This window comes from Prevotella micans F0438 (assembly GCF_000243035.1).
GTDB classification, from domain to species: Bacteria; Bacteroidota; Bacteroidia; order Bacteroidales; family Bacteroidaceae; genus Prevotella; species Prevotella micans.
Map to the genome: position 1 here is coordinate 187,006 of NZ_JH594522.1, position 55,746 is coordinate 242,751.

Consider the following 55,746-nt stretch of genomic DNA (forward strand, 5'->3'; position numbering starts at 1 on the left):
TGTGTGTGTGTGTGTGTGTGTGTGTGTGTGTGTGTGTGTGTGTGTGTGTTAGCAAATTATTTGGAACTACCAAATAATCGGGCACAAAAATAACAGAAAAGTTCTCGCCTTTCTGCCTCGGCATTGCGCCTCGTCTATTGTTCATTGTGCCTTGTATCATCTTGCTATTTATAACACCCTTATGTTTCACAGCAGCAAAGATATAACAGAGTATTGAAACTGCCAAATATTGTGAATAGGAATATTAAGAAAATGAATGAAAATGTATCTATAAATTAATGACTTTTGGGCTATGTGAGAAAGTGGAATATTATTAAGGTTGATGCCCGCACCGGCACGGATACTAATACGGGGTTGGTTGAGGTGTCGGCACTTCTTCCTTGTCATGTTTGCAAAGCCGTATTATCCAAAAAAATATTTCGTAAAGTAGGACTACTTCACATTTATACCTTATTCTAAGGCAAAAAGCGGGAGAATATGACTTCTCACTGCTTCATTATGCCATCTATTTATACCTTATTGTATTGCCAAATGCAGGAATGTGTTATGCCCGATAAAGAGACTCACGAAGAGAGAGCATAACTTGTTTATGACGAATATGGGGAGGATTTCAGCAAAATAATTAAACTACTGATGCAACATCTAAAAAACATCTCTACCGATAAAAAACAAGTATTTTCTTTAGCTGAACGGCACATTTTTTATCTTTGCATTGACAACAATTCTTGTTTAAAAGGACAGCAGATCAAGGAAGTTCAGGGAATTTGAGTAGTAACAAAATCGTAACCCTTTTCCTTTCTTCAATTTTATAAGTGTCTATAATAAAAAGTCACAAAGAACCGACTCTTTTGAGTTGCTAAAATGTAGAAGACAATAACTGATATATAAAATGTATAAGGTTGATATAACCTTGAAGACTTTTCATTTCAAACGACCGGCAATAACGTCGCGCGGCGTATATAAAACTAGGCAGAGCTTTTTTGTGACTCTACGAGATACTGATAACCCACTCGTTGTGGGGATGGGCGAATGTGCGACATTGCCTGATTTATCATGCGATGCTATGCCGGCGGCCGATTATGAGCGTAAGTTGCACGAGTTCTGTAACCGACTGGAAGAGACTGGGCAAATCGATAGAGATTCGATGAGAGATTTTCCTTCTATGCTATTCGGATTAGAGTCGGCCATGGCTCAACTGAAGGCGGGAGGAAATATAGACTTCTTCAACACTCCATTTGGAAAAGGACAGGTGGGAATCCCAATTAACGGACTTGTATGGATGGGGACATTCGACGAAATGTTGCAGCGGTTAGACGAGAAAATCAAACAAGGCTTCAAGTGCATAAAATTGAAAATTGGAGCTATTGATTTCGAGCGTGAGTTAGAGCTAATTCATTGTGTTCGCAGTTCGTTCTCGAAGGATAAAATAGAACTAAGAGTAGATGCTAACGGAGCATTTACCCCTAAAGAAGCCATGGCACGACTGGAATACTTGGCAATGCAGAATGTTCATTCCATAGAACAACCAATAGCAAAAGGACAATGGAAAGAGTTATCCGAATTATGCACCAAATCACCCGTGCCTATTGCTCTCGACGAGGAATTAATCGGATTGAATCATAGCGACGAAAAAAAAAGACTGCTTGATACTGTGAGACCACGGTTCGTTGTTTTGAAACCTAGTTTGCACGGAGGAATGAGTGGCACAACAGAATGGGTACAACTAGCTGAGGAGCGCGGAATCCGGTCGTGGATAACTTCGGCCCTTGAGAGCAATATAGGACTCAATGCTGTATCTCAACTGGCGGCTCGGTTATATCCCAATACCTCGATGGCGCAAGGATTAGGAACAGGTCAACTATTCGAGGATAATATTTCCTTTCCAATCGAAATACGAGAAGAAAAACTTTGGGTCAAACTATGAATCTTGAAGAATTTTTTGAAGAATGGTACAGCGAGGATGCAGAACTGTTGGTTCGGACAAGTGGTTCAACTGGGAAACCACGCCCAATATGGATTGAGAAAAAACGTATGCTATCATCGGCGCGAACAACGTGCAACTTCCTGGGGTTACATCCTGGTAACACGGCTTTATTGTGTATGCCTCTTGACTATATAGCAGGCAAAATGATGGTTGTTCGAAGCATTGAACGTGGATTGAAGCTAATTGATGTTCGGCCTTCGGGACATCCACTAGCCGATGACTCCCTACCTCGCGAAATTGACTTTGCGGCTATGGTTCCGATACAGGTTCTAAATTCGCTAGAGAACCGAGAAGAACGCAATAGACTACGAAATATTCGACACTTAATCATAGGTGGTGGTGTGATAGACAATCAATTGGCCGAGGACTTAAAAGATTTTCCGAACGCCATCTGGAGTACGTATGGAATGACTGAAACATTGTCACACATAGCCTTTCAAAGATTGAACGGCCCGCAAGCAAGTCAGTGGTATGAACCTTTAGACGGAGTCGATATTTCGTTCGCCAGAGACGGATGTCTAACCATCTATGCTCCAGAAGTAAATCCAAATATCTTGAAAACAAATGACCTAGTCGAGATTAAAATCAATCCATCCGGCAAAACTCTCTTCAAAATAAAAGGTCGTAAAGACAACGTCATCAATTCTGGTGGTCTTAAAATCCAGATTGAAGAAATAGAGTGTCTTCTACGTCCCTACATCTCGCTTCCATTCATGATAACCAAATGTTACGACCAGAAGCTCGGCGAAGCTGTGGTTTTACTAACCGAACACGACAAACCAGAAGAACTTGCAGAAACAGCTCACTATATTCTACCGAAATATCAATGCCCACGCCACTATCTCCACATAGACCATCTTCCCACAACAGTCACTGGCAAGCCGGCCCGTCACCAAGCTGAAGAAATTGCCTCACGGTTGAAAAAATAGCTCTTTCCAAATCCATTTTTATCTCTTGGATATAAAGATAAGGTGTCATTCAATTGTAAAAAAACATCATCAAAATAGCCTCTTAAAGCCATAAAACAAACTCGAAAAATCAAAGAGAACACTTGAGAGTACAGAAGAAAAGATATACATTTGCAACAAATAGGAGAATTGGTATTAATTTTTTAATCTCACTGTCTTATGGCAAAATATAATATCATAGAGAAAAAAGACAAGGTAGCAGCTTATCGTAGTCTTATCAGTCCTGAATTAATGGACGAATTGAAAGAGCGAATCCTAGAGATTATTCTTATACAACAGAAATACAAAGACAAGAAATATTCTGCAAAAAAATTGGCTGAGGAATTAGGAACCAACACGCGATATATTTCTGCAGTGGTGAATGTGAGGTTCCACATGAACTACACCTCTTTTGTTAATAAATTTCGTATCGAAGAGGCCATGACACTTCTTGTTGACAAACGGTATAAAGACCTAAATATGGAGGATGTTAGCGATATGGTTGGCTTTGCAAACAGACAATCGTTCTATGCCTCTTTCTACAAAATCAACGGGTTAACTCCAAGAGACTACAGACGTCGCCATATGGCAAAATATCCTGCAGTGAATCCTAGCACAAAGAAGTCTGCTAACAAAAAGTGAGATAAGCTAGTACTTGTTCCTAAAGCAACAAATTTATCGATAGGAACTATTAAACTTATGAGTGAACATCTTTTTAATTTCTCAGACGAACAGTTTGCTGATATTCAGATGCTCCGCTATCGTCTGGAAAATTTTGATTCCCTTCCCTTAAGACAAAAGAAGTTTATTTTTTGTTTGTCACAAGCAACGCTTTTCGGGAGAGATATAACTTTCGATCAGTTCGGAAAATATAATCTTCAAATCAGACGAATATTAGAAGCAATCCACGAACACTACAAAGGAAATCGAAATAGCGACGATTTCCGTGCCCTAGAGGTTTATTTGAAGCGTGTATGGTTCTCGAACGGAATATATCATCACTACGGATATGACAAGCTAGAGCCCGGATTTTCTAAAGAGTTCTTTCGTGAAGCGTTGTACAAACTAGAAAACACGTCACATCTACAACTACGAGAAGGGCTAAGTCTTGAAAGTTTAATAAAAGAAATAATTCCTGTCATTTTCAACCCAAACATTCTTCCCAAACGAGTTAATAAAAAAGATGGCGACGATCTCATCACAACCTCAGCTTGCAACTATTATGAAGGGGTTACACAGGCTGAAGTCGAAGATTTTTATAATTCAAAGAAAAACAATTGTGACAAACAACATCCGGTTTCCCACGGTCTGAATTCTACGCTTGCAAAAAAGGACAGAGAAATAAAAGAAATAATCTGGAAAATCGGCGGTCGCTACAGTAAAGCCATTGAAAAAATAGTTCACTGGCTGAATGAAGCGGGCAAATATGTAGAGAATAAACGCCAAGAAGAAATTATAAATCTTCTCGTTGAATACTATAAAACTGGCGACCTCGCAACTTTCGATAGATATTCCATCGCATGGCTCAACGAAAAAGAAGGACTAGTTGACTTCATTAACGGATTCATCGAGGTCTATAGTGACCCCATGGGCTTAAAAGCCTCCTGGGAGGGTATCGTCCAATATAAAGATACCAAAGCTACAGGGCGAACACAGCTAATTTCACAAAATGCCCAATGGTTTGAAGACCACTCACCCATCAATCCACAATTCCGTAAGCCGATTGTTAAAGGTATAACTGCTAGTGTTGTTTGTGCTGCTATGCTGGGTGGTGACGAATATCCTTCATCAGCTATCGGAATAAATCTTCCTAATTCTAATTGGATAAGGGCCGAATATGGTTCAAAGAGTGTCACAATCTCCAATCTAACCCATGCCTATAATATGGCAGCTAAGGGCAACGGGCTCAAAGAAGAGTTCGTGATAAACAAGCAAACTATAAACATCATCAACCAATACAGCGATAAAACCGACGCTCTGCACACCGATTTGCACGAATGTCTCGGACACGGTAGTGGACGACTCATGCCAGGTATAGATTCAGACGCCCTAAAGAACTACGGTAACACCATCGAAGAAGCCAGAGCCGACCTCTTCGGACTTTATTACATTGCCGACCCTAAACTACTAGAACTCGGATTACTCGATAATCCCGAAGCCTACAAAGCACAATATTATTGCTACATGATGAATGGTCTCCTAACCCAGCTAGCCCGCATAGAACAAGGAAAACAAATCGAAGAATCGCACATGCAGAATCGAGCACTAATTACTAGATGGGCGCTCGAACTCGGACAACCGAAAAATGTCGCTGAAATGATCAGACTCAACGGTAAAACCTATCTGCAAATAAATAACTATGAAGAACTTCGTAATATCTTTGCCCATGAACTTTCCGAAATACAACGTATCAAAAGCCAAGGCGATTTCTACGCAGCACGTAGCCTAGTGGAGAAATACGCTATAAAAATAGACCCTGAGCTCCACCAGGAAATCATCACTCGATACACAAAGCTCAACATTGCTCCCTACAAAGGATTTATCAACCCAATCCTATGCCCCATCTATAATAAGGAAGGTGATATTATCGACATATGTCCTGACTACACTGAAAGCTATTCAGAACAGATGATGCGATACTCTAAAGAATACGCAACTCTATGAATACCGAAACTCACGAGAAACTCAAGACTATCAAACAATCGTTTCATCTCAGCATGAACGGAACAATATCACACTCTATGCGTACCAAGGGACTCAACTACAAAATAAACTGGGGTATTCCTTTGCACGAATTAAAAGTCATGGCTCAGTCCTATGGCAAAGACCCTATATTAGCTGCTGAGCTATGGAAAGAAGACATTCGCGAATGCAAAATCCTCGCTACCTATATCATGCCACCGGAAATAATGACTCCCGAAATCACCCGTAACTGGATGCAACAAACGTCCACACAAGAGATAGCCGAACTTCTAGCTTTCAATCTTTTTCGTTATCTACCATTCGCCAACAAGATAGCTCACGAGTTCATAGCCTCCCCCCAGTCTATAACCCAGATATGTGGATATCAAATCCTCTCGAGCCTTTTCGCAGATGGTCAAACACCTTCACCGCAAAACATTGATTCTTTCCTGAACCAGGCGAAAGTAACAATGGAAGACACAGAGATTAAGACAAAGCACGCTGCCTATAACTGTATACTACGTTTTTGTGGATTAGGAGAATCCTACACGAAAGCTGCCCGCAAAAACCTTTCTCATCTTGACATTTTTCAAACGTAAACGATGTTTCTACACTCGTAGAAACATGGAAGATAGGTTTGAATGATTATGGGGAAGTATTTTCGCAGGTGCTTGACTTATATCAACAAACACTTGATAATAGGAAAACTAGCTGCTTTAGGCTTGCAACATATTAACTTGGGATTTATCTTTGCAACGTGTTTTTCATAGTATTAGATTTAAGGTTAACAAAGATTGGACTACAGCGGTAGTCCTTTTTTTATACCCTTAAATTTCTTCAAGCTTAAACTTTGATATAATCGATAAAGGCGTATCCGGGTATATTTTCGGATGGCGCATAGCGTTCCTCATGCACTTTCTTCCACTCATCTGCAGGGATTAGAGGAAAGAAAGCATCGGCCTGAGCAGGCATATCATCTATCTGCGTTATGTAGAGGCGGTGGGCTTGCGGTAGAGTTTCTGCGTAGAGGGTTGCACCACCAATGATAAACACATCCTCTTCATGACTACAACCTTCGAGAGCATGCTCCAGCGAGGGGAATATCTCGCAGTCAGAAAGACTTGGCTGGGTTCTACTGAGCACGATATTACGACGGTTAGGCAAGGCGCCGCCAGGCAGAGATTCGAATGTACGTCGGCCCATGATTATAGTGTGGCCGGTTGTGAGTTTTTTGAAGCGTTTCAGGTCGGTGCTGATGTGATAGATGAGTTTATTTTCGAAGCCTATGGCTCTGTTTGCGGCTATTGCCACGATGATATTTATTTTCATATCAACGGATTTGTGAGGGTTATACAGACACTGGGGCCGGAATGTGCGGATGAGGATTATAGTTCTCAAGTGTGAAATCGGAGTAATGGAAGTCGAAAATCTTTTTTATGTCCGGATTAAGTTTCATTATGGGCAATTGACGAGGCGTTCTTTCCAATTGCGTTTTGGCCTGCTCGAGATGGTTGGTGTAGAGGTGGGTGTCGCCTGTTGTATGGATGAACTCGCCGGCTTTCAGTCCGCTAACCTGTGCCATCATCAGCAGCAACAGGGCATAGGAAGCGATGTTGAACGGAACTCCCAAGAAAGTGTCGGCCGAACGTTGATATAGTTGCAGCGACAGTCGTCCATCGGCTACATAGAACTGGAACAGACAATGACATGGTGGAAGAGCCATGCGTTCTATTTCGGCCGGATTCCACGCCGTGACAATCATCCTGCGAGAGTCGGGATGATTACGAATCAGTTCAATCACGTTACTAATCTGGTCTATCGTTCCGCCGTTTTCATCCGGCCATGAGCGCCATTGATGCCCATAAACCGGCCCGAGATTACCGTTTTCATCGGCCCATTCATTCCATATCGTCACGTTGTGGCGTTGTAGATATTTCACGTTCGTATCGCCTTTGAGAAACCACAGCAGTTCGTAGATGATACTTTTGAGATGCAGTTTCTTAGTTGTGAGCAGCGGGAAGCCGTCTTCGAGATTGAACCGCATTTGATGTCCGAAAACCGAAAGAGTTCCGGTTCCGGTGCGGTCGGTTTTCCGCGTTCCTTCGGTGAGGATTTTCCTAAGCAGATCTTGATATTGTTTCATTACTAATATGTTTTATACGTTGACTATCGGATTATATGGCGGAACGTGCGTGCTTTTTATGCGCCATTCTGCAGGATAGAGATTGTTAGCTCGACTTCCGAGATTCTTTACGAAGCCAATCGGGACACCCTTAAATGTGAGCACGAGTATGCCCGTTGGCGTTTCAGCATGGAGGACAATGGCTTCGTGTCGGAGATAGTTTATAGCCATACCGTAGTCGATTTCTACAGCTGGATACGCCTCCCTATCCCGCGGGTCTATGGATAGGGCCATGCTGTGATGTTGCAACTTGTCGTCGCCAAGTATTTTCAACTTCCGCAATCCGGCAGGAAGTTTCTTCCTAAAGTCAGTCGATCTGTGCTCGCCATCCTTTCTTAGAACAGCAACGAAGAGCCCCTCGCTCTGAGTTTTTCCCGGGATGAAACGATAAACCGGCAAAGAATTCTCGCCGTTCAGCGAACCGGTGATATTCCATTCGGGCCGAACATCAACAGGCATAACCTTCGCTCCCAGTTCGCCGACTATCCACTCAATATTCTCCTCGTTCTCGTGAACATTCAGCGTGCACGTTGAATAAATGAGCAGTCCGCCGGGTTTCAAACAGCCCCATATCTCCTCGATTATCGACCGTTGCAGGTCGCGACATTTCCTCACGTTCAGCGCGCTCCATTCGTCAATAGCCTTGGCGTCTTTCCTGAACATTCCCTCGCCCGAACATGGCACATCGGCCAGAATGAGGTCGAATTGCAGAGCGGTTTGCCGATAGTCCTTGGGGTAGTTGTTGGTTACGACAACATCCTGACAGCCGAACTTTATGATGTTTTCGTTTAGGATTTGCGCTCGCTTGCTTATCGGCTCATTGGCCACAAGCATGCTTCCCGAGGGCAGGGCGCCAAGTGCGCAGGTTGATTTCCCTCCGGGTGCGGCGCACAGGTCGAGCACAGCTACGGGTTCGTTTATATATTGCTTCAGAATATGGTGAACGAACATCGAGGCAGCTTCCTGAACGTAATATACTCCGGCATGAAAAAGTGGGTCGAACGTAAAGTTGGGGCGTTCGGTGAGATACACCCCATCGTTGCACCACGGCACGTTACTTTTCTTCATCCCATCTGCAACCGCCGACGGTTTGAATCTATTGAGTCGCAGGCTCACAGGCGGTTCATCGTCCAATGCCTCAATGAACATGCTGAACAGCTCGTCGCCCATAAGCGTGCGTGTGCTGGATTTGAATTCTTCGGAAAGTTGCATTTGTTTTGTTTTCTGGCGCGAGTGGTATATTAGCCCATGCTCGCGATTATTTCATTTTATCGTTAGGGGCGATCTGGCAGATTTATCCAAATAGAACAAATAGACTGATGGGGGAACTTTACGAAGTCCGTCACCCCTTCGGGGTTCTCTTCCATGGATAATGCGCATTACAGGGGTTTTGCTATCGCCTCACCCCTGCCTGTAGTCTTCTCACCCCTACAGGGTTCTTGTCGGTTCGACGGGAGGGCAAATGTCATTCCTAGCGGAGGACAATAGTCGTTCCTAGCGGAGGGCAAATGTTCGCTCCTAAGGGAGGACAATCGTCATTCCTTAGGGTGGGCAAATGTCGCTCCTAAGGGAGAATAATCGTCATTCCTAGGGATGGACAAATGTCATTCCTAAGGGTGGACTATCGTCGTTCCTAGGGGTGGGCAATCGTCGTTCCTAGGGGAGGGCAATTATCAATTCCCGGGGGAGCAGTTGTCGTTCCTAAGGACGGGTAATTGCCGTTTCTAGCGGATGGTAACCCTAGAGTCAGAGGAGCCCCGGAGGGGCGGCAGACCACAGGCAGGCGGTAGAGCCCGGCAGGGCGGAACCCCTGCGCAATAGTCGACCTCAAGTGGGGAGCCCCGAAGGGGCGACGGAATACTATTCAAAGATAATTTCGTCATCGCGGGCTGTCTGGACTTTCGGCGTGGGTTTGGGAACATTCTTGAGATTGCCCTTTTCGTCGAACATTCCGTAGGTGGTGCGGAGTACGATGAACTCGGTACGACGGTTTATTTGATTGGCTGTTTCCTGCTTGTCCTTGTCGAGCTTCTTAATGAAATCCTCGGTTAGCACGTCGCCTTCCTTGAGCCAGGGATATTTCTCGGTGAGCTTCCGACGAACGATTTTCGGCTTATCCTTTCCATATCCTACGGGCGTAAGACGGTCGGACGCGATGCCGTGCGAAATGAGATAGGCCACTACCGACTTAGCGCGGTTTTCCGACAGGCGTTTGTTGTAGTTGGCCGAACCTTTATAGTCGGTGTGGGCCGATAGCTCGATGGTTACGTTGGGGTTTTCGTTGAGTAGCTTGACCAATCCGTTGAGTGCCTCCTGCGATTCGGGGCGGAGGGTGGCCTTGTCGAAGTCGTAGAAGATATTGTCAATCATCACCGGGATGCTGATGCCGGCCAGTGGAAATTGGAGTGTGTATTCGCGGGACTCGCTAACGGGTTCGACACGCAATTCTTCCTTGTGATTAAGGAATCCTTTGCAGGTTGCCAAGAGAATGTAGTTTGTGTTGGGCTTGATTTCATATTCGAATGAGCCGTCGCCCTTCACGGCAACCTTTCGGTTCGTGCCATCGTCGCCCACAATGAATACTTGTGCCGCCGGAAGTTCGTAGCCCTCCATCTCATAGACCCATCCCTTGACGGTTTGAACTATTTCGGGGAGTTCGAAGCTGTAGATGTGATCCCAACCGCGCCCGTCGCCACGGTTCGATGAGAAGAATCCGCGATTGTGAATGCCTTCGAAGGTCATTCCGAAGTCGTCACCTTGTGAATTGAGCGGGTAGCCTGGATATTCGAGATGATAGTGATGGTCGGCACCAACTTTGGCGATAATGATGTCTAGACCTCCCAAACCTCCGTGCCCATTCGACGAGAAATATAGGTCGCCGTTAGGTCTGAAAGTTGGGAATTGCTCGTCGCCTGGAGTGTTTATCGGTTCGCCGAGATTCTCGACTCCACCCGTGACGTTGTTTCCGTAGATTCGTACACGCCAGATGTCGAATCCGCCACGCCCACCCGGTATGTCGCTCGTGAAATAGAGCCAATTTCCATCGGGCGAAATGGCCGGATGCGCAAAGTTCGAAAGAGTATCCTTGCTTATCTCGAGCTTGGAAGGCTTACCCCATGCCGCATCCGAACGACTGCTCACAACAATCTGTGCATAACGCGGATAGGATGCATCGATGAGACATTGGGTTATGTACATCTCGCGACCGTCGGCCGAGAACGCCGGAGTTCCCTCGTCGGCAGCCGAGTTAAGACCCGACTCGATAGCCCTCGGTGCGCCCCATTTGCCTTTGACATCCTTTTCGCTGACGAAGATGTCGCCAGGTTTTACGCCAGTGATTCCGCTGAGCTCGTCGCCCGCAGCTTCGTTGCGTGTCGATGTGAAATAGAGTTGCTCGAAATGATCGCCAAAGAGCATCGGAGAATAATCCTGCCGGCGAGAGTTGAACACGTCCATCTTCTTCACGATATATCTTGACTTCGTCGCCTTAACGGCCGATGCTTTCTTGGCCGCCGTGAGTCCGGTGGAAGCCATCTTGTCGCCGGGCATGGAGTCGAGTGCAATCTGATATTCCTTGGCGGCGTCGGTATAACTTCCGTTGCGCATGAGGTTGTCGGCCAACAAACGATGAGTCTCTCCGTCGTCGAGCTTATATCTCACCACGTTGCGATAGGCCGCAATAGCACGCTGCGAAGCTGACAAACGATTGTAGCATAGCGCCATCTTTGCGGCAATCTCTCCACGGCGTGTGCGTTCTTTCGGAGACGTATTCTGATAGGCTTTCTTGAACTGAACCGAAGCGTCGTGATACTCGCCCAGCGCTAGGAACTTCTCGCCTTTTCTTATGTTTCTCTCAGCTCCGCATCCGAACATGGCGAACACGGTGCATAGAAAAGCGAAAACAAGCCCCGCCTTGGGGAGCTTGTTCTTTAACAATGAGTAGGAAAAAGATGTGCAAGTCGTCATGACTCCGTCCTTTCAAAACAAGTAGAGGCGGGGGATAGCTCTAGGCTAATTGCAGAGATACTTTATGCTCTCTCACCATCTTTCTTAGATTCAGCAAAGCATAACGCATTCGCCCAAGACTAGTGTTGATGCTTACTCCTGTTGTTTGGGCAATCTCCTTGAACGACATCTCCTGATAGAATCGCATGAAAACGACCTCGCGCTGCGACGGCGGCAAAAGATTCATCATTCGCTTGATGTCTGAAAGAGTTTGGGAAGTGATGAACTGATTCTCGATATTTCCAATCTGCATATCGTCACCTCCAATGTTCGATAGGTCGTTATTTCTGGTAGCCTCGACTATCTTGTCGGCCTTCTGCGAACGATACCAATCCATAATCACATTGTGAGCGATACGCATAATCCATGCTCCAAACTTTCCGCTCGGGACATATTTTCCCTCTTGTAATCGAGTAATAATCTTCACAAACGTTTCTTGGAAGATATCGTTAGCCACATCCTCGTTTCGTACCACGAAGAGAATATAAGAAAAGAGTTTGGACTGATTACGAGCCAACAACAGATCGAAAGCCCTATTGTTTCCATTAATATAAAATATGGCCAATTCTTCATCGGTCATCTCTCTAAACTGCTTCATTCTTTAAAATAATTTTTATTCTTAAAGTAATGCTGTTTCTATAGGCTTTTCGGTTTGTATTGGTTTGTATATTAAGTTATGTGATGCAAATGTAATTACTTTTCATTTCTTACCCAAACTTTTATATAGGCGAGGTGAGGGTTACGGGATAAGATAACCGGGTTGAGAACAGTGCAAAATGGTTTCTCAACGATGCTTTATTTGTTATTATGATTCACTTCAATCTGAGCTCACTTTCCAGTCTGATAAGTTCGTCGCGATATTGTGAAGCTTGTAGGAAATCCATTCTTACGGCTGCCTCTCGCATCAGTTCTTTAGTTGCTTCGATACTGCGCTCGAGCTGACTGCGTGTCATACTGCGAATAATCGGATCGGCAGCAAACGACACCCTGTCTTCGAAATAAGGATATTCGAAGAGGGTATTATTATCGACTTTGGGGATGGTTGAGAGAGGCATATCGCTATCGGCAGTGCGTTTGCGTGGGCATTTACGACTAGGAATAAAGCCTCCGCTTGATAGAGTGCCCTTAATCTTAGTGGACAGCGGCATAGGCTTGATGTTATGCTCAGCATTATATTTCAATTGCTTTGCGCGTCGGCGGGCTGTTTCGTTTATGGTCTGCTCCATGCTTTCTGTGATTGTGTCGGCATACATAATGACCTTCCCGTTGATATTTCGAGCTGCGCGCCCAGCTGTTTGAGTCAGACTGCGATGACTACGAAGAAACCCCTCTTTATCAGCATCGAGAATCGCAACGAGTGAGACTTCGGGCAGGTCGAGTCCCTCACGAAGAAGGTTAACTCCAACTAGAACATCATAGATTCCGGAGCGTAAATTATTTATAATCTTAACGCGGTCAAGATTAGCCACATCGCTATGAATATAAGCCGTGCTGATGTTTCTCTCGGTAAGGAACTTAGTTATTTCTTCGGCCATTCGCTTAGTGAGTGTTGTTACAAGCGTACGTTCTTTACACTTAACTCGCTTGACGATCTCGATTAACAGATCGTCTATTTGATTCTCCGACGGGCGCACTTCTATCTCCGGTTCGAGCAATCCGGTGGGTCTAACCACCTGTTCAACTACAATTCCACCGGATTCCTCAAGCTCGAAGTTAGCTGGGGTGGCCGAAACGTAAATCACCTGATTGAGCATACTATAGAATTCGTCGAACTTGAGCGGGCGATTATCAGCAGCAGCTGGTAATCGAAATCCGAACTCTATGAGATTATGTTTACGGGCATGGTCGCCGCCATACATTGCCGAAATCTGCGGTACGCTTACATGACTCTCGTCAACAATCATAAGGAAGTCTTTAGGGAAGAAGTCCAACAAACAATACGGTCGGTCACCTTCTACACGCCCATCAAAATATCTCGAATAGTTCTCGATTCCTCCACAATAACCCAGCTCCTCAAGCATTTCGGCGTCATATTCCACCCTATTCCTAAGTCGTGTTGCATATTCATGCTGTCCTTTTTGTTCAAAATAGTCCAATCGTTGGGCTAGGTCTTCGCGAATCTGTCGTATGGCAATTTGTGTTTGTTCTTTGGAGGTAACAAAGATGTTGGCAGGATATATGGCATATTCTTCGAACTGCGCTAGTCGATGCAAGGTGACTGCATTGAGTTCCTCGATTGATTCGATTTCATCGTCCCACCAAGTGATACGTAACACGTCGTCGCTATAGGCCATAGCCACATCCACTGTGTCGCCTTTCACTCTGAAGCATCCTCTCTTAAATTCCAGGTCGTTACGAACGTAGAGTGCGCCTACAAGACGACGTAAGAATTCGTTTCGATTCATTGTTTGTCCTTTGGCAAGTTTAATCACGTTCGACTGTATCGCCATCGGTCCCCCCATGCCATATATGCACGAAACAGATGAAACAACCACAACATCATTCCTTCCAGAGAGAAGCGCCGACACAGTTGAGAGCCGCAGCTTATCAATTTCATCATTTATATCGAGCTCTTTTTCGATATAGGTATCTGTTGCCGGAAGATAGGCTTCAGGCTGATAATAGTCGTAATACGACACATAATATTCCACTGCATTATTCGGAAAGAAGGATTTCATCTCCTCATAGAGCTGTGCTGCCAGTGTTTTGTTGTGTGACAGAATCAGCGTGGGCTTATTCACATTAGCGACGACATTGGCCACGGTGAATGTTTTTCCGGAGCCGGTTACGCCTAGGAGTACCTGACTTTTCTCGCCCCTTCTCAGTCCGTCGGTAAGCTCTTTGATGGCTTCCGGCTGGTCGCCCATAGGCTTATATTCCGATGTTAGTTGAAATTTTCTCATTGCGCGCAAAGATAGTGCAAGTTGAATGCAATAAAGACAAGTATCTCGCGGATTATCCCTCTATCTCAATGACGGATTAACCCCAAATCGGTCATTAGGAAATCAAAGGGAATAATAGTCTTTAGACCTAATGACCAATTTGGGGTTAATAAATCGAGTACAACACCCTTTATCAAAGGTGTAGTACACCTTTGGTTAAAGGTACAGTACACCTTTGGTTGAGGGTGTAGTACACCTTTGATTAAGGGTATAGTACACCTTTAGTGAAGAGTGTTTAATACCCTTGGCGAAAAGTATTCATTCGTAACACTTCGCTTGCAAAATCTCTAATGATCGATTGGAGATTAAGCATCTCTCTTTTTCTAGGGCAGTGTTTCAGCTGTGGATGAAGAGTCGATTCTTTTTCGGGCTACGTTTCAGAGGTCTCAGAAGAGGGAGATAAGGCTCATGGAAAACGAAAGCATCCGGCGTAAGGACCTAGCCTCGCCGGATGCTTATCAAAGTAATCTTTGGTGCGAAAGGAGCTATTATTACATGCTCAAACCGCGATTATTTAAAGTGACATTAAGTAGCTTAACATACTCGCGATATTGGTCCTGATTCAGAACATAGAACATATATGACAAGTCGCGCTTGATAGCCTTCTTAATCTTTTCGTCGCGCTCCGACTTGTCACTTGTTGCAGCATTCATCATCTCGGCCGCGAAAGTTTTGTTGATATCCTCAACAACAGCTATTTGGTCCTGACTGAGGTTCAGTGCACGGCTCAGAGCGTAGGTGCTCATATTGAATCTGTACTTTTCAATGCTAGCTGCATTCTCGTCTTTCTCGTTTGCAGCAAAAGTCATTGTCATGCTTATTAATGCTATCAGTGTAAAAACAATCTTCTTCATAATTATCTTTTCTAATTTTATTTTTCCTGTTGTGTTGTTTATTTCTTTTTGCGATGCAAAGGTAGACTTGTAACTGCCATGAAATGAACTTCTACAAGAATAAGGTCCGAATCAAGGCCTATTTTTGACAGCGGTCAAACGGTTTGATTTATGTCAGTCGATAGATTTACCTTTGCACACATCACCACCTTTTATATATAGATATGCGCAACACTTTCGGAACCCTTTTCACCCTCACAACCTTCGGCGAAAGCCATGGGGCGGCCGTAGGCGGAATAGTTGATGGAATGCCTTCGGGCGTAACCGTGAACATAGACGATATTCAGCACGAACTCAACAGACGAAAACCCGGACAAAGTAATCTCACAACATCGCGGTGTGAAGCTGACCAGGTAGAACTGCTAAGCGGAGTCTTCGACGGTCGGACAACAGGCACACCTATAGGCTTCCTAGTCAGAAATACCGACCAAAATTCGGCCGACTACGAAAGCATTCGCGAAGTATTCCGTCCATCACATGCCGACTATACATATCAAATAAAATATGGCGTGCGCGACTATCGTGGCGGCGGAAGAGCGTCGGCCCGTATAACCTTATCGCGAATCGTAGCCGGCGCGCTCGCAAAATGTGTACTACGCAGCGAGGGAATAAGCATAAAAGCCTACACATCGCAAGTTGGCGAGATAAAAGTCGACGAAGACTATCGGAAGTTCAATCTCGCATCCGCCGAACTCAACGCCGTTAGATGTCCCGACGAATTGAAAGCCCAAGAAATGGAACAACTCATCAAACGAGTGAAAGCCGAGGGCGACACTGTAGGTGGCGTAATAACCTGTGTCATTAAAGGATGTCCGATAGGTTTAGGCGAACCCGAGTTCGGCAAACTCCATGCACAACTCGGACACGCAATGCTGAGCATAAACGCCGCCAAAGGATTCGAATATGGTACCGGATTCGAAGGCTGTATCAAACGAGGCAGCCAACAAAACGACTCCTTCGTCCCTGGTGTAGCAAATAACATATCCACTCTAACCAACCGAAGCGGAGGAATACAAGGAGGCATAAGCAACGGCGAAGACATCTACTTTCGCGTAGCATTCAAACCCGTAGCAACCATACTCACAACACAAAACACAGTGAACAAAGACGGCCGGCCGGTAAGTGTCAACCCGAAAGGCCGACACGACCCCTGCGTGCTTCCCAGAGCCGTGCCTATTGTCGAGGCAATGGCCGCAATGACACTTCTGGACGCACTACTAGCACTGAAATCCGAACAGTTTTAGCGAATTTATTGGGAGTTTTAAAAAAGCAGTACTTTTGCCACTGCTGATTTCGAAACACTGAAATTATATAAACAACACATTTTTTATATATACACTTATGAGTTTAAAAATAGTAGTACTCGCAAAGCAAGTGCCCGACACTCGAAATGTCGGGAAAGATGCCATGACAGCCGAAGGAACGGTGAACCGTGCCGCGCTGCCCGCTATCTTCAATCCTGAAGATCTGAACGCTCTCGAGCAAGCCCTCCGACTGAAAGACCAACACAAAGGCTCTACCGTGGGAGTTTTGACAATGGGTCCACCACGTGCAGGTGAAATAATTCGTCAAGGACTCTATCGAGGGGCTGACACCGGATGGTTGCTAACCGACCGTAAATTTGCCGGCGCCGATACACTTGCAACATCCTATGCACTTGCAACGGCCATAAAGAAAATTGGCAATGTCGATATTATAATAGGCGGGCGCCAAGCTATCGATGGTGACACAGCACAAGTTGGTCCGCAAGTAGCTCAGAAGCTCGGGCTCAACCAAGTAACCTATGCCGAAGAGATTCTCAAAGTTGAGAATGGCAAAGCAACCATACGCCGTCATATCGACGGAGGAGTCGAAACAGTCGAAGCTCCATTACCTGTGGTAATAACCGTCAATGGAAGTGCAGCCCCCGCTCGCCCATGCAATGCCAAACTGGTTATGAAATATAAATATGCCAGCTGCCACATGGAACGTAAAGGCGACGAACCATGGGCCGAACTATATAACGAGCGTCCTTACCTTACACTCAACCAATGGTCGGTGGCCGATGTCGATGGCGACGATGCACAGTGCGGTTTATCAGGCTCTCCCACCAAAGTGAAAACCGTTCAGAACATTGTTTTCCAAGCCAAAGAAAGTAAAACGCTCACCGGCTCCGACGAAGATATGCAAAGCTTGATTAAGGAACTCATCGAAGAGAAAATAATAGGATAAATACTCATGAATAACGTATTTGTATATTGCGAAATAGAACAGACAACCGTTCAGGAAGTCTCGCAAGAATTGCTTACCAAAGGGCGTAAGCTGGCAAACCAATTAGGTGTAGAGCTGCACGCAGTTATTGCAGGAACTGGAATAAAAGGTAAAGTCGAAGAACAGATTCTTCCCTACGGAGTAGACAAGCTCTTTGTGTTCGATGATGATGGGCTTTTCCCCTATACATCGGCACCTCATACCGATATCCTCGTTAATCTCTTCAAGGAAGAAAAACCGCAAATAACACTCATGGGAGCAACGGTAATCGGCCGCGACCTAGGTCCGCGTGTATCGTCGTCTCTAACTTCGGGTCTCACAGCTGACTGTACTCAGCTCGAAATCGGTGACTACGAAGACAAAAAAGCCGGCAAGCACTACGACAACCTACTCTATCAGATTCGCCCCGCGTTCGGTGGAAATATCGTTGCAACAATCGTGAACCCCGACCATCGCCCGCAGATGGCAACCGTTCGCTCGGGTGTTATGCAGAAAGCCCTCTACGAAGGTAATGCCAAAGGCGAGGTGGTTTATCCAGACGTCAAGAAATATGTTTCACCCGAAGCTTTCGTTGTGAAAGTGCTTGAGCGTCATGTGGAGGCCGCCAAAAATAACCTCAAAGGAGCCCCGATAGTTGTGGCCGGCGGATATGGTGTAGGTTCCAAGGAAGGATTCGACCAGCTATTCCAACTTGCTAAGGAGCTCCATGGCGAAGTAGGCGCGTCGCGTGCAGCAGTCGACGCAGGATGGGTTGAACACGACCGCCAAGTTGGACAAACGGGTGTCACCGTTCATCCGAAAGTTTACATTGCCTGTGGAATCTCCGGACAGATTCAGCACATCGCTGGAATGCAAGATGCTGGCATAATCATCTCGGTAAACAACGACCCCGACGCACCCATAAATCAGATTGCCGACTACATCATCACCGGCACCGTTGAAGAGGTCGTGCCCAAATTGATAAAGTATTACAAACAGAACGATAAGTAAGCAAACATCATGGCCAATTACTATACAGACCAACCCGAGATTCAATTCCATCTCAACCACCCCCTAATGAAGCGCATAGTCGACCTCAAGGAGCGAAACTATGCTGACAAAGACAAGTTCGACGAAGCCCCTGTAAACTATCAAGATGCTATCGAGAACTATAAAAGAGTGCTCGATATTGCAGGCGACATTGCCGCAAACATCATCGAACCGAACTCTGAAGCAGTAGACCAGGAAGGCCCGCATCTCATCGACGGCCGAATGCACTACGCTAGTAAAACTCTCGAAAATATTGAAGCTACACGACAGGCTGGACTATGGGGAATAAGCATGCCTCGCCAGTATGGCGGTCTCAACCTGCCGAACGTCGTGTTCTCCATGCTATCGGAAATGATTTCGTCGGCCGACGCCGGATTCCAAAACATCTGGTCGCTACAATCATGTATTGACACCCTCTACGAATTCGGAAACGACGAGCAACGCGCCAAATATATCCCCCGCATCTGCCAAGGCGAAACTATGTCTATGGACCTCACCGAACCTGATGCCGGCTCCGACCTCCAACGGGTAATGCTAAAAGCAACCTTCGACGAAAAAGAAAACTGCTGGCGGCTCAACGGCGTGAAGAGATTCATAACCAACGGCGACTCCGACATACACCTAGTGCTCGCACGCTCGGAAGAAGGAACACGCGACGGGCGAGGCCTCTCCATGTTCATCTACGATAAGCGAAATGGCGGAGTCGACGTGCGCCACATCGAAAACAAACTCGGTATACACGGCTCACCAACCTGCGAGCTGGTCTACAAGAACGCTAAGGCTGAACTTTGTGGAAGTACCCGAATGGGGCTCATAAAATATGTCATGGCCCTAATGAATGGCGCTCGGCTCGGAATAGCCGCACAAAGCGTAGGCCTCTCGCGCGAAGCCTACACCGAAGCACTCAACTATGCACGCGACCGCGCACAATTCGGAAAGAAAATCATAACCTTCCCTGCCGTCTACGACATGCTCTCACGCATGAAAGCCAAACTCGACGCAGGCCGAACCCTACTCTATCAAACAGCAAGATATGTAGATATCTACAAAGCTCTTGAAGACATATCGCGCGACCGCAAACTCACACCCGAAGAGCGACAGGAGATGAAACAATACACCCGTCTTGCAGACGCTTTCACACCTCTAGCAAAAGGAATAAACTCCGAATACGCCAATCAAAACGCCTACGACGCTATATCCGTACACGGCGGCTCGGGCTTCATCATGGAATACAAAAGTCAGAGACTCTATCGCGATGCACGTATCTTCTCCATCTACGAAGGCACCACCCAGCTTCAGGTTGTAGCCGCAATACGCTACATCACCAACGGAACCTACCTCTCGATAATGAAGGAAATGATACAAGCCGAACTCGAATGCGATTGCATGAAAGCCCTCCGCGAACGCGTTGCCAAGCTAGTTGAACTCTACGAAGAATCCATTGAACGCATCAATGCAGAGAACAACCAAGACTTGCACGACTTCCTTGGCCGTCGACTTTACAACATGACAGCCTCAATTGTAGAATCGCTTCTCCTCATCGAAGATGCCTCCAAAGCTCCCGAGCTATTCGCAAAGTCGGCCAACGTGTTCGTTCGTCACGCCGAGGAAGAAGTCATCTCGCACGCAGCCTACATAAAAGCCTTCCGTGCCGACGACCTCAAAAACTTCCAAGCAGAGTAAAACCCTCTCCATCGTAATTTAAAAAACAGGGATTTAAGCAGATGTGGCTTAAATCCCTGTTCTATTTTCATCACCTGCAAATAATTCAAGACCTCTGCAAAAGACGAGCACCATAGTTTTTACTATTCGTTGACGCTTTTGACCAAATCTTCATCCCTATCCTATCTTCAACAATATCATAATCCTTACTACTATGAGGGCGACGGAGACTGTCTAAGTTAGTCAACATTTACCCTCCGCTAGGAACGACATTTGCCTTCCGCTAGGGACGGCACTTGTCCTCCGATAGGAACGACACTTGTCCTCCGCTAGGAACGACACTTGTCTTCCGCTAGGAACGGCACTTGTCCTCCGCTAGGAACGACACTTGTCCTCCGCTAGGAACGACACTTGTCCTCCGCTAGGGGCGACATTTGCCATCCGCTAGGGGCGACATTTGCCATCCGCTAGGAACGACTATTGTCGATTAAAAATCCTGCCGAGAGACAGCTTCACCAGACATCTTTACACCCATAACATTACCAGCGAATAGATTTTCATCTACCCCCATTAGTCTTTGCCTCCATCTACTTACCTTTGCACACATAACAATTAAGAGACAGGCAGATTGATCGAAAAACATATAGTTCTCGAAGACATAGATCCAGTTATTTTCTATGGGGTGAACAACGTGCATATGCAAATGATTAAAGCCCTTTTTCCAAAGCTCCGTATCGTGGCGCGCGACAATGTTATTCGCGTCCTCGGAGATGAAGAAGAGATGGCCAAGTTCGAAGAATGCACAGAACGAATCAGAAAACACGTCGAGAAATATAACACACTTGGCGAGGAAGACATCATCGACATAGTGAACGGACGAAGAACAAAAGCCGACGCGGTGAAAGATGTACTTGTTTATTCAACCTCAGGAAAACCCATCAAGGGCCGCTCCGAAAATCAACAAAAGCTCATCGACGCCTTCGAAAAGAACGATATGATTTTTGCCGTGGGGCCCGCTGGAACAGGTAAGACCTACCTCAGTATTGCCCTCGCAGTAAAAGCTCTGAAAGACAAAACGGCAAAGAAAATAATCCTATCACGGCCGGCCGTCGAAGCTGGAGAGAAATTGGGATTCCTGCCCGGCGACATGAAAGAGAAAATCGACCCCTATCTGCAACCGCTCTACGACGCACTCGAGGATATGATTCCGGTCGTAAAGCTGCAAGACATGATGGATAAGAACATCATTCAAATTGCACCACTGGCCTTTATGCGCGGTCGAACACTAAACGACGCTATCGTGATTCTCGACGAAGCACAGAACACAACACCCGCACAAATCAGAATGTTTCTCACCCGAATGGGCTGGAACTCGAAGATGATTATAACAGGCGACATGACACAGATAGACCTTCCAGGCAACCAGCTTAGCGGACTGCGCGAAGCACTCGGAATACTGTCCGGAATACAAGGAATAGCAATGATTAATCTCGACGGAAAAGATATCGTCCGGCATAAACTGGTAACACGAATAGTGAAAGCCTACGAAACATACGACAAAACAAAACTGAAAGAAAAATGAAAGCACTCACAACAACAAACTTCAACTTCAACAAACAGCGAAACGTTTATCATGGAAAGGTGCGCGACGTCTACGACATCAACAACGACCTTATCGTCATGGTAGCAACCGACCGCATATCAGCTTTCGACGTGGTTCTGCCAAAAGGTATACCATTCAAAGGACAGGTGCTGAACCAAATTGCAGCCAAGTTCCTCGACCAGACAGCCGATATATGTCCGAACTGGAAACTTGCAACGCCGGACCCAATGGTCACCGTAGGTCTGAAATGCGAAGGATTCAAAGTAGAAATGATAATCCGTTCCATTCTCACCGGTTCGGCATGGCGGGCTTATAAAGAAGGATGTCGCGAACTTTGCGGCGTTAAGCTGCCTGATGGAATGCACGAAAATGAACGCTTTCCCGAACCAATCATAACTCCAACAACCAAGGCCGACGAAGGACACGACATGAATATATCGAAAGAGGAAATAATCAGTCAGAACATTGTATCGGCCGAAGATTATGCCATAATCGAAGACTGGACTCGCAAGCTCTTTGCCCGCGGACAAGAAATCGCCTCCAGACAAGGATTGATTCTCGTCGACACAAAATACGAGTTCGGTAAACGCGACGGCAAATGCTATCTCATCGACGAAATTCATACTCCCGACTCTAGCCGATACTTCTATGCCGAAGGCTACGAAGAACGACTCGCCAAAGGCGAACCGCAACGCCAACTGTCAAAAGAGTTCGTTCGGCAATGGCTCATAGAACACAACTTCATGAACGAACCAGGACAAACAATGCCCGAAATTACAGATGAATATGCCGAAAGCGTGAGCAACCGTTATATAGAACTCTACGAGCACATAACCGGCGAATCTTTCGACCGAACCATTGAGCAAGGCGATATCGCAGCACGGATTGAACAGAACGTGAACCGCTATCTGGCAGAAAGAACCAAAGAATAAACCTACGTGTACGGACAAGAGAAAATAAAACCCTACGACACTGCAGGCGAAAAAGGTGAGCAGGTGGAGCTGATGTTCGATAACATCGCACCAAGTTACGACATCCTGAATCATCGGTTGTCGTGGGATATCGACCGTTCATGGCGTCGAAAAGCTATCGACGCTCTTGCTCCGTTCAAACCGCAACATATACTCGACGTGGCTACCGGAACCGGCGACTTTGCCATCCTAGCAGCTCGGATGCTACATCCGCGAAGCCTCATTGGTATCGATATTTCAGAGGGAATGATGAACATCGGCAGAAACAAGGTTGAGCACGAACAATTGGCCGACGTAATCTCTTTCAAAAAAGACGACTGCCTGAATCTTTCGTTCGACGACAACAGTTTCGACGCTGTCACAGCCGCTTTCGGCATACGCAACTTTCAAAATCTCGACCGCGGACTGAGCGAAATGCACCGCGTTCTCAAACCGGGTGCTCACCTAAGTATTGTTGAACTTACAACGCCCATTTCTTTTCCGATGAAGCAGCTCTTCGCCATTTATTCACGTATAGTGCTTCCACTCTACGGACGACTAGTTTCAAACGACCGCAGCGCCTACGACTATCTCAACCGAACGATTGCCGCCTTCCCGCAAGGTGAGGAAATGATGACGATTCTCGCTAAGGCCGGCTTCAAACGAACATCATTCAAACGACTAACTTTCGGTATCTGCACTATGTATTTCGCCGAAAAATAAACAGACACGATTATGGACAAATACGGACTCATAGGCTACCCGCTCGGTCATTCGTTCTCGATTGGATATTTCAATGAGAAATTCGCAAACGAAAACATCGATGCGCAATACATCAACTTCGAGATTCCTTCGATCGACAATCTCGTGGAGGTGCTAAGTTCCAACCCTCAACTGCGCGGACTCAACGTAACCATTCCTTACAAGGAACAGGTGATTCGTTATCTCGATTCTATTAGTCCGGAAGCCCAGGCCATCGGTGCCGTGAACGTTATTCGTGTGAGTCAGAAAGGCAATCAAACCTTCCTCCGAGGTTTCAATAGCGATGTGATTGGTTTCACTAAAAGCATCGAACCTCTGCTCGAGCGCTATCACCGTAAAGCCTTGATTCTCGGAACCGGCGGAGCTGCCAAAGCCGTGGACTATGGGTTAAAATCGCTCGGACTGGAAACGCAAATGGTTTCGCGAAGTAGGAAAACAGGCGCCATAACATACGATGACGTAAAAGCCGAGACAATCGAGGAATATAATGTTCTGGTGAACTGCACTCCGCTCGGACTGTATCCAAATGTGGATCTCTGCCCCGCCCTACCCTACAATGCCATGAACTCGCGCACGCTGCTCTACGACCTACTTTACAATCCCGACGAAACGCTTTTCATGCGGAAAGGTCGTGAGCAAGGAGCTACCGTGAAAAACGGACTCGAAATGCTGCTTCTCCAAGCGTTTGCCAGCTGGGAATTTTGGAACGGAAAAGAATAACTACAAACAAAACATGGACAACAGATACATGATGCGCGGCGTGAGTGCTGCAAAAGAAGATGTGCACAACGCCATTAAACACATCGACAAGGGAATATTTCCGCAGGCCTTCTGTAAGATTATTCCCGATATTCTAGGCGGCGACCCTGATTATTGTAACATCATGCACGCCGACGGGGCCGGAACTAAATCGTCGTTGGCCTATATGTATTGGCGCGAAACCGGCGACCTCAACGTATGGCGAGGCATTGCACAAGACGCCATCGTGATGAATACCGACGATCTGCTATGCGTTGGCGCTGTAGATAATATTCTCGTGTCGTCAACCATCGGCAGAAACAAAATGCTCATCCCGGGCGAAGTAATTTCGGCCATTATCAACGGCACCGACGAACTGCTTGCCGAACTGCGCGAAATGGGCATCGGAATATATCCCACCGGAGGAGAAACCGCCGACGTGGGCGACTTGGTTCGCACGATTATCGTAGACTCTACAGTTACCTGCCGAATGAAACGCGCAGATGTAATTAACAATGCCAACATACGCCCAGGAGACGTCATTGTGGGACTAAGCTCAACCGGACAAGCAACCTACGAAAAAAACTATAACGGTGGAATGGGCAGCAACGGATTAACCAGTGCGCGACATGATGTTTTCGCCAAATATCTGGCAGAGCAATACCCCGAAAGCTACGACCACGCCGTGCCAGAAGAGCTTGTCTATAGCGGTAGATATCGTCTTACCGACACCATTGACGGTTCGCCCATTGATGCTGGGCGGCTTGTGCTTTCGCCCACCCGAACCTATGCTCCCGTCATCAAGAAAATGCTCGACAGTCATCGCCGCGATATTCACGGTATGGTGCATTGCACGGGTGGAGCACAAACCAAGGTGCTACATTTTGTCAGTAACGATTGTCACGTAGTTAAAGACAATCTTTTCCCACTGCCACCCCTGTTCAAAGCCATCAAAGAATGCAGCGGGGCCGACTGGCGCGAAATGTATCAGGTGTTCAACATGGGCCATCGAATGGAAATATATGTCGGCCCCGAAATCGCCCCACGGATAATCGAAATCAGTCGTTCGTTCGGTATCGACGCACAGATAATCGGCCGAATCGAAGAGGGTGAACACAGTCTAACCATCCAATCAGAATACGGAACATTCAATTATGATAGAAAATAACAGCATATTATCGAAGCTCGACGGACTCGAAGCACGCTACGAAGAGGTGTCGACGCTCATCACAGACCCAAACGTGATTGCCGATCAATCACGCTACGTTAAGCTCACAAAAGAATATAAAGACCTCGGCGATATCATGGATGCTCGCAAACGCTACATTGCATGCCTCACCACAATCGCCGAGGCAAAAGATATAATTGCAAACGAAAGCGACGCCGATATGCGCGATATGGCACGCGAGGAACTCTCCGAAAACGAAACTATACAGCCTCGGCTCGAGGAAGAAATCAAACTGCTCCTCGTGCCCAAAGACCCCGAAGATGCCAAAAACGTGCAGATGGAAATCAGAGCCGGAACCGGAGGTGACGAGGCTGCACTCTTTGCGGGAGACCTCTTCAGCATGTACAAAAAATACTGCGATAAAAAAGGCTGGACGCTCTCCATAACCGCCGTTTCGGAAGGCGCCGTGGGCGGATTCAAGGAGATTGATTTTGCCGTTTCGGGCGACAGCGTTTACGGCACACTCAAATACGAGTCGGGCGTGCATCGCGTTCAGCGCGTACCGGCGACCGAGACACAAGGTCGAATGCACACATCGGCAGCAACTGTGGCCGTTCTGCCCGAAGCCGACCGCTTCGAGGTGAACATCAACGAAGGCGATATAAAATGGGATACGTTCCGCTCAAGCGGTGCCGGCGGACAGAATGTAAACAAAGTGGAATCGGGCGTGCGGTTGCGCTATCCGTGGCGAAATCCGAACACTGGCGAGGTTGAAGAGATACTCATAGAATGTACCGAAACACGCGACCAGCCGAAGAACAAAGAGCGCGCCCTGTCACGTCTGCGTACTTTCATATACGACCGCGAGCATCAGAAATACATCGACGACATCGCTAATCGCCGTAAAAGTTTGGTATCAACGGGCGACCGCTCGGCTAAAATTCGAACCTACAACTTTCCGCAGGGCCGCGTAACCGACCATCGCATCGGATTCACCACCCACGATCTCCAGGGGTTCATGAACGGCGAGATTCAGGAGATGATCGACGCCCTCACCGTTGCCGAAAACGCCGAAAAACTCAAAGAAACAGAACTCTGATGCACAATCATCACCCCTCCACAAAAAATTTAGGCCACCAACGTCAATAGCGTTGATGGCCTAAATATTAATCCGGATTTGATTGCGCCATATGTATGCGAACCCACGTAGTTGTTACAACGCCGAAATCATCGATTTTGAGTGTCGCATCAGGTGTAAATCGGAAAAATAGTCTCTGCCAGCACTTACAAGCAGTGTAAAACGAAAAAATAGTCTCTGCCGAGCACTTACAAGCAGTGCAAAACGAAAAAATAGTCTCTGCCGAGCACTTACAAGCAGTGCAAAACGAAAAAATAGTCTCTGCCGGCACTTACAAGCAGTGCAAAACGAAAAAATAGTCTCTGCCGGCACTTACAAGTAGTGCAAAACGAAAAAATAGTCTCTGCCGGCACTTACAAGCAGTGCAAGACTCTAATAATATCAAAAATGAACAATTTCAAATAAGAATACAATCATGAATCGCAAACAACTCATCGAAGAAATCTTCAGTAAGAAGTCGTTTCTCTGTGTAGGTCTCGACACCGACACAAAAAAAATCCCGGAACATCTGCTGAATACCGACGACCCCATTTTTGAATTCAATCGCGCAATAATCGACGCCACCGCGCCCTATTGCGTGGCCTACAAACCCAACCTGGCCTTCTATGAAAGCGCCGGATTGAAAGGTATGGCTGCATTCGAAAGGACAATTACTTATCTCACCGAAGCCTATCCGAACCACTTCGTCATTGCCGACGCCAAACGCGGCGACATCGGCAACACCTCGTCGATGTATGCCCGCACATTTTTTGAGGAATATCGCCTCGACGCCGTAACTGTGGCGCCTTACATGGGCGAAGACAGCGTTATGCCGTTCCTCGAATATGCCGGGAAATGGGTGATTCTGCTTGCACTCACAAGCAACAAAGGCAGTCGAGACTTCCAACTCACAGCCGATGCAAAGGGCGAACGGCTGTTCGAAAAAGTACTCCAAACATCGCAGCATTGGGGCAACGACGAAAATATGATGTATGTTGTCGGAGCCACCCAAGGCAAAATGTTTGAAGACATTCGTCGCATTGTTCCCAATCATTTCTTGCTCGTACCCGGCGTCGGCGCACAAGGAGGCAGTTTGCACGAGGTGTGCCGGTTCGGACTGAACAAGGATTGCGGATTACTGGTCAATTCCTCTCGCGGAATAATCTATGCCGACAACACTCCGGCCTTCGCCTCCGCGGCCGCCGAAAAAGCCCGCGAGTTGCAACAGGAAATGGCCGAAGAATTAGCCGGGATAAGATGATTTCAGAGAGAATCAATTTAAATCGAACAAATCACAACTGCGTAACAAAGGTTGGCAAGCCGGGATATAGCTCGGTAATTGAGGACGGTTCGCTGGCAAAAAGAGCGAACATGGCGCTCCCGCTTCCCGACATCTGCGAATAAACGGCGCCGGCCGAATAAAAACGCTTCTTTATTTCGGCAAGAATAGGATGGCGCGCAAAAGCGAACTCTTCAAAATCGTTGGAGAGTTCGCTTTTCCATGTCTCAAGGGGCTGATTAACGATTTCGCGACACGATTTAGCCGGTTTGCGCGATGCGATATGCGAATAAGCCTCGGCGGTAGAAATGGCTACATCGGGCTTCACGATTGCAAGATAATACCCTTTTATTGCTGGCAGATTCAAAGGCTCTAAACGCTCGCCAACACCAGTAGCATAGCAAGGTTGCGAGTCGATGAAAAACGCACAATCGGCGCCTATGCGAGCTGCAATTCGGCGCATCTCATCGTTACCCATTCCGAGGGCGAACTGCTTGTTAAGCAGCTTTATCATAAACGCTGCGTCGGCCGATCCGCCGCCCAATCCGGCTTGCGACGGAATGTTTTTATGCAGTTCAACCTTAACAGGCGGAAGCTTATGCTGGCTCGCCACCAATCTATAGGCTTTCACAACCGAATTATCATCGGCGTTACCAATGGGAATGTTTCCGCTCACGGTTAACGCGCAAACAGTTTGCAGTTCGTTTGATTGAGGCTCGACGGAGAGCGTATCGCAAAGCCGAACCGGATAAAAAACCGTTTCAATATCGTGGTATCCGTCTTCGCGCTCGGCCACCACATTAAGGCCGAGATTAATCTTGCAACAAGGTGAAATAATCATAGTTAAATACATTGTTTTGATAGTCTGCAAAGGTATGGAAAGGGCAAAAACACCCGGTCGGAGAGCTCGGAATTATTTTCTACTTTTGCCACCACTATGTCAGAAACAAAATCTAACAATAAGCCCACACGACGCCGCCAACAGGCACCAATCGACACCTCATACGGACACCTCCAACCCCAAGCACCCGAGATTGAAAGAGTAGTGCTCGGCGCACTCATGATCGATAAAGATGCCTTCACAGTGGTGTCTGAAATCATCCGCCCTGAAACATTCTACGAGAACCGGCATCAAAAAATCTACGACGCCATTCAGGGCCTAAACCTACACGAAAAACCCGTAGACATTGTAACCGTAACCGAAGAACTCCGACACAACGGCGCACTCGAAGATGTTGGCGGGCCAGCCTACATCGTCGAACTCAGTTCACACGTTGCATCGTCGGCCCACATCGAATATCACGCCCATATTCTGGCACAAAAGTTTCTTGCCAGGCAACTCATTCAGTTCGCATCGATGATTGAAACCGATGCATTCGACGAAACAGTCGATGTCGACGAACTAATGCAGAAAGCCGAAGGTAATCTGTTTGAGCTTTCGCAAAAAAATATGGTGCAAGACTATACGCAAATCGACCCCATCGTAGCCAAAGCCCATCAACTGCTTCTGCAAGCAGCTAATAACAAAGGCGGACTCACCGGCGTACCGAGCGGATTCCATAAACTCGACGAGATAACCGCTGGATGGCAGCCATCAGACCTCATCATCATTGCCGGACGTCCTGCGATGGGCAAAACATCGTTCGCCCTCAGTTTAGCAAAAAACATCGCCGTGGATTTTCGCAGACCAATAGCTCTGTTTTCACTTGAAATGAACAATGTCCAACTCGTGAACCGACTAATATCAAACGTATGCTCCGTGCCCGGAAACAAAATACTTAGCGGACAACTTTCACCCGACGAATGGGAACGATTCGACACCAATATTCGCAAACTCGACGGCGCCCCCGTCTTCGTTGACGATACACCAGGCCTTTCAATCTTCGAACTGAGAACTAAAGCCCGCCGACTAGTACGTGAACACGACATAAAAGTGCTCATGATTGACTATCTACAACTCATGAATGCCAATGGAACACGCTTCAGCAACCGTCAGGAAGAGGTATCAACCATCAGTCGCTCACTCAAAGGTCTGGCCAAAGAACTCGACATCCCAGTAATAGCCCTCTCACAGCTCAATCGAACCGTAGAACAACGCGAAGGAATAGAAGGTAAACGTCCACAACTGAGCGACCTCCGCGAATCAGGAGCCATCGAACAGGATGCCGATATGGTGCTCTTCGTTCATCGCCCCGAATACTACCACATCTACCAGGACGAAAAAGGCAACGACCTTCACGGTATGGCACAAATCATAATCGCAAAACACCGAAAAGGTGCAACAGGCGAAGTTCTCCTCAATTTCCGCGGAGAATATACCCGTTTCGCCAATCCTGAAGACGTTTCAGCCCCATTCCCAACCGACGAAATAGGCGGTGAAATCATGGGCAGCCGTATGAACTTATCTACTCCCGAATCACCCCATGGTTCACCACTAGACGGCCCCCTGCCAGAACCTTCACCCGACCTTACCGTTCCTTTCTAATTAGGGTTCAGACCAGATAAATGAACAAAAAGTTTGTAAGGATTTTTCAAATCATATATCTTTGCAACAGTTATCCTGAATACAATCTTTCTTACCTTAAGAAACTAATACCTATTTAATGCTTGAATGCCCATCGCTGAGAAGCGTCGGGCATTTTTCAATTATAGAAATATAGCGAACAAGCTAATCTAATTTTCTTTAGTACATTTGCACATGCAACCTAGATAAACACAGGTGAAACGCAGCCGAAACAAACATTTTTCTTTAATCAATAAACATTTTCAAACACATCGATTCTTATGAAAATACCATTCGCAGAATCTTGGAAAATCAAGATGATCGAGCCTATTAAAAAAAGTACTCGAGAGCAAAGAGAGCAATGGCTGAAAGAAGCTCATTACAACGTTTTTCAACTAAAAGCCGAACAGGTTTACATCGACTTGCTCACCGACAGTGGAACTGGTGCTATGTCGGATCGCCAGTGGGCCGAACTGATGTTGGGCGATGAAAGCTATGCAGGCGCAACTTCTTTTTATAAGTTCGAAGCCACTGTCCAGAAAATTTTAGGTCTGAAATACATCATCCCTACTCACCAAGGACGCGCTGCCGAGAATGTTCTTTTCTCCTATCTTGTAAAAGCAGGCAATGTGATTCCAGGCAATGCGCATTTCGATACAACCAAAGGACACATTGAAAGTCGCAAAGCACATGCTATAGACGTAACAACCGACGACGCCAAGGACACACAGAAAGAAGTTCCATTCAAAGGAAACGTATCACTCGAAAAACTCGAAAAAGTACTCAAGGAAAATCCCAACAACGTACCTTTCATGGTTCTCACCGTGACAAATAATACCGTCGGAGGTCAGCCTGTAAGCATGAAGAATATCAAAGAAACATGTACACTCTGTCACAAATACAACGTGCCGGTGATTATGGACTCAGCTCGCTTCGCCGAGAATGCCTACTTCATAAAGGTTAGAGAAGAAGGTTATGCCAATAAGAGCATAAAAGAAATTGTTCGTGAAATGTATGCCGATGTTGATGCAGCAACCATGTCAGCCAAGAAAGACGGCATTGTGAACATGGGCGGATTCATCGCAACAAACAGAGAGGATTGGTTCGAAGGCGCAAAGCTGTTCTGTATTCCAATCGAAGGCTATGTGACTTACGGAGGAATGAGCGGTCGTGACCTGAACGCACTTGCTCAGGGACTCAACGAAAATACGGAATTCGACATGCTCGAAACACGTATACACCAGGTAAAATATCTTGCCGAAAAGCTTGATGAATATGGTATTCCTTATCAGCGGCCAGCCGGCGGACACGCCATTTTCGTTGACGCCGACAAGGTTCTAACCCACGTTCCTAAAGAAGAGTTCCCGGCCCAAACGCTTACTTGCGAACTTTATCTTGAAGCTGGAATACGAGGCGTTGAGGTTGGATTTATGTTGGCCGACCGCGACCCCGAAACAAAAGAGAACCGTTTCAACGGTCTCGACCTGCTTCGTTTAGCTATTCCACGTCGTGTCTATACCGATAATCATATGGATGTGATTGCCGCTGCGCTTAAGAATGTGTACGACCGTCGCGAACAAATTACAAGAGGTGTCGCCATTGAATGGGAAGCACCCCTGATGCGTCACTTCACAGTTAAACTCAAACGACTCGGATAATCTTCAAGTTTTTTTAAATATATCAAGGATTCCCTTTCCTAGCTTTATTGTAGCAGGAAGGGGATATCTTTTTTATTATCTCATCCATTCAGAAACAAACTATAAAAAAGACTGCCCGAAAATCGAACAGCCTTGGGGAATAAAAGAATACAAACAATTCTTTATTTTATCACTCCTTGCTCTTTGAAAATTTTCTTTAAGGCTTGAACTCCACGCTCAACTTGCTCTTCAGTGTGGGTAGCCATAAGGGCGAAACGAACCAAAGTGTCTTGAGGAGCACAAGCAGGCGGAATCACTGGGTTGATAAAAACGCCAGCCTCATAAGCCATCTTAGTTACGAGAAAAGTTTTATCAATGTCGCGTACATAGAGCGGAATAATCGGACTTTCAGTTTCACCAATCTCAAATCTTTCTTCGCGAAAGCGCTTCAAAGCATAGTTTGTAACAGTCCATAGACGTTCCTGTCGTTCAGGTTCAGCCTGAATTATATGCAACGCTTCAAGAGCTGCAGCTGTGGCCGATGGTGTGTTACTAGCCGAGAAGATATAAGTACGACATGTGTGACGAAGGAAGTTTATAGTATCACTATCACCGGCTATGAATCCGCCTATAGAAGCCATGCTCTTCGAGAATGTCCCCATGATAAGGTCAACGTCGTCAGTCACTCCAAAGTGATCGCACACTCCGCGTCCTTGTCTACCGAACACTCCTAATCCGTGAGCTTCGTCAACCATCACGGAGCAATTATATTTTTTCTTGAGTTCTATGATTTCGGGCAGCTTTGCCAAATCACCCTCCATCGAAAACACTCCATCCACAATGATGAGTTTGATAGCTTCTTGAGGCAATTTCTGCAATACTCTTTCGAGGTCTTGCATATCGTTGTGCTTGTAATGTAACTGAGTTGCAAAACTTAGCCTACGTCCGTCTACTATACTGGCATGGTCACGATCGTCACAAATGATATAATCTCCACGTCCAACAACCATAGCAATCACTCCAGCATTTACGGCAAATCCGGTAGAGAAGCAAAGTACCTCATCCTTATTTTCGAATTCTGCCAATTCTTTTTCAAGCTGAACATGTAAGTCGAGTGTTCCGTTGAGGAATCTGCTTCCTGCGCATCCCGTACCATATTTTTCCAGAGCTCTCTGTGCTGCTGCTATAACCCGCTCGTCGTTTGTGAGTCCTGTATAAGCATTCGAACCGAACATAAGAATCTTATGTCCGTCTATATCTGTCACTTCTGTTCCTTGCTTGCTTGTTATTTCGCGGAAATACGGATAAACTCCTGCTTGAATATATTTCTGCGGATCACGGTAGTTCTTGTATTTGTCTTGTAATTGTCCCATTATAAATTATAAAGGTGTTTAGAGCTTATGCCCTTATATTTAGGCTGCAAAGATATATATTTTGGTTAGAAAACGATGTGGAGTCTTTTGAAATTAGCCTCTCTGGATCATTGTTATAAAGGGGCTGTGCGAGAGGTGGAATTTAGTTAGTATTTTTGTTTCTGAATTTTCAATAGATTGATAATTAAGGTATGAAGAAGAACATCGTTTTTATCATGAATCCTATTTCGGGTACGGTGAGCAAGGTGGGAATCCCAGGTTTAATCGAGAAACGACTCGATAAAAACAAGTTCGATTTCTGTGTTGCGCCAACCGAATATCCCGGTCATGCCACAGAACTCGCCAAAAAAGCTGTGGACGAAGGAGCCGAAGTGGTTGTAGCTGTAGGAGGCGACGGGACCGTAAATGAAGTTGGACGAGCACTAGTGAACACCGATACAGCGTTGGGAATTATTCCGTGTGGATCAGGCAACGGATTAGCACGTCATTTGGTTCTGCCGATAAACATCAAGAAAAGTATCGACATCATCAACGAATACAAAGTGCATCGCCTCGACTACGGAACAATCAATAATATTCCTTTTTTTTGCACCTGTGGAATGGGATTCGATGCCTTCATTTCAATGAAGTTTGCTGAAGCCGGAAAACGCGGTCCGATAACCTACGTGCAAAAGGTTTTGGAAGAAGGATTGAAGTATGAACCGCAGACATATGAAATCGAGGCTGATGACGGAACCTATAAATACAAAGCATTTCTAATCTCGATTGCAAACGCATCGCAATACGGAAATAACGCCTACATAGCACCGCAAGCATCGATGAGCGACGGATTGCTGGACATTATAATAATGGAACCGTTCGATGTGCTAGAAGCCCCGCAGGTTGCCATCGAACTGTTCAACAAGACTCTCGACAAGAATCTCAAAATAAAAACTTTCAAAGCTCGCCACATTCACATTCATCGCTCTGAACCCGGCGTAATTCACTATGATGGCGACCCTATAATGACTGACGCCGACGTTGACATTTCCCTTGTCCCGAAAGGAATAAACATCATCGTGAACGCACACGGCGATAAAGAACAACGTCAACCCAACGCCGTACAAAATGCTTTCTCCGAATTGTTCTTCAACATCGACCTCATTAGGCGTGACATCACTCGCCAGAGCCGAAAGTTTCAGGCTCTGAACAAAATAATCCTTAGGAAACTCAACATTTAATGGCATTTGCTTTCAAGCTATTCACCATCGAGCAAAATCGATGCGCAATGAAAGTAGGAACGGATGGCGTTCTGCTTGGGGCATGGGCGGAAGGCGGTGAGCAGATACTCGATGTGGGTACGGGAACGGGAGTGATTGCTATGATGATGGCCCAAAGATATCCGGGAGCTCACGTCGACGCTATCGACATCGATCAAGACTCTGCAGAGCAAGCTCGCGAAAACGCAGATGGTTCTCCATTTGGCAGCAGGATTGATGTCTACGCTTCATCCTTTCAGGAATTTGAAAGCTCAAAGACTTACGACGCCATTGTTAGCAATCCACCATTCTTTATGAACTCAATGAGAAGCGAAAACCATAAGAGAAACATAGCTAGGCATGCTGACACACTAGAATTTAGTGAGCTGATTGAAAGAGCAAGGCATTTTTTAAAACCAAACGGTTACTTTTCAGTCATATTGCCTACCGAAACTAAGAACGCCGTTGAGCAAGAGGCTATTTTGCAAGGTTTCTCACTCTCGCGCAGTCTTGCATTAAGGTCGAAGATTGGAAAATCACCTTTCCGCTATCTTCTGGAGTTCCGATTGATTCCAACTTTCATCAAATATGAAAGTCAGACACTACTTACAGATAGCGGCGAACGTTCGGAATGGTATGCAAATCTAACTGCCGACTTCTATCTATAGGTCATTTTGATAATCGGACATATTGCAGAAATGCCTGACGCAGGTATGTTTTACAGTCAAACACACTGCATAAACAGGAAACACAGGTGTGTTTTATACTTATGCATGATGCGGAAATAGCGGATGCAGGTGAAATTCTATTCAAACATACTGCTGAAATGGAAAACGCAGGTGTGTTTTCTATTCATGCAGACTGCAGAAATGCCAACCTTATCTAAGTTTCAACTTACACATATTTCTTAAATAGAAAACACACCTGCGTTTTAATATTCAACATATTGATTGAATCAAAAACACACCTGCGTTTTAACATTGCACATACTGCATAAGGCTAAACGCACCTGTATTTAGTATTTAAACATATTGCGGGATAACAAACACGGGTAATTTTTCATCATAACAGTTTGCTTAAGTTAAAAATATACATGAGTTTATTGTTCACTCAATAAAATTGAATAACAAACATAGGTGTATCCATCGGTTAGAATGGTCAATCAATCGGTAATGACAAATAAAACTTTCTTCAAGCATTTTGCCTGGTTATAGATTTCATATCGATTAGCAATACTAACAGACTGTACGAAGAACTAAAAAGTATGTATAGTGAATTAAATGTATTAATTAATAGGTTTAGTACTGTTAGTCTCAGATTTAATTAGTATATTTGCAAGCAATCAATATGTTAGGTAAATAAGTAACAGTTATATTTAAATGAAACAACATTCTATTCTTGTACTTGCACTTGCAGTTTCGTTAGTATCGGGATGCAAGCAAGAAACCAAACAGCCAAAAGAGATTAAAGACTCTGTTAAAGCTATGATTCAAACAGACAACAGAGTTATTGAAACTAAAGTTGCCGATATTGACACAGAGGTAAAGGAGCCTGTCAGGACATCAAGCGATGAGTTAGCAGAACAGCTTGATAAGTCGACTACGGTACGGACATCATCTGGATTTATGGTTCCAAAGTTCATGAAGTTTGAGGAGAAATACGGCGATGATGGTTTAGGGACGTATGACACGTATTCGTGGAACGATGTTATGATTTGCTACAGATTTTATGGTGCGTGGGCTACCATGGATGATTGTTTCCCAAAGCCCAATGTAGAGATAGCACCCTTTGTGAATATTCAAAGCATAACTTATCATTCGCCGTCAAAGCAAATATGGTCTGGATACGTATCAGATGGTAGGATTTTCTATCTAAAACGTAAAATAACCGTTGGCGAAAATGTTGACCATGCTTTAGTGCTTGTTGCGATATATCCAAAGAAGTATAAAAAGTCGGCAACACGATTGGTCAATATGGTTAGTAAATGGTAATTACTTATGAAAAAGAAAATTTGGTTAATAATTTTCTTTATTCTGTCAATTGTTCAGGTATTTGGACAAAATAAAACAATTACCGGCGAGCTTCTAGATGGTCAATCGAATGAAAAAGTTCAGTATGCCGTAGTTCAATTACTAAGAAAGGATAGCACTTACGCCACAGGAACGACATCGGATGATAATGGCAAATTCAGTTTGCAGGCACCAGAGGCAGGCGAATATATTGTTCAGGCATCATTCATAGGTTATAAAAACATTTCTAGGAATGTTAGGATTGTCGATAATCAGGACGTAAACCTAGGTCAACTAGTATTTAAAACTGATTCGCACCTCCTGAAAGAAGTCACTGTTACAGGTAGTGCATCGAAAGTGGTTCTGAAGGAAGACACATTTCAATATAATGTATCGGCCTATCGAGTTCCAGAAGGCTCAACGGTAGAGGCGCTGGTAAAACTACTTCCTGGCGCAGAAGTTAGCTCGGATGGAACTATAAAAATTAATGGTAAAGAGGTAAAGAAAATACTAATCGACGGGAAGGAATTCATGACCGGCGATACGAAGACTGCGCTTAAGAACCTTCCCACCTCAATCGTTGATAAGGTAAAGTCATACGATCAGCAGAGTGACCTTGCGCGAGTAACCGGAATAGATGATGGAGAGGAGACAACGGTTCTGGATTTCGGTGTAAAGAAAGGAATGAATCGTGGCATACTCACAAACATCGACTTAAGCATAGGTTCCAAGGGACGATATTCGGAGCGAGCGATGGGCGGATACTTTAATGATAAGATAAAATCAATGCTGTTCGGTTCGGCAAATAACGTAAATGATATGGGATTCGGCGGTGGCGGCCCTCGCGGAGGCGGTCCGTTCGGTGGACGACGTGATGGACTGAATGCAACGAAGATGGTTGGATTGAATATCAACTACGATAATGGCTCAACCTTGCAGTGGGATGGCAGTTTACGGTGGAATCATTCTAACAGCGACCTTAATGCACGAGTGTCGTCAGAGAATTTTGTAGCTCAAAATGGCTCTTTCTCTAATAAACTCATGCAAGAATACACTCGAACAGACAGTTGGGATGGTAGATTCAGGTTAGAATGGTCACCAGATTCGGCATGGAATATCATGTTTCGTCCACGATTACAGTTAAGCAAGAGCGATGGAATCAATCGAAGCTCGTCGGCAGCATTCACATCAGATCCTTATGAGCATGTAACAGATCCGCTGGGAACCTCATCCATTGCGCAAATCAAAACTTTAGGGTTGGTGGTAAACAATCAACGTAATAACACCATAACCTTTGGTGACAACAAGATACTCGGAACCATGTTGCAAATCAACCGTAAGATAGGCAGGAATGGACGGAATATAACGCTACGCTTCGATGGTAACTACGGCGATTCGGACTCACAAACCTTCTCAACGCAGGACATAGAATACTATCTTCTGAAGAATGCACAAGGGCTAGATTCAACTTATCAAGCATATCGATACAATCTTATGCCCATTAAAAACATCGGATATGCCATTCAAGGAACCTACAGCGAACCTGTCGCCAAGAAAACTTATCTTCAATTTAGCTATCAGTATAAGTACGACTTCTCAAAAAGCGATCGAAATACATACGACTTCTCAAATCTAGGTACCGGTTTCTTTAACAGCGTAACGCCCGAATACCGTTCGTGGCCGTCGTATCTAACCCTTTTGCCTCGTCGACTCGAAGATTATCTAGATAAAGGACTTAGCAGATACTCGGAATATAGAACATATGCTCACGACATGCAGCTAACACTGCGAATGGTTCGCGACAAATGGAATCTTAATACCGGAGTGATGGTTCAGCCACTTAAATCAGATTACACACAGGATTATCTTGGCGTTCACATCGATACCACGAGGAGAGTTGTGAACTGGAGCCCAACGTTGGATTTCCGCTACAAATTCAACACACAAAGCAAACTGCGAATAAACTATCGCGGCATCGTAACCCAGCCTTCAATGAGCCAATTGCTCGATATCACAGATAATACCGACCCTCAAAACATATCGGTGGGTAATCCCGGACTTAAACCCGCCTTTACAAATCGCTTTAGACTCTTCTACAACACATTCAGACAGAGTCATTCACAGTCGTTGATGACCTTTGCGCACTTCTCCACCACAAAAAATGCTATCGGCAACAGCGTTACGTATGAAACATCATCTGGCGCTCGGACTGTTCGACCGGTAAACGTAAATGGAAACTGGGATGCAAATGCTGCTTTTATGTTCAACACAAGTGTAGACTCGGCTGGAGTATGGAACATAAATACATTCACAATCGCAGACTTTAATCGATATGCCGGATTGCTTCAGCAAAATATGTCAAGCGCAGTGTCGAAAAATATAACCAAGTCATTAAATATCGGCGAACGGCTGTCGAGCAGCTATCGCAGTGGATGGTTTGATATAGAACTCGATGGCTCACTGAATTATACCAATACGCGCAATAATCTCCAGCCTTCGGGTAACCTAAATACATGGCAGTTCTCGTATGGAACAACTATCTCGCTTAGTCTTCCATGGGGAATGAGTCTTTCAACCGATATTCATAGACAAAGTAGAAGAGGCTACAACGATGCATCTCTCAACTCAAACGAGCTTTTGTGGAACGCACAGCTATCACAAAGCATGTTGCGAGGTAATGCGCTTACGATTTCACTCCAATTCTATGATATCCTACGTCAGCAGAGTAATCTTTCTCGAGTGATAAACTCCTTGAGCCGTACCGATACAGAGTATAATAGCATAAACAGCTATGCAATGCTCAAAGCAACCTTCAATCTCAACATTTTCGGCGGTCGAAGCACATTGCGGAAGGGCGACGACAATAACGACTTCGGTCCTGGAGGCGATGGACCAGGCGGACCACCTCCAGGTGGCCCACCTCCTGGAGGAAATAAACGGTTCGGTGGCCCTCCGCCAGGAGGTAGATTTGGTGGGCGATGACAAATCACACATACAATTAATATTCAAACATATTGCATGAAAAGAGGATATACCGAAATTGGCATATCCTCTTTCCATTTAGTTCAAATTATATATAAAAATTATACTAGAGCATATAATAAAAGTAACAAACACACTTATTTTTTCTTCCAAAAACTCAAATTGATTCATAAAATTATGTCATTCCATATTGTGCCAACTAGAGTTGCATCTATATTGAACCAACAGATGGTATGCCCATCAAGAAAAAAGTCTTGGAATGTCACCATCCAGCATTTCAGAGCAATCTAGCATGTACGGCTCGAGGGAATCATGATGTAAAAATCATGTGACAGGTTGCGGATGGCCACCAGCCAGTCGTCATAGACTTTCTGCCACATGAAGTTGTCGACATCCTGCCATTGGCAAGCAATCGGCAACTGCCAGCCGGCGCAATTCTATTATTGAATGTGTTACTAAGTATTTCACGGAGGCCAATGAATATGAATCAAATTGTTTCGGCTAAAGGCAGCGTATCTTCTTGATTTAGAACAATGGAATGTGATGACTTCGAGCGGGCCTCGGTTATCCGAACCTTTTCCATATCTTTGCACGACATTAAACGAAAATGAATAAGCTTATGGCTAAGAAATTCGCCGAATACAACGGATTGAATTTGGTTGAAACCAATAAAGAAATATTGTCGGAATGGCAACAGAACGATATATTCCGCAAAAGCGTGGACGAACGTGAAGGAATGCCTCAATTCATCTTCTTCGAGGGCCCCCCGTCAGCTAACGGTCATCCGGGCATACATCATGTTCTGGCTCGCTCGATTAAAGATGCCTTCAACCGATATAAAACCATGCAAGGCTTCCAGGTGCATCGCAAAGCCGGATGGGATACACACGGGCTTCCCGTTGAACTAGGCGTTGAGAAAGAACTCGGAATAACCAAGAAAGACATCGACAATCACGAATCACCGAAGTATATCTCGACCGAAGAGTATAATCTCCGGTGTCGCGAGAATGTAATGAAATTCACTGCACAGTGGCGTCAACTCACGGAGGAAATGGGATATTTCGTAGATCTCGACAATCCATATATTACATACGACAACAAATACATCGAAACCCTATGGTGGCTTCTCAAACAGCTTCACAACAAAGGACTGCTTTATAAAGGTTACACAATTCAGCCTTATTCGCCCGCGGCCGGAACCGGATTGTCGAGTCACGAGCTAAATCTTCCCGGATGCTATCGTGACGTTAAGGACACAACCGTGACGGCGCAGTTTGCCGTACGGGATGACGACTGGAAAGACCTGCTCAAGCGAACGGGTATTTCGGTTGGCAATTGGGGCGCCCCACACTTTGTTGCATGGACAACCACGCCGTGGACTCTGCCGTCGAATACAGCATTGTGTGTAGGGCCGAAGATAGACTATGTAATAGTTGAAACTTATAATCCCTACGACGCAAAAAAAATAACACTGATTATGGCCGAAAGTCGTGTAGCCGCATATCTTTCCGCTGAAGGAGAGATAACCGACAAAGGCGAATTACCAAACTTTGAACGTGGCAATAAGTTAATACCTTATAGAATAGTTGGCCGTATAAAAGGTATCGATCTTGAGGGCATGCACTATGCACAACTGATGCCATGGATTAAACCGGTTGAGAAAGTAGGCGATGTCGCTCCCGAATTCGTAAACAAATATGCCGCTGATCATCCTGAAAAGGTATTCATGTGTGAAACCGGTCGCGACCGGTTTGTTGAAATGGCCGATGAAGCCTTCCGAGTTATATTAGGCGACTATGTGACAACCGACGATGGAACCGGAATAGTTCACACCGCCCCAACTTTTGGAGCTGACGATGCTAAGGTTTGTCGCGACGCTAATGTGCCGGCGCTATATCTCATTTCGAAGAAAGGCGAAACCCGTCCGATGGTTGATTTGCAGGGAAAATATTATTTGATAGACGAGCTCGACCACAACTTCGTAGACAAATGCGTTGATGTGGAAGCCTATGGCCATCATGCAGGCGACTATGTTAAGAACGCCTACGACCCACAGTTCAATCCGGGCGGCGTTTGGGATAAAAAAGCATCTGACAAAGCTGAAGATTTGAATATTGTTCTCTGTATGGAAATGAAACAAGAGGGAACGGCTTTCATGATTCAGAAGCATGTACACAACTATCCGCATTGCTGGCGCACAGATAAACCGATACTCTACTATCCGCTCGACAGCTGGTTCATCAAAGACACAGCTAAGAAAGAGCGCATGGTTGAACTGAACAAAACAATTCGTTGGCAACCAGAATCTACCGGTACTGGACGCTTCGGCAACTGGCTAGAGAACCTGAACGATTGGAATCTCAGTCGGTCACGCTTCTGGGGAACTCCACTACCCATCTGGCGCGACGAAAACCGCAACGAGAAGTGTATCGGTTCGGTTGAAGAACTCTATAAAGAAATCGACAAAGCCGTGGAAGCTGGCGTGATGAAATCGAATCCTCTGAAAGAACGTGGTTTCATTGTTGGCGATTATAGTCAAGCTAACTACGATAAGATAGACCTTCACCGCCCGTATGTCGACGAAATTGTGCTCGTGAACGACGAAGGCAAACCAATGCGTCGTGAGGACGACCTAATAGACGTTTGGTTCGACAGTGGTTCAATGCCCTATGCACAGCTACACTATCCTTTCGAAGGTGAATTGAATGCCAAGGCTCTGGCTATAACCGGAAAGAATGAAGCCGAATACCGTAACGAACTCATTCATTCAATATACGAAGGTACACCCATCCCACCGGCATTCTATCCGGCCGATTTCATAAATGAGGGAGTTGACCAAACACGCGGTTGGTTCTTCACACTACATGCCCTGGCTGTGATGATATTCGATTCGGTCGCCTTTAAGAACGTAATATCAACAGGTCTTGTTCTTGATGCAAAGGGCAATAAAATGAGCAAGCATGTCGGCAATGTTGTCGACCCGTTCGAAATGCTTCATAAATATGGTGCCGACCCTGTTCGTTTCTACATGATGACCAATAGCGAGCCGTGGGACAATCTGAAATTCGACGCCAATAGCGTGGACGAATGTAGAAGAAAGTTCTTCGGCACACTCTACAACACATACAGTTTCTTTGCTCTTTATGCCAATGTCGATGGTTATGAACCAACCGAAACTATACAATTAGATATCGATGCGCCCGAAATAGACCGCTGGATAATCTCGAAGTTGAACAGCTTAGTGAACGCTGTCACTAAAGAGTTAGACGATTTCGATCCGACACGCGCTGGTAGGTTGATTGACGGTTTTGTGAACTACGATCTCAGCAACTGGTATGTTCGTTTGAACAGGAAACGCTTCTGGGGCAAGGAAATGAGCACTGATAAAAAAAGTGCTTACAACACATTATATATATGCTTGATGACTGTAGCCAAACTCATAGCTCCGTTTGCTCCTTTCTATTCTGATCGCCTCTATCGCGACCTGGGCGGCAAGCTAGAAAGCGTTCATCTGGACAGATGGCCCATTGTAAATACTGCCGTAATAGACAAAGACCTGGAAACTCGCATGGATATGGCGCAGAAAATAACATCTATGGTATTAGCACTCCGTCGGAAAGTTAATATCAAAGTTCGTCAGCCATTGTCGCAGATAATGATTCCTGCCGTCGACACCGAGCAAAAGAGACACATATCTGCTGTTGCTGACCTCATTTGTCATGAGGTAAATGTCAAGACGCTCAATTTCGTTGAAGGACAAGGAATGTTAGTAAAGAAAGTAAAGTGCAACTTCCGCGTGATGGGCAAGAAATACGGTAAACTGATGAAAGAAGTTGCCGCCAAAATAAACGCCCTCTCACAAGAAGAGATTTTACAGTTCGAAACATCCGGTAAATTCAGCTTAGAACTCGGCGGACAATCAATAAACGTCGAAGCTTCAGAAGTTGAAATAATATCTGAAGATATACCCGGCTGGCTGGTTAGCAATGAGGGGAATCTAACCGTAGCTCTAGAAGTTGAATTAACCGATGAACTTCGTCGTGAAGGAATGGCTCGCGAACTGATTAATCGCCTACAGAACATCAGAAAAGAAAGTGGCTTCGAAATAACCGACCGCATCATTGTCACAGTGGGCAAAAACGAAGAAATCGAAAAGGCTATCGAATCGTTCGGCGACTTCATCAAGACACAAGTCCTAGCTAACGAGCTTGTTGTTGCTGAGAACACAGGCATTGAAGCTGACTTCGATACGTTCAAAATAAACATTAAAGTTGAAAAAGCTTAGTCATAATTGAATAATCTATTAAATCATATTTTATGGAAATAAAAAAGCGCTATAACGATGAGGAGCTCGAAGAGTTCCGCGGTATAATAAACGACAGGCTAAAGATTGCCAAGTCGGATTATGATGAAACGATGAAAGTGTTGATGAATAAAAACACTAACGACATCGACGACACATCGCCAACCTACAAAGCTTTGGAGGAAGGCAGTACAAACCAATCGAAAGAAGAACTTGTGCAGATGGCCCAGCGGCAGCAAAAGTTTATTCAGGCTCTGCAAGCTGCATTGTTGCGTATCGACAACAAAACATACGGCATAGACCGTATAACGGGCGAACTCATTCCGAAAGAACGCCTCAGAATCGTTCCTCATGCAACCTTAAGCGTGGCTTCAAAAGAGGCTAACAAAAATCATTGACCCCGCAAAACCCTGCCCCGAATGAACAATAAAAAGAAAGCCATCATTGCTTGTTTAGTCGTTGTTGCGCTGCTCGTAATCGACCAAACAATCAAGGTTATCGTAAAACTCAATATGAGCCTTGGCGAATCCATCCGGATTTTCGATTGGTTTCATATTGAGTTTATCGAAAACAACGGCATGGCATGGGGAATGGAATTAGGAAGCAAGCTCGCTCTGAGTCTCTTCCGAATTCTGGCCGTAGGCTTCCTCGTTTGGTATATCGCAAAAAAGATTCGCAGCGGCGCAAAAACCGGCTTCGTTGTAGTGATGTCTATGATATGTGCCGGGGCAGCCGGAAACATATTCGACTCGCTTTTTTATGGCGAAATCTTCACCGAATCGCAACCGTATTATATGGGCGCTCCGCCGGCCGAACTTGTTTCGTGGGGCAACGGCTATGCCTCGATTCTCATGGGAAGAGTGGTGGATATGTTCTATTTTCCGATATTCAGCGGAACATTTCCCAGCTGGTTCCCCGTGTGGGGAGGCGAGCGATTTACGTTTTTCTCACCAGTATTCAACTTCGCCGACTCATGCATAACCGTAGGATTGTCTCTTATGTTCATTTTTTATAGAAACGATTTGAACGGCGACGTATTCAAGAAAGAAAAACCCGTTCAAAACGATTCCCTCGAATAACATCAATGATTGTGAATGCGTCAATTAGTCGCGTGATTTGGCATTCAACCACATTGAATGCATCGTCCCAGAATGGGATCCGGTTACCATCGGTTACTCCCTCACACACACATAAAATCAGACGAAACTACATCGTCAAGATCCTCATCGTTTTCCTTCTTGGCCTGTTGGCATCGTGCAAACCCGCCGTGCCTTCTGAATACATTCAAGAGGGAAAGATGGAAGATATTCTATACGACTATCATATAGCTTTGGCGATGGCCGCGCAGAAAGGTGCCGACCCGACTAAGACCGAAGCCTATAAACTGGCGGCACTGAAAAAACATGAGGTTACGGAGTCACAATTCAATGCTTCGTTGGAATATTACGTCCGGCATACCGAACGATTGCGCAAGATTTACGAACGCATTTCCGAACGGCTCGGAAATGAGGCCAAATCTATGGGAGCTTCGGAGAGCGAACTAGCCCAATACAGCTCAATAACGTCGAAAGGCGACACGGCCGACGTGTGGAACGGACTACGAACTATGATGCTGTCGCCCTACGCACCGGCAAACAAATATTCGTTCACGATAAAAGTAGACACGGCCTTCCATAAAGGCGACCGCCTAATGATGAGTTTCAATTCGCAGTTCATCGTTCAAGAAGGAATGCGAGATGCGGTGGTTATGCTCGCAATAACCTACCGAAACGACAGTATTGCAACACAAATGCTGCGGATAAACAACGACTCGCGACAATCGATTATGATGTTCAACGACGATTCGCTTGCCATAAAATCAGTACGCGGATATTTCCTTATGCTTCCTGACGAACAACCGGTTTCCACTTTCAAGATGCTAATACTAACCGACATCCGCCTCATCAGAATGCATGTGCATCCAGGCAAACCGGAGGCTGCAACCGATTCCATTAACAAGAAAGACCCCATTCGGACAATCGGCGGAGAACCCGTGGCTATTCCGGCCCCCGAACCTCCTGAACCGCAAAAAACCGAGGAAACAAGAACTCCGCAAGAGGCCATGCGCGAACGTAACATCCCCCCAGAATAGAATAATGAGAAGAATCAGTGCCAACATAGTGATTGCCGGAGCAAGGATATTCGAACCGGGTGTTATAGAACTCGAGTCGGGCGTAGTGAAAACATACTATCGCTTGGAGCATGAATTGCCAATGACCGAATGGATGCCGGGAACTATCGAAGTGAAAAACGACGAAAAGGGAATCCTCAGAGCCTATCAAGGCAGGATTCCATTAAGATGACACACACCAAAATCCAGAACGAATGCAATTCATTTTAAGTCTTTTTCTCAGCGCACTATCTTTCAGTTCGCCCGTTCACATTCCGGTAAAGTTGGCCGGAAATTTCGGTGAGCCTCGCCCTAATCATTTCCATGGCGGAATAGATGTCAAAACAAATCACACCGTAAATCTTGGCGTTTATTCCATTGCCGACGGATATGTTTCGGCTGCCATCGTGGAGTTACATGGCGACGGATTGGCCCTCATCGTGGCTCATCCCAACGGACATTCTAGCTACTATCTTCATCTTAATCGCTATGCCCCACAAATATCCGCTTCAGTTCAGCGATGGCAATATAAACATCACAAATTTACGGCCGATATTCGCTTCCAACCCGGCGAACTGCCAGTAAAGAGAGGTCAGCTCATAGGACTCAGCGGAAACACGGGTGCATCGCAAGGCCCGCATCTTCATTTGGAGATACGCAAAACAGCAACGAGCACGATGATTGACCCGCTCATCTTCCTAAATAAAACAATCGATGACCACCGTCCGCCCATCATTCACTCCTTCAAAACCTATCCGCAACCCAGTAAAGGAATCTTCGAGCGCTCTGCCGAATCCAGAATATTCTCATTCAATCGCGAAACCTTCACAGCCTGGGGAAAGGTGGGATTCGCCGTGCGGGCCGACGATTATATGGACGATGTCAGCAACACATTCGGTGTACGATTCATGAAACTTTATTGCGATGGCAAGCTAGTCTTTGCAAGCGACGCCAACGGTATTCCGCCAGCCGACAACCGAATGGTTAACTCGTGGGGCGACTTCCAACACTATCTCAACAGTAAAGTTTGGTTCCTAAAATCGTTCCGCGAGCCTGGGAACCGACTGCCGATAATAAAAACCGGAACCAATCAAGGTATAATCGACTTCAACCAACGCCGCAACTATCGTCTTCGTTATGTAATGAGCGACATATACGGTAACCAAACCGAAAAAGAAATAATCGTTAGGGCCGAACCAACGCCTATTCCATCTGCCCCTAAGCTGAAAGGCGCGATGCTCATCAGTCCGAAAAAGGACAACAACCTGGTACAATTGCAAGATGTTCGCCTCGAAATCCCAGGCTCGAAGCTAGCCACCGAGACTCTACTGCATCCGCGCAGCATGACGATAAACGGCGCTCTGTCTGCGGCCTACAGCTTCAGCGCAACCCGCTCTCCACTGCTCGGCTACGGTAAAATAAGCCTCCGAGTCAATGCTGCAAATCTCGACACACGCAAACTCTACATCGCTGCCACCGGATTCCCCGGAATATACGGGGCCGCAGGATGGTTCTGCGGAGGAACATACAAGCAAGGCTGGCTCACAACCAGGATTCGCGAACTGGGCGACATTTACTATGCCTACTACGACACCCGTCCGCCCCTCATTACAAAACTGCACCTCGACCCACGTAATCTCCTTCTAAAAATAACTGACGATGCAAGCGGAATGCAAGCCTACGAAGCCTATATCGACGGCCGATTCGTACTCTTCCAACAGGGAAAAGACAAAACCATCATCGCATGCAACCTCGAGAATACCCCCATCACACCCCGTAACACATGGCGAACGCTAACAGTTATTGCAACCGACAACTGCAACAACCGAAGCATGTTCAAAGCCAAAGTCAGATATTGAATCTTTAACTTTAAACTTAGAATATCAAATGAAGAAATTATTCATGATTATGCTTCTTGCCTCCGCAATATCCGGAGCAAAAGCCTGCACTAACCTCATTGCAACGAAAGGAGCAACGAAAGACGGTTCAATCCTCGTTACTTACGACGCCGACAGCTACGGAATGTTTGCCGGACTGCGTCACCACCCTGGAGGAATACACCAGAAAGCCGACCGCTGCGAAATCGTAGACTACGATTCGCACGTAAGTCACGGATTCATTCCCGAAGCGCCCGTAACCTATAATGTCATCGGAAACATCAACGAATTCCAGGTGAGCATAGGCGAAACAACCTACGGCGGACGCGATGAGATGATAGACAAAAACGGAACTATCGACTACGGCTCGCTAATGTATCTCGGTTTGCAACGCAGCAAAACGGCCCGCGAAGCAATCAAAGTAATGACATCGCTGGTTGAAACCTACGGCTACTGCTCAAGCGGAGAAACATTTACCATAGCCGACAAAAACGAAGTGTGGCTCCTCGAAATGCAAGGATGCGGAGGCGACGATAAACAGAAAGTAGTATGGGTTGCTGTCAAAATCCCCGACGGAATGATAACCGCACACGCAAACCAAAGCCGAATCGGACAGTTCTCAACCTACGGAACAGAAGTCATCAAATCCAAAAACTGTATCAGCTACGCACGCTCAAAAGGATGGTTCACCGGAAAAGACAAAGACTTCAACTGGAAGATGGCCTATGCCAAACCAACCTTCACGGGCCGGCGCTGGTGCGAAGCACGCGTGTGGAGCTACTTCAATCATTTCAAAGACATGAGCCGCTGGCTCCCATGGGCGCTCGGAAAAGACCCCAATGCCGAAGACATGCCGCTTTGGATTGAGCCCAACAAAAAGCTCGACGTCGCTATCATGGCCGAGTGCATGCGCGACCATTTCGAAGGAACGCCCCTCAGCCTCGATCAGGACCAGGGACAAGGCATATGGTCGATGCCTTATCGCCCAACACCACTTGAATTCGAAGTAGACGGAAAGAAGTATTTCAACGAACGTCCAATCTCTACACAGCAAACCGGATTCTCTTATATCTGCCAGATGCGCTCATGGCTACCCGACGTTATCGGCGGAATAATATGGTTCGGAAACGACGATGCAAACATGGTGGCCTACGTGCCAATCTACTGCGGAAGCACCGTTCAGCCCGAATGCTTCAACACACCAGGAGCCGACGACGTTACCTTCTCCGACAAAAACGCATTCTGGGTTTGTAACTGGGTAAGCAACATGGTTTATCCGCGCTACAACATGATGTTCCCGTCGCTCAAACAAGTACGCGACTCGCTCGAAAACTCCTACTACGCCAACCAGAAAGCCGTAGAAGACAGGGCGCAGGAGCTTTATGCCGTAGACCGCGCAGCAGCCGTAGAATACCTCAACGCCTACTCCATCACCCTTTCCGACCAGATGATTGACCGCTGGCGCAAACTGGCCATCTATCTCATCGTGAAGTACAACGATATGGCCGTTAAGCCTGAGAAAGACGGTAAATTCCTCCGCACCGAAGCCGGAATCGGCGCCCCAGTCAGTCGCCCCGGCTATGGAGAATACACCCGAAAAGCGCTCATAAAAGAAACTGGCGACAAGTTCCTCGTTCCCGAAGAGAAATAACCCGTCACCCCCATATAACACAACCGCCCCTCCGAGCATCCAAGCACGGAGGGGCGGTTTTTTGTTCACCCCCGAATATAAACGGTCGACCTGCACGCGTCGTCGCGACGGATGCAGGTCTTAATGATTATATAAACGATTTTCTCTTTTGTTCTTTAGTGGGAGGAAGAAGAGAGAGACAAGAGTCCTCTTAGAGGGAAGCGGGGGGATTTCCTAGCGTAGAAAATCCCCCCACTTTCTTATATCTGGCTTCGCCCGGGTCTTCCTCTCGTCCGGGTTTCTTGCCATCATCCGGTTTCTTCGGGTCGCCGGGCTTTTTCGGGTCGGAGGGTTTCTTGGAATTATCATCCCCGTTATCCTTCCTCTTTTTGGCCGCTGACTTCTGCACCTGACTTTGAGCGTGAGTGTAACGGAAATCGGACGAAACATGGTTCAGTGACGTTACCAGGTCGGCAAACCGGTTGTCGCCATGCCTCCTGCGATGTCAGAATGAGCCTCACACTCGGTTCTCCCGATTTCTACAGCGTCAGAATGAGCCTCACTCTCGGTTCTCCCGATTTCTACAGCGTCGGAATGAGCATCACTTTCGGTTCCCCAGCTTTCTGCGGCGTCAGAATGAGCCTCACACTCGGTTCTCCCGATTTCTACGGCGTCAGAATGAGCATCACTCTCGGTTCCCCTGCTTTCTACGACGTCAGAATGAGCATCACTCTCGGTTCTCCCGATTTCTACGACGTCAGAATGAGCATCACTCTCGGTTCTCCCGATTTCTACGACGTCGGAATGACCATCACTTTCGGTCATGCTGGAATCTACAGCGTAGAAACGACCGGCACCTTTGGTCATGGTGAAATCTACAGCGTAGGAAAGGGTATTATTGATGTAGGGATGGTTTTGCATATCGACAAAACCGATATTACCATCGTCACGACCGTTTTGCACCTTGCGAAAAGGGATTTCATCGGTGTCGCGCCCTACCCCATGCCAACTCGGGCGTTCCGCCCGCATGTAGGGACAGACCCCGTGTCTGTCCGAATCAATGCCAATTCGGTCTACCGACCGCATGATATATTCGGATCTATCGGCCCATATATTCATCCCGACCTGCCGAATAGGGCGGACAGACACGGGGTCTGTCCCTACCTACGTGCAACCGGCCGGGAGAATATTATGCTACAAATCCATATCGGTGTCGCCGTCGATATCTTCATCGTTATCCCAGTCGTCTTCGGTGGAACTACCTTGACCGGGAAGGACGGAGGTACAGAAGAAATTTTCTTCTTCAACTTCGACTACCTCGCTCCAAGGGGAAACATAAGTTCCCTTTTCGCAGAGAAGCTGCTTAACAGACTTATTGTTTTCTTTATTCATACTCTCTGATATTGGGAATTAAGCAGGTTTATTTAAAATGACACGAATGCACGCACACGCAGTTTGGAGGCTATAAACGAAACATCCTCTTCTCTCCTCTGCTTATTTTCTGCATAGATAAATACATGGTTGTCTGCATTGGGGGTAATGGTAAATGCTTCGAAACTCCACAAGGGATTATTAGGAAAGACATCAAATTCCGAGCTTGTCCAATAATAATACCCTGCACCGGCATTGTTCCAAAGAGGTGTTCCGCCGGCTTTTTTGAGCGCATAATTAATAATGGCAGCATTGTAGGTTGCAACGCCATGTCTTTTTACTGTTGATGGAGTGACCTGGCCAAAAGGACCGCAAGAACCTATGGCCTGCAGGAACTTATACCATTCGTTGGCGCTGGGCAGGAACCAAAGCTCTTGCGCCAAGCCGGAAAGGTCGCTAAGCCCGGCTGCCTGGGCTTCCTGCCGTTTCACCAAAGGATATTGCCCTGCCCAATAAAAGGCGGGGAAGAGTATCTGAAAGTAGGTTGGAGTAACCTGCTGTCCATTGCCTTTTACTTTTTCTGCCGGAGTCAGGTAAGTAGTAGATGACGATCCTGAGAACTTTAAGTCACCGGTGCAGTTCGGATCCCAAGTCCAATCCCTGCCGCTGCGACCATTGCTAAGCGCTTCGCTCCATGAATTGAAAGGAAATTCGGGTTTATTGTTTCTGAACGGTGACTGGGCATACCCTGTTTCGGTTACGTTACGCGATCCCATTGTTGCCGTCCAGCTTAAAATAGCTGTAGTAGGACTTATCTCTAGAGGTATTCTGGATGCTGGGCATAGCTCGTTGGGATAGCCTACGGGGTGGGCATCTTTTAGGGCAATGCCGAGGTGGTCGCTAAAGGCCAGAGCTACGGGGATATGGTTGCCCTTATCGCGCAGGTAACGACGGTAGCCGTCTTCGAAGACATACTTGAAGTTGGGTACGAGTTTGATGTAAAGCATGTACGACTTGTTCACCTCTATTATGCCTGTTCCCGAAGAGAGTTTCCTTGCTGCAAAGGTGTTCATGGGCTTATTGTAGAGTCGCGAACCGTTGAGGAAGCGGATAACAATATCTTTAAGCGGTGTGTTCGAAACGAAATAGGTGTAATCGTTGCACAATGCGGCGCTAAGGTTCATGTTGAGCGAAGCATCGTGCACACTTGCCGCAGGCGTATAGCCGAGTTGAGGGAATGGAAGGGGCGTAGGAGATGCATTGGCATATTGATACTGGTCAGTGGCAAGGTTGTAGGTCATGTCGTGCGACTGCGCCGACGGAGCAATTCCGAGCTGCGACTGCATATCGCCCGGCATAGGTAGTAGTGCGTACACCATCGTACGGATACGTCCACCCACATGTGTCATCGCAAAAGAAACATGCTGGTTATCGGTGCCACCTACATAAATATTCTTGGCAAAACCAATGAGGGCTCCGCCAACGTTGGAGTGCGGAACGATAAACTTGTTATCCCTGAAGCTTACGTGCTCGTTACAACAGTAGAAACTGTAGACACCGGGAGGCAGGGTGAGATGGCCGGCAAAGGTTACGTTGCCGCCCGAAACGATGAAATTGAACATTCCTTTATTCACACCGTTCTGATAGGCGAAGACGCGATAGTTACCGTCGCTCATACCATGCTTCACCGCACGTGTAGCCGGCAGGCGGTCGCGCTCGAGGGTTATTTCCGCCTCTACGCCTTCGCACAGTTCTACGGTGTCGGTTAAAGCAGGTTCCTGGGCGGCGCGAGTTTCGTCTTCGGTATCGGCGCCAAAAGGCAGCTCACTTATATTGAACGTAATGTTGCCCGTCTTTACCAGCGTGCTGCCATCTTTCGGCTTCTCGGGCTCAACAGAGGGGTTCAACGGTTCGTTTTCGCTACTGCAAGATGCAAACATGGCGGCGCCTGTTATAATGCAAATCGCAAGGAGCAGTTTTGTTACGGTTGTTCTTGTCATAATCGTTGTATTTATTATGGGTGAAACTATTTCTTTTGCCCGCCCTTCAGCAAATAGTCTAAGGGCAGGCTTTATGTGTTTATAAATCGATTTCAAAATCGTCTCCACTTATATTCTGATCCGGGTCGCCTGCCCATCCGTCTTCGGTTGAACCACCGCTGTGGGGATGTATGGCAGTGTTAGAGAATGTAACGAATGCACGCACCCTGAATGCTTTTGTGTAGGTAATCGGGAATCCGGTGAGATTCTTCTTTTGGTCGGAGAGGAAGAAGTTCCAGTCGGGACGTACAGTGATGATGTAGGCCTTGTTGGTTAATGAGCCTTCGGTACTTGTCCAGTAGTATCGTCCCTGCGGGTCGGTGTCGTCCCAAAGGGGAGCCCCGCCGGCAACCATAAATGCCTGTCTAACTATTAGGATGTTATACCACACGCTGATAGGATGTCCCGTGGCTACGCCTCCTGGGGCAAATAGAGAATTGGGATTGCTGAAGCCTACGTTTTTGAGCAGATACATCCATTCATTCACACTTGGCAAGAACCACCGACCTTTTTGTGTAAGGAGGTTACTGTCGAAAAGTTTACCCTCGCTTACGCATTTGTTTTTCATCTCTTCGCGATAAGCGTCGGCCCAGTAGAAAGCAGGATAAACTTCGCGCTTATCGCCCTTAGAGCCGTTGTGGGCCGCGTTTGCGTGATTATAGGTTCCGCCCGCCGCCCATGTCCAGTGCGCACCGCTGGTTGTTGTTGTGATGGCATCGTTCCATTGAGTGAGCTGAAATAAGCGGTCGTTATCCCGCTGCCCGGTGACCGACCAGTTTCCTTGCAGCACTCCACCTGAAGAGTAAGAGGGCACATAGTCGTTGCCTACGTGAGAATCGGTAAGAGCAATGCCCAAATTATTATTGAGCACGAGAGCTACTGGCATACGGTTGCCCTTGTCGCGCAGATAGCCTACTGTTCCGTCTTGAAAGAGGTAACGGAAAGTGGGTTTCAACTTCACACGCAACACATAGGAATGTCCGGCAAGCATGTACTGTGTGCTGCTGTTTATTCTCAGCGCACCATAGGAATTCATTGCCTTACGATAGAGCTGTCCGGTATTTGTGAACTGAAGCATAAGGTTGGTGAGGGTGTTGTTTAGCAACACATAGCGATATTCGCTGCTTTCCATAGCATAGATGTTTGCCTTTAATGAGGGGTCGTACACATCGGCCACCTTCGTGTAGTTGCTTGCAGGGAAATCGAGTGTACGCAGTTTCGAGGAAGAATATACTCCGGTAGGAATGTCGTAAATCATATCGCCCAATGCACCGTTGGGAACAGATACGAGCTTTGCCTGCACACCTTCGTTGGGAAAAGGCATTAGGGCCGTTAACCTTGTCTTGATGCGCGTGCCCACATGCTTCATCGGGAAACTGATTGTTTGCCTAACTCCGCTTACATGTACATTCTTGATACTTCCGATAAGAGCCGTAGCGGCGTTGTCGAATTCAACCTTGAACTTGTTTTCTCCCTGCTTGAACTCAACCTTGTCGTTGCAACAATAGAAGTCGTAGTTACCGTCGTTCAGGATGAGTTTTTCGAGATAGGCAATTTTTCCTCCTGCAACAGTAAAGCCAACCTGTGTTTTGAAAACGTTGGCCTGATAAACTACAAGCCGATAAGCTCCGTCGCTGAGTCCATGCTTTACCCCTCGAGTTACGGGCGTTCTCTCCCGCTCGAGTGTCACTTCGGCCTCAACACTCTTGCTAAGCACAACGGTGTCGGCCATTAGTGGTTGTTCGGCGGTGCGAGTTTTATCTTCGGTGTCTTCTCCGAATGGCATTTCGCTAATGTCGAACTTCACATTACCCAAATCCACAATGGTGCTATTTTCGTCTTGCGGATTTTGAGGAATCACTTGTTCGTTGCTACTGCATGCCGAGAATAATGCAAGGCATAGCATAGCAAATGGAACAAGGAATAGTTGTCTACTTATTTTCTCCATATTCTATACTTTAATTTTTAGGATAAAATCCATGCTTATATCTATTGTTTGATTAATAATCGAGTGGGAGCTTTTACTTGTGGATACGGGGTAATTTACCGCAGGAAAATCGTGCGGATTTTGTCGAGAAAATAATTCCTTATTTTCTCTTATATCGGTTCCGAAAGGGGTACAAAAAACATAACACAAAAGATAACTATATCCCTTGTGTTTCCTTATGTTTGCGTAACTTCTACGCGCGCGTAAAAATAAGTTAGGTGAGGCTAGGTGTGTGTGTGTGTGTGTGTGTGTGTGTGTGTGTGTGTGTGTGTGTGTGTTAGCAAATTACTTGGATTGGCCAAGTAATTGACGAAAAAAGATGCAAAGAATTTCAAGAATCTTCGCATGCTGTTATTGCTCTGGTATGATATTGCTAATTCACTCACGGCGGCAAAGATATAACATCCTTTCGGAACAGCCAAATAATGTAAAAAGGAATGTTAGAACATACCAAA

Annotated in this window: 40 protein-coding genes and 2 pseudogenes; 30 read left to right on the forward strand and 12 right to left on the reverse strand. The window is 46.2% G+C overall.

Features of this window, described 5'->3' with window-relative positions:
- The first annotated feature begins 889 nt into the window (after window positions 1-889).
- The 5 genes from menC (at window position 890) to HMPREF9140_RS05350 (ending at window position 6,212) form a co-directional block, all read left to right on the forward strand.
- On the forward strand, window positions 890-1,924 hold the full coding sequence (gene menC / locus HMPREF9140_RS05330; protein ID WP_006952399.1) for an o-succinylbenzoate synthase: 1,035 nt from the start codon (window positions 890-892) through the stop codon (window positions 1,922-1,924).
- On the forward strand, window positions 1,921-2,913 hold the full coding sequence (locus HMPREF9140_RS05335; protein ID WP_006952400.1) for an AMP-binding protein: 993 nt from the start codon (window positions 1,921-1,923) through the stop codon (window positions 2,911-2,913). Before menC ends, HMPREF9140_RS05335 begins: the two co-directional genes overlap by 4 nt.
- 198 nt (window positions 2,914-3,111) lie before the next feature.
- A complete protein-coding gene (locus HMPREF9140_RS05340) occupies window positions 3,112-3,573 on the forward strand; it encodes a helix-turn-helix domain-containing protein (protein WP_006952401.1) in 462 nt (153 codons plus the stop codon).
- Window positions 3,574-3,630: 57 nt separating this feature from the next.
- Window positions 3,631-5,595 carry a dipeptidyl-peptidase 3 family protein gene (locus HMPREF9140_RS05345; RefSeq protein ID WP_006952402.1) on the forward strand — a complete coding sequence of 655 codons (1,965 nt, stop codon included), beginning with the start codon at window positions 3,631-3,633 and terminating at the stop codon, window positions 5,593-5,595.
- Window positions 5,592-6,212: a DNA alkylation repair protein gene (locus HMPREF9140_RS05350; protein WP_006952403.1), complete on the forward strand. Its 621-nt coding sequence runs from the start codon at window positions 5,592-5,594 to the stop codon at window positions 6,210-6,212. The genes HMPREF9140_RS05345 and HMPREF9140_RS05350 overlap by 4 nt, the downstream gene beginning before the upstream one ends.
- A 244-nt stretch (window positions 6,213-6,456) precedes the next feature.
- Here HMPREF9140_RS05350 and HMPREF9140_RS05355 read toward each other — a convergent pair whose 3' ends face one another.
- From HMPREF9140_RS05355 to HMPREF9140_RS05385, 7 genes are all read right to left on the reverse strand, one after another.
- Window positions 6,457-6,942 (reverse strand): dihydrofolate reductase, encoded by a 486-nt coding sequence (locus tag HMPREF9140_RS05355; protein WP_006952404.1) that lies wholly within the window; start codon window positions 6,940-6,942, stop codon window positions 6,457-6,459.
- Between the two features lie 19 nt (window positions 6,943-6,961).
- On the reverse strand, window positions 6,962-7,756 hold the full coding sequence (locus HMPREF9140_RS05360) for a thymidylate synthase (protein ID WP_006952405.1): 795 nt from the start codon (window positions 7,754-7,756) through the stop codon (window positions 6,962-6,964).
- Between the two features lie 12 nt (window positions 7,757-7,768).
- Window positions 7,769-9,007, reverse strand: coding sequence for a methyltransferase RsmF C-terminal domain-like protein (locus HMPREF9140_RS05365; RefSeq protein ID WP_006952406.1), 1,239 nt, complete (start codon window positions 9,005-9,007; stop codon window positions 7,769-7,771).
- Between the two features lie 648 nt (window positions 9,008-9,655).
- Complete coding sequence (porE, locus tag HMPREF9140_RS05370; RefSeq protein WP_006952407.1) at window positions 9,656-11,761, reverse strand: PorE family type IX secretion system protein; 2,106 nt, start codon at window positions 11,759-11,761, stop codon at window positions 9,656-9,658.
- A 40-nt stretch (window positions 11,762-11,801) separates the two neighbouring features.
- The gene (locus tag HMPREF9140_RS05375) at window positions 11,802-12,398 is read right to left on the reverse strand and encodes an RNA polymerase sigma factor (RefSeq protein WP_006952408.1); all 597 of its coding nucleotides are present in this window, start codon (window positions 12,396-12,398) and stop codon (window positions 11,802-11,804) included.
- Between the two features lie 214 nt (window positions 12,399-12,612).
- Window positions 12,613-14,703, reverse strand: a complete 2,091-nt coding sequence (uvrB, locus tag HMPREF9140_RS05380; protein WP_018572157.1) for an excinuclease ABC subunit UvrB — start codon at window positions 14,701-14,703, stop codon at window positions 12,613-12,615.
- A gap of 530 nt (window positions 14,704-15,233) precedes the next feature.
- Window positions 15,234-15,596 carry a hypothetical protein gene (locus tag HMPREF9140_RS05385; protein ID WP_006952410.1) on the reverse strand — a complete coding sequence of 121 codons (363 nt, stop codon included), beginning with the start codon at window positions 15,594-15,596 and terminating at the stop codon, window positions 15,234-15,236.
- Between the two features lie 203 nt (window positions 15,597-15,799).
- Here HMPREF9140_RS05385 and aroC point away from each other — a divergent pair, with 203 nt between their 5' ends.
- The 11 genes and pseudogenes from aroC (at window position 15,800) to pyrF (ending at window position 28,175) form a co-directional block, all read left to right on the forward strand.
- A complete protein-coding gene (aroC, locus tag HMPREF9140_RS05390) occupies window positions 15,800-16,879 on the forward strand; it encodes a chorismate synthase (RefSeq protein ID WP_006952411.1) in 1,080 nt (359 codons plus the stop codon).
- A 97-nt stretch (window positions 16,880-16,976) separates the two neighbouring features.
- Window positions 16,977-17,846 (forward strand): electron transfer flavoprotein subunit beta/FixA family protein, encoded by an 870-nt coding sequence (locus HMPREF9140_RS05395; RefSeq protein ID WP_006952412.1) that lies wholly within the window; start codon window positions 16,977-16,979, stop codon window positions 17,844-17,846.
- 6 nt (window positions 17,847-17,852) lie between these two features.
- Window positions 17,853-18,875, forward strand: coding sequence for an electron transfer flavoprotein subunit alpha/FixB family protein (locus HMPREF9140_RS05400; RefSeq protein ID WP_006952413.1), 1,023 nt, complete (start codon window positions 17,853-17,855; stop codon window positions 18,873-18,875).
- 9 nt (window positions 18,876-18,884) lie between these two features.
- Complete coding sequence (locus HMPREF9140_RS05405; RefSeq protein ID WP_006952414.1) at window positions 18,885-20,597, forward strand: acyl-CoA dehydrogenase family protein; 1,713 nt, start codon at window positions 18,885-18,887, stop codon at window positions 20,595-20,597.
- 607 nt (window positions 20,598-21,204) lie between these two features.
- Window positions 21,205-22,158, forward strand: a complete 954-nt coding sequence (locus HMPREF9140_RS05410) for a PhoH family protein (RefSeq protein ID WP_018572266.1) — start codon at window positions 21,205-21,207, stop codon at window positions 22,156-22,158.
- Window positions 22,155-23,111: a phosphoribosylaminoimidazolesuccinocarboxamide synthase gene (locus HMPREF9140_RS05415; protein WP_006952416.1), complete on the forward strand. Its 957-nt coding sequence runs from the start codon at window positions 22,155-22,157 to the stop codon at window positions 23,109-23,111. The genes HMPREF9140_RS05410 and HMPREF9140_RS05415 overlap by 4 nt, the downstream gene beginning before the upstream one ends.
- A gap of 6 nt (window positions 23,112-23,117) precedes the next feature.
- A complete protein-coding gene (gene ubiE / locus HMPREF9140_RS05420) occupies window positions 23,118-23,852 on the forward strand; it encodes a bifunctional demethylmenaquinone methyltransferase/2-methoxy-6-polyprenyl-1,4-benzoquinol methylase UbiE (RefSeq protein ID WP_006952417.1) in 735 nt (244 codons plus the stop codon).
- A gap of 12 nt (window positions 23,853-23,864) precedes the next feature.
- Window positions 23,865-24,113 (forward strand): annotated as a pseudogene (locus tag HMPREF9140_RS10950) (shikimate dehydrogenase family protein); the annotation flags it as partial.
- Between the two features lie 511 nt (window positions 24,114-24,624).
- Entirely contained in the window at window positions 24,625-25,797 is a 1,173-nt protein-coding gene (locus HMPREF9140_RS05430) for an AIR synthase related protein (protein WP_006952419.1), read from the forward strand.
- Window positions 25,784-26,896 (forward strand): peptide chain release factor 1, encoded by a 1,113-nt coding sequence (gene prfA, locus HMPREF9140_RS05435; protein WP_006952420.1) that lies wholly within the window; start codon window positions 25,784-25,786, stop codon window positions 26,894-26,896. Before HMPREF9140_RS05430 ends, prfA begins: the two co-directional genes overlap by 14 nt.
- 454 nt (window positions 26,897-27,350) lie before the next feature.
- Window positions 27,351-28,175, forward strand: coding sequence for an orotidine-5'-phosphate decarboxylase (pyrF, locus tag HMPREF9140_RS05440; RefSeq protein WP_006952421.1), 825 nt, complete (start codon window positions 27,351-27,353; stop codon window positions 28,173-28,175).
- 31 nt (window positions 28,176-28,206) lie between these two features.
- Here the strand turns inward: pyrF and ispE are convergent, their stop codons facing one another.
- Window positions 28,207-29,034: a 4-(cytidine 5'-diphospho)-2-C-methyl-D-erythritol kinase gene (gene ispE, locus HMPREF9140_RS05445; RefSeq protein ID WP_006952423.1), complete on the reverse strand. Its 828-nt coding sequence runs from the start codon at window positions 29,032-29,034 to the stop codon at window positions 28,207-28,209.
- Window positions 29,035-29,130: 96 nt separating this feature from the next.
- Between ispE and dnaB the strand changes: the two genes are divergently transcribed.
- Both dnaB and HMPREF9140_RS05455 read left to right on the forward strand, forming a co-directional pair.
- Window positions 29,131-30,678, forward strand: coding sequence for a replicative DNA helicase (gene dnaB, locus HMPREF9140_RS05450; protein ID WP_006952424.1), 1,548 nt, complete (start codon window positions 29,131-29,133; stop codon window positions 30,676-30,678).
- Window positions 30,679-30,977: 299 nt separating this feature from the next.
- Window positions 30,978-32,354, forward strand: coding sequence for a tryptophanase (locus HMPREF9140_RS05455; RefSeq protein ID WP_006952425.1), 1,377 nt, complete (start codon window positions 30,978-30,980; stop codon window positions 32,352-32,354).
- Between the two features lie 161 nt (window positions 32,355-32,515).
- Here HMPREF9140_RS05455 and spt read toward each other — a convergent pair whose 3' ends face one another.
- A complete protein-coding gene (gene spt, locus HMPREF9140_RS05460; RefSeq protein ID WP_006952426.1) occupies window positions 32,516-33,706 on the reverse strand; it encodes a serine palmitoyltransferase in 1,191 nt (396 codons plus the stop codon).
- A gap of 191 nt (window positions 33,707-33,897) precedes the next feature.
- Here spt and HMPREF9140_RS05465 point away from each other — a divergent pair, with 191 nt between their 5' ends.
- The 11 genes from HMPREF9140_RS05465 (at window position 33,898) to HMPREF9140_RS05515 (ending at window position 49,915) form a co-directional block, all read left to right on the forward strand.
- A complete protein-coding gene (locus HMPREF9140_RS05465; protein ID WP_006952427.1) occupies window positions 33,898-34,926 on the forward strand; it encodes a diacylglycerol/lipid kinase family protein in 1,029 nt (342 codons plus the stop codon).
- Window positions 34,926-35,612 (forward strand): tRNA1(Val) (adenine(37)-N6)-methyltransferase, encoded by a 687-nt coding sequence (locus HMPREF9140_RS05470; RefSeq protein ID WP_006952428.1) that lies wholly within the window; start codon window positions 34,926-34,928, stop codon window positions 35,610-35,612. The genes HMPREF9140_RS05465 and HMPREF9140_RS05470 overlap by 1 nt, the downstream gene beginning before the upstream one ends.
- Window positions 35,613-36,323: 711 nt before the next feature.
- Complete coding sequence (locus HMPREF9140_RS05475; RefSeq protein ID WP_006952429.1) at window positions 36,324-36,935, forward strand: hypothetical protein; 612 nt, start codon at window positions 36,324-36,326, stop codon at window positions 36,933-36,935.
- A 6-nt stretch (window positions 36,936-36,941) separates the two neighbouring features.
- A complete protein-coding gene (locus tag HMPREF9140_RS05480; protein ID WP_006952430.1) occupies window positions 36,942-39,935 on the forward strand; it encodes a TonB-dependent receptor in 2,994 nt (997 codons plus the stop codon).
- Window positions 39,936-40,554: 619 nt separating this feature from the next.
- Window positions 40,555-44,220 carry an isoleucine--tRNA ligase gene (gene ileS, locus HMPREF9140_RS05485; protein WP_006952432.1) on the forward strand — a complete coding sequence of 1,222 codons (3,666 nt, stop codon included), beginning with the start codon at window positions 40,555-40,557 and terminating at the stop codon, window positions 44,218-44,220.
- 32 nt (window positions 44,221-44,252) lie between these two features.
- Window positions 44,253-44,636, forward strand: a complete 384-nt coding sequence (locus HMPREF9140_RS05490; protein ID WP_006952433.1) for a TraR/DksA family transcriptional regulator — start codon at window positions 44,253-44,255, stop codon at window positions 44,634-44,636.
- Window positions 44,637-44,657: 21 nt separating this feature from the next.
- Window positions 44,658-45,317, forward strand: coding sequence for a lipoprotein signal peptidase (locus tag HMPREF9140_RS05495; RefSeq protein ID WP_006952434.1), 660 nt, complete (start codon window positions 44,658-44,660; stop codon window positions 45,315-45,317).
- A 5-nt stretch (window positions 45,318-45,322) separates the two neighbouring features.
- Window positions 45,323-46,369: a DUF4296 domain-containing protein gene (locus HMPREF9140_RS05500; protein WP_006952435.1), complete on the forward strand. Its 1,047-nt coding sequence runs from the start codon at window positions 45,323-45,325 to the stop codon at window positions 46,367-46,369.
- Window positions 46,370-46,373: 4 nt separating this feature from the next.
- Entirely contained in the window at window positions 46,374-46,580 is a 207-nt protein-coding gene (locus tag HMPREF9140_RS05505) for a hypothetical protein (protein ID WP_006952436.1), read from the forward strand.
- A 22-nt stretch (window positions 46,581-46,602) separates the two neighbouring features.
- Window positions 46,603-48,246 (forward strand): M23 family metallopeptidase, encoded by a 1,644-nt coding sequence (locus tag HMPREF9140_RS05510; protein ID WP_006952437.1) that lies wholly within the window; start codon window positions 46,603-46,605, stop codon window positions 48,244-48,246.
- Window positions 48,247-48,274: 28 nt separating this feature from the next.
- Entirely contained in the window at window positions 48,275-49,915 is a 1,641-nt protein-coding gene (locus tag HMPREF9140_RS05515) for a dipeptidase (protein ID WP_006952438.1), read from the forward strand.
- Between the two features lie 190 nt (window positions 49,916-50,105).
- Here the strand turns inward: HMPREF9140_RS05515 and HMPREF9140_RS05520 are convergent.
- A pseudogene (locus HMPREF9140_RS05520) lies at window positions 50,106-50,369 on the reverse strand (hypothetical protein); the annotation flags it as partial.
- Between the two features lie 35 nt (window positions 50,370-50,404).
- On the opposite strand from HMPREF9140_RS05520, the gene HMPREF9140_RS10525 reads away from it, so the two are divergent.
- Window positions 50,405-51,295 (forward strand): hypothetical protein, encoded by an 891-nt coding sequence (locus HMPREF9140_RS10525; RefSeq protein ID WP_006952439.1) that lies wholly within the window; start codon window positions 50,405-50,407, stop codon window positions 51,293-51,295.
- Between the two features lie 23 nt (window positions 51,296-51,318).
- Here the strand turns inward: HMPREF9140_RS10525 and HMPREF9140_RS05540 are convergent, their stop codons facing one another.
- The gene (locus tag HMPREF9140_RS05540) at window positions 51,319-53,265 is read right to left on the reverse strand and encodes a hypothetical protein (RefSeq protein ID WP_006952440.1); all 1,947 of its coding nucleotides are present in this window, start codon (window positions 53,263-53,265) and stop codon (window positions 51,319-51,321) included.
- A 79-nt stretch (window positions 53,266-53,344) separates the two neighbouring features.
- Window positions 53,345-55,252, reverse strand: a complete 1,908-nt coding sequence (locus HMPREF9140_RS05545; RefSeq protein ID WP_006952441.1) for a hypothetical protein — start codon at window positions 55,250-55,252, stop codon at window positions 53,345-53,347.
- Window positions 55,253-55,746: the final 494 nt, after the last annotated feature.

Bases quoted from the DNA above. Each gene is read 5' to 3' on its own strand.
- menC (WP_006952399.1), top strand. From the start codon at position 890: ATGTATAAGGTTGATATAACCTTGAAGACTTTTCATTTCAAACGACCG.
- HMPREF9140_RS05335 (WP_006952400.1), top strand. From the start codon at position 1,921: ATGAATCTTGAAGAATTTTTTGAAGAATGGTACAGCGAGGATGCAGAA.
- HMPREF9140_RS05340 (WP_006952401.1), top strand. From the start codon at position 3,112: ATGGCAAAATATAATATCATAGAGAAAAAAGACAAGGTAGCAGCTTAT.
- HMPREF9140_RS05345 (WP_006952402.1), top strand. From the start codon at position 3,631: ATGAGTGAACATCTTTTTAATTTCTCAGACGAACAGTTTGCTGATATT.
- HMPREF9140_RS05350 (WP_006952403.1), top strand. From the start codon at position 5,592: ATGAATACCGAAACTCACGAGAAACTCAAGACTATCAAACAATCGTTT.
- HMPREF9140_RS05355 (WP_006952404.1), bottom strand. From the start codon at position 6,942: ATGAAAATAAATATCATCGTGGCAATAGCCGCAAACAGAGCCATAGGC.
- HMPREF9140_RS05360 (WP_006952405.1), bottom strand. From the start codon at position 7,756: ATGAAACAATATCAAGATCTGCTTAGGAAAATCCTCACCGAAGGAACG.
- HMPREF9140_RS05365 (WP_006952406.1), bottom strand. From the start codon at position 9,007: ATGCAACTTTCCGAAGAATTCAAATCCAGCACACGCACGCTTATGGGC.
- porE (WP_006952407.1), bottom strand. From the start codon at position 11,761: ATGACGACTTGCACATCTTTTTCCTACTCATTGTTAAAGAACAAGCTC.
- HMPREF9140_RS05375 (WP_006952408.1), bottom strand. From the start codon at position 12,398: ATGAAGCAGTTTAGAGAGATGACCGATGAAGAATTGGCCATATTTTAT.
- uvrB (WP_018572157.1), bottom strand. From the start codon at position 14,703: ATGAGAAAATTTCAACTAACATCGGAATATAAGCCTATGGGCGACCAG.
- HMPREF9140_RS05385 (WP_006952410.1), bottom strand. From the start codon at position 15,596: ATGAAGAAGATTGTTTTTACACTGATAGCATTAATAAGCATGACAATG.
- aroC (WP_006952411.1), top strand. From the start codon at position 15,800: ATGCGCAACACTTTCGGAACCCTTTTCACCCTCACAACCTTCGGCGAA.
- HMPREF9140_RS05395 (WP_006952412.1), top strand. From the start codon at position 16,977: ATGAGTTTAAAAATAGTAGTACTCGCAAAGCAAGTGCCCGACACTCGA.
- HMPREF9140_RS05400 (WP_006952413.1), top strand. From the start codon at position 17,853: ATGAATAACGTATTTGTATATTGCGAAATAGAACAGACAACCGTTCAG.
- HMPREF9140_RS05405 (WP_006952414.1), top strand. From the start codon at position 18,885: ATGGCCAATTACTATACAGACCAACCCGAGATTCAATTCCATCTCAAC.
- HMPREF9140_RS05415 (WP_006952416.1), top strand. From the start codon at position 22,155: ATGAAAGCACTCACAACAACAAACTTCAACTTCAACAAACAGCGAAAC.
- HMPREF9140_RS05430 (WP_006952419.1), top strand. From the start codon at position 24,625: ATGGACAACAGATACATGATGCGCGGCGTGAGTGCTGCAAAAGAAGAT.
- prfA (WP_006952420.1), top strand. From the start codon at position 25,784: ATGATAGAAAATAACAGCATATTATCGAAGCTCGACGGACTCGAAGCA.
- pyrF (WP_006952421.1), top strand. From the start codon at position 27,351: ATGAATCGCAAACAACTCATCGAAGAAATCTTCAGTAAGAAGTCGTTT.
- ispE (WP_006952423.1), bottom strand. From the start codon at position 29,034: ATGATTATTTCACCTTGTTGCAAGATTAATCTCGGCCTTAATGTGGTG.
- dnaB (WP_006952424.1), top strand. From the start codon at position 29,131: ATGTCAGAAACAAAATCTAACAATAAGCCCACACGACGCCGCCAACAG.
- HMPREF9140_RS05455 (WP_006952425.1), top strand. From the start codon at position 30,978: ATGAAAATACCATTCGCAGAATCTTGGAAAATCAAGATGATCGAGCCT.
- spt (WP_006952426.1), bottom strand. From the start codon at position 33,706: ATGGGACAATTACAAGACAAATACAAGAACTACCGTGATCCGCAGAAA.
- HMPREF9140_RS05465 (WP_006952427.1), top strand. From the start codon at position 33,898: ATGAAGAAGAACATCGTTTTTATCATGAATCCTATTTCGGGTACGGTG.
- HMPREF9140_RS05470 (WP_006952428.1), top strand. From the start codon at position 34,926: ATGGCATTTGCTTTCAAGCTATTCACCATCGAGCAAAATCGATGCGCA.
- HMPREF9140_RS05475 (WP_006952429.1), top strand. From the start codon at position 36,324: ATGAAACAACATTCTATTCTTGTACTTGCACTTGCAGTTTCGTTAGTA.
- HMPREF9140_RS05480 (WP_006952430.1), top strand. From the start codon at position 36,942: ATGAAAAAGAAAATTTGGTTAATAATTTTCTTTATTCTGTCAATTGTT.
- ileS (WP_006952432.1), top strand. From the start codon at position 40,555: ATGGCTAAGAAATTCGCCGAATACAACGGATTGAATTTGGTTGAAACC.
- HMPREF9140_RS05490 (WP_006952433.1), top strand. From the start codon at position 44,253: ATGGAAATAAAAAAGCGCTATAACGATGAGGAGCTCGAAGAGTTCCGC.
- HMPREF9140_RS05495 (WP_006952434.1), top strand. From the start codon at position 44,658: ATGAACAATAAAAAGAAAGCCATCATTGCTTGTTTAGTCGTTGTTGCG.
- HMPREF9140_RS05500 (WP_006952435.1), top strand. From the start codon at position 45,323: ATGATTGTGAATGCGTCAATTAGTCGCGTGATTTGGCATTCAACCACA.
- HMPREF9140_RS05505 (WP_006952436.1), top strand. From the start codon at position 46,374: ATGAGAAGAATCAGTGCCAACATAGTGATTGCCGGAGCAAGGATATTC.
- HMPREF9140_RS05510 (WP_006952437.1), top strand. From the start codon at position 46,603: ATGCAATTCATTTTAAGTCTTTTTCTCAGCGCACTATCTTTCAGTTCG.
- HMPREF9140_RS05515 (WP_006952438.1), top strand. From the start codon at position 48,275: ATGAAGAAATTATTCATGATTATGCTTCTTGCCTCCGCAATATCCGGA.
- HMPREF9140_RS10525 (WP_006952439.1), top strand. From the start codon at position 50,405: ATGAGCCTCACACTCGGTTCTCCCGATTTCTACAGCGTCAGAATGAGC.
- HMPREF9140_RS05540 (WP_006952440.1), bottom strand. From the start codon at position 53,265: ATGACAAGAACAACCGTAACAAAACTGCTCCTTGCGATTTGCATTATA.
- HMPREF9140_RS05545 (WP_006952441.1), bottom strand. From the start codon at position 55,252: ATGGAGAAAATAAGTAGACAACTATTCCTTGTTCCATTTGCTATGCTA.